Genomic DNA, 51614 nt, shown 5'->3' with positions numbered 1-51614 from the left:
GTGTAAAGCATGCCGCCAGCGTTCAATCTGAGCCAGGATCAAACTCTTCAGTTCAATCTCATAGCAAATTTTCTGGCACGCAAGTTCAAAGAAATAACTGGTATTTCCTATCTCTTGCAGTGCAAGTGTTTGGCTTTCGCCAAGCACTTACACCTATCGGTTATTCGTTCTGTTAAAGAGCAGTGCCTTCGCTGCGACCGCTGCCGGAACCTGTTTCGTTCGGCTTGTTTCGTTCGCTGCGTCAGCTGAGGAGGCGAACTATACGCCCGGGCCTCACCCTCGTCAACACCTTTTGCGAGAAAAAGTGAGCAACGGCGGACCTACCAGCCCGAAAGTACACGCAAGCAACTGACGGAAAAGACGATATGAAAACAGACTTTTTGCAGCACATCCAGGCAGCACTGCCGAAACCGCCCACACGCCATGAAAAACGGGCCGGCATTGCCGCCGGCCCGCGCATCTTTCACCATCGATTCGATGCTTATATATGATCCAGCAATTGCAAGGGATGATCGATATCGACATCCGCCCCCCACTGCTCCGGCCTATCCTCATCCGAAATGTAGCCCCAACCAGCCAACACCGTCCTCATGCCAGCGGAACGGCCAGCGACGATATCGCGCTCGGCGTCGCCTACATATATACAGTGCTCGGGCGCGATGCCGATTCGCTCCGCCGCGTGCAACATCGGCCTCGGATCCGGCTTGGCCACGCCCACCGTATCGCCACTGACCGTCACCGCCGGCACGCTGGCAAACGGCAGCGATGGGACCAATCTATCAGTGAAGCGCATCGGCTTGTTGGTAATAATGCCCCACACCATCCCTCGGTGCCCCAACTCCGCTATCAGGGCATTGATGCCATCGAACAAACAGGTCTGGTCGGCAAAGCTGGCCTCATAATGATCCAGAAAACGCAGGCGCAATGCCTCCAGTCGTTCCGCATCAATGCCCTGACCGAAACCCAGCCTCACCAATCCGCGGGCACCATGGCTAGCAATCGGCCGGATGGCTTCGTAAGGCTGCAGCGGCATGCCCTCTTCCGCCAGCAAACGGTTCAACGCCGCGCCCAGGTCACGCGCGGTATCGGCCAGCGTGCCGTCCAGATCGAATAACACTGCCTTGATCATGATCTCAACTTCAATATCGATATATTAAGGTGGTATTGCAACATCAACGAATGGTCTTGCCAAGAAACAGCCGGTACGCCGGATTATCGGTTTCTTCGATATAAGGATATCCCAGCGTATCAAGGAACTGCTGGAAGGCAGCAGCATCGCCCGATGGCACCTGAACGCCCACCAACACGCGGCCATAGTCGGCGCCGTGATTGCGGTAGTGGAACAGGCTGATATTCCAATCGATGCGCATGGACTCCAAAAAGCGCATCAAGGCGCCTGGCCTGTCCGGAAACTCGAAGCGCAGCACGCGCTCATCCTTCAACTGCGGAGCATGCCCCCCCACCAAGTGGCGGATATGCAGCTTGGCCAGTTCGTTGTCCGTCAAGTCGATGCCCTCCAGCTCCTCAGCGCGCAAGTCGCTCAGCAACCTCTCCACATCCTCTCGACCGGCGATCTGCACTCCGACAAACACATGCGCCACGCTGGGGTCGGCAAAGCGGTAGTTGAATTCGGTGATGTTGCGGCCACCAATCACCGAACAGAAGCGCTTGAAGCTGCCCGGCTTTTCCGGAATGGTGACGGCGATGATGGCCTCGCGCCGCTCGCCCAGCTCGGAGCGCTCCGACACATGGCGCAGCCGGTCGAAATTCATATTGGCGCCGCAGGCGATCGCCACCAACGATTGGTCGCGACAGCCCTCGCGCTCGACATAGGCCTTGGCGCCCGCCACCGCCAGCGCGCCGGCCGGTTCCACGATGGAACGGGTGTCCTCGAAGATATCCTTGATCGCCGCGCAGATGGCGTCGGAATCGACAAGGATGATCTCATCCAGCAGCTCGCGGCAAATGCGGAAGGTTTCCTCGCCTACCAACTTGACCGCCACGCCGTCAGCAAACAGGCCGACATCTTTCAGCTCGACGCGCTCGCCCTTCTCTATCGACTGGCGCATCGCATCGGAATCCACCGGCTGCACGCCGATGATCTTCACCTCCGGCTTCAGCCGCTTGATGAAGCTGGCCACGCCGGCCGCCAGACCGCCGCCGCCGATGGCGACGAATACCGCGTGCAGATCGTCCGGATGCTGACGCAGGATTTCCATGCCCACCGTGCCCTGGCCGGCAATCACGTCCGGATCGTCAAACGGCGGAATATAAGTGCGGCCGCTTTCCTCTGCCAGCTTTACGGCATGCAGATAAGCCTCATTGAAGGAATCGCCGGACAATACCACCTGGCCGCCACGCTGCCTGACCGCATCTATCTTGATCTGCGGCGTGGTCACCGGCATCACGATCACCGCCTCGCAGCCCAGCTTGCTGGCAGACAGCGCCACGCCCTGGGCGTGATTGCCCGCGCTGGCGGTAATCACGCCGCGCGCGCGCTGCTCGGGCGTCAATTTGGCCATCTTGTTGTAAGCGCCGCGCAGCTTGAAGGAGAACACCGGTTGCAGGTCCTCGCGCTTGAGCAGAATACGGTTGCCGTAACGGCGGGACAAATTGGGCGCGAGCTCCAACGGCGTCTCCACCGCCACGTCGTAAACCCGTGAAGTCAGAATGCGTTCCAGATAATCATGCTTGTCGCTCATGGTGATGCCTTGGTCCCTGGTAGTTTCTTGTATTTGAACTGCCAGAGTATCAGGAACTCCAAATCTGCGGGAGGCCGGCCGCGCATTCTTTGCTGCATTGCAAAACCCCGGAATGTCGGACAGCCTTTTTCGGGCTGCGGCCCTCGCTGCAGCGTGTATAATCACCGGCTACTGTTTGTGACCCCTTGCAAGCCCACTCCAACATGAAAACAATCACTTCTGCCCTGGTGGCTGCCGCTTTGGCGCTGCCGTCTTTTGGTTTTGCCAGCACCGCTTTTGTGCCGCCCGCGCCGGAAATCGCCGGCAAAGCCTATTACTTGATCGACTACAACAGCCAGCAGGTTCTGGCGGCCCGCGATCCCGATTCCCGCATCGAGCCGGCCTCGCTAACCAAGCTGATGACGGCCTACCTGACCTTCAAGGCGCTGAAAGAAAAGCGCCTGACGCTGGAACAGACGCTGACGGTTTCGCAGCGCGGCTGGAAGACCGAAGGCTCCCGCATGTTCCTGGACCCGAAAGTCCCGGCCAAGGTGGAAGACCTGATCAAGGGCATGATCGTGCAATCCGGCAACGACGCCTGCGTGACGCTAGCCGAAGCCATCGCCGGCAGCGAGGACGTATTCGCCCAAGTGATGACGCAACAGGCTCAGAAGCTGGGCATGAAGAACACCCAGTTCAAGAACGCCACCGGCCTGCCGCACGAAGGCCACTACACCACGGTGCACGACCTGGGCATCCTGGCCGCGTCATTGATCCGCGACTTCCCCGAGTACTACCCGATCTACTCGATGAAGTCCTTCACGTATAACAACATCCAGCAGCCCAATCGCAACCTGCTGCTGTACCGCGACCCGAACGTAGACGGCATGAAAACCGGCTACACCGACACTGCCGGTTACAATATGGTGACCTCCAGCCACCGCGATGGCCGCCGCGTGATTTCCGTGGTGGTCGGCACGGCCAGCCCGGAGGCGCGCGCGGTGGAAAGCTCCAAGCTGCTGAACTACGGCTTGCAATTCTTCGACACGCCCAAACTTTATGCAGCAAATGCCCGCGTATCCGATGTTTCCGTGTACAAGGGCGACGCCAAGGTGGTGCCGGTAGGCTTCGCCAGCGACGTCTACGCCACCGTCGCCAAGGGCCAGGCCGCCAAGCTGAAAGCCGATATGACCACGACGCAGCCGCTGATCGCGCCGATCAAGGCCGGCCAGGTGGTGGGCAAGCTGGTGGTTTCCCTCGATGGAAAACCACTGCTGGAACGTCCGGTGGTAGCATTGAAGGCGGTAGACGAAGGCAACTTCTTCAGCCGCCTGTGGGACAGCCTGAAGCTTCTGCTAGGCTGGAAGTAAAAGCAGCGCCGTAGTTTGCAGCGCCGCGGCCTGTCCGCGGCCTGCTGTTTTGCAATTCAAGAGTAGCCAGACATGTCCGACGAAAAACAGGAATTGATGGAATTCCCCTGCCGCTTCCCTTTGAAGATCATGGGCGAGCGGCATGAGGCATTCGTTTCCACCATCACCGAAGTGGTACGCATCCACGCCCCGGATCTCGCAGAGATCGACGTGGTGCTGCGCGAAAGCTCGGGCGGACGCTTCTATGCGCTGACCGTCACCATCACCGCCACTTCGCGCCAGCAGTTGGACAATATTTATCTGTCTCTGACCGGCCACCCGATGGTCAAAATGGTCCTCTAAAACGCCGGGAGTTCAGGTGCCACGCATCATCAAACATCTGGGCCGGGTCGATTACGAACCGACCTGGCGCGCCATGCAGGCCTTCACCAACCAGCGCGACGAGCACACCGCCGACGAGCTGTGGGTGGTGGAACACCCGCCGGTATTCACCCAAGGCCTGGCCGGCAAGCCGGAACATCTGCTGCAGCAGAACGACATCCCGGTGGTGCAGACCGACCGCGGCGGCCAGATCACCTACCACGGCCCAGGCCAGCTGGTGGTCTATCTGCTGATCGATTTCAAGCGCATGCATATCGGCGTGCGCGACTTGGTGCGCCACATCGAGCAAGCCGTCATCGACATGCTGGCCGAACAAGGCATCGCCGCCAATGGCGATGTGGATGCCCCGGGCGTCTACGTCGATGGCGCCAAAATCGCCTCGCTCGGCCTGCGCATCAAGAACGGCGCCGTCTACCACGGACTAAGCCTGAACGTGGACATGGACCTGACTCCGTTTAGCTGGATCAATCCTTGCGGCTACGCCAACCTCAAGGTAACCCAAATGAAGAATCTGGGCGTCAATCTCACGGTTGCCGAAGTAGCCGACAAGCTGCTGCCGCACCTGGAACGCCACCTGAGCATAAGCAAGGAGACCGCATGAAGCCGGACAACCAGGCTGGGGTGAAGCACAAGGGCGCGGCCAAGACCGCCCGCATCCCGATCAAGATCGTGCCGCTGGAAGAAAAGCTGAAAAAGCCAGAATGGATCCGCGCCAAGCTGCCCAACGGCCAGCGCTTCCACGAAATCAAGCAAATCCTGCGCGAGCAAAAGCTGCACACCGTCTGCGAAGAAGCCACCTGCCCCAATATCGGCGAATGCTTCAGCAAGGGCACGGCCACCTTCATGATCATGGGCGACATTTGCACTCGCCGCTGCCCGTTCTGTGACGTCGGCCACGGCCGCCCGAACCCGCTGGACCCCAACGAGCCCAAACACCTGGCCGAGAGCGTGGCGGCGATGCGCTTGAAGTACGTGGTGGTCACCTCGGTGGACCGCGACGATCTGCGCGATGGCGGCGCCCAACATTTCGCCGACTGCATCAACGCCGTGCGCGAACTGTCGCCGAACACCCAGATCGAAACCCTGGTGCCCGATTTCCGCGGCCGCCTGGACATCGCCATCGACATTCTGACCGCGCACGCTCCGGATGTGATGAACCACAACCTGGAAACCGTGCCGCGCCTGTACAAACAAGCCCGCCCGGGCGCCGATTACGCGCATTCGCTGCAGCTGTTGAAAGACTACAAGGCGAAGAACCCTAATGTCCGGACCAAGTCCGGCCTGATGGTGGGTCTGGGCGAAACCGACGAGGAAATCCTCGAAGTCATGCGCGACCTGCGCGCCCACAACGTGGACATGCTAACCATAGGCCAGTACCTGCAGCCGTCTGACGGCCACCTGCCGGTGCTGCGCTATGTCCACCCGGACACCTTCAAGATGTTCGAGGAAAAAGCCTACGAAATGGGCTTTGTCCATGCCGCAGTCGGCGCCATGGTGCGCTCTAGCTACCACGCAGATGTTCAGGCGCATGAGGCTGGCGTGTAAGCGACTTTAAAAGTCCCATACGCAGCGCAGGCAAAGGGGCGTCCCATGGACGCCCCTTTCTGTTGCCGCCCTTGCGCGCAATTCCCAAGCCCAGCCTGGAAAAGCGATCTCTAATCTCCCGGACCATCCAGAAACGCGCTTGCTTAGCCATGGCCGCGCCAAGCGGCCATGAAATCTCTCCCCCACATAACAGCATGCCAAATGATTTAAGTCGGCGAATGTTTTGCCCCGACTGCCGAATTGCCAACATTATCCCGATATAAATACAGTTTTATTTGATAAAACGGCAAAACCGGTTTATAGTGGCATTGTTATTAATTTTGCAAAGGCAAACCGTGGACAACGACGGTTCTAGTCGATCTTCGATCGCAGTAAGCCTTGCAGGATAAACAGCAGACCGAACTCTCTTCTCTCTGCCGCATCCTGCAAGACAGGATGTGGTGTCTCAAGTCGATTCCCATCGACAGCAGCATACCGACCAAGATTCGCAGTACGCAGTCCGGATGGCGAGCATGTCATGCAAGCCCATGCCGCGCCTGTTTGTTTGGTCGCGCCTGACACCCCCATCGATAGATCCAGCACCCGTATTGATTGTTTGCGCAGCTTTCGTTTCGCACAGGAGGTTCCCATGCCAGAAGAACCAGAACCGCGAGCGGATGCGACGCATCTCTGCATGGCCGGCTGATTCCCTCAACCTGGGAATAGCCTGATTGCAATTGCGCCATATACGCTCGCTTAGATATTGGACAATCATTCCCTTATTTCGGTTATTTAAATCGAAAGGGACGGCTATTACCTGTTGAATAATAATGGGGGATTCAACTTGCAAACCCTGAAATTCTTCCACCTGCTGAAATTCTTTAATCGCAACCAAGCTGTAGACTGCGCGGAATTCCGCCTGAACATTGTTTGCGAAAATAGCGTGATTACCGCGCTGCGCAAGCGCCTGTTCTGGGAAATGCACGATCTGGGACTGCGCGCCTCGCAAGTCACCATCGGCCCCGACAGCCAGGACAACCAATGCAAGCTGTCCGTCATCCTGAGCTGCCCGCTGATCCGCCGCCAGGACCTGGACGATATGGCGCTGCGCCTGAGCCAACTGCCGGAAATCCGCCGCGTGCACTGGGGTCGTCGACTGACCAGCACCCCCGCTCAGCATCGCTCGCTGTTCCCGGCCAATCGCGCCAAAGCAGCCTAAGCCCATAACCGGAAGGCGGCAGATAACCGCCTTCTATTGACTGACCCAAGCCACCCAAACCCAACCATGCCAGAAGAACCCGGACCGCAACCCCTGACGATCCGCTAAGGCACTGTTCCCCTCCTCGTAAGCGTCGGGACATGCCGCAAGCGGCCATGCACCGACACGCCCATTCCGTCGCCGCCCTTGCCGGCAGCGCGGCCTGGCTGTTGCCACGCGAACCCCGCCGGCACATTGCCGGCACGTTCCTACGCAGGAGCTTTCGATGCAAAACCTGTTCACCAGCCCACGCCAGCAACAGATCTATCAGCTGTCCATCCTGTGCCCCTCGATGTCGCTGGGCGTTGCCCGACGCGAAATCCGCAGCCAGGCGCAAAAGCATGGTTTGCGCATCCAGCAATGGCTGGAACAGCCGCAACCGGCCAGCCAGGGCGCCAGCCATACATTGGCGCCCTGGCTGATCAGCGCGGACTTTCGCTGCGGTTCGGAAACCTGCATGCATTTCCTGCAGAGCATCGCGCAAAGGCTGGCGACGCTGCCGCTGACCCGCGTCAAGCTTGATTGCCTGTCGGCGTCCACACCCGCCATGGGACGGTACGCCAACCGTTAAACCATACTAATCAACCCAGGCCCGGCGCAGGCGCCGGGCCGCATCGTCCATGCAGGAGCAAGCATGCCATAGATTCAACGCACCTTGAATGAGATGCCATCCGCTGGGGAGTTCGCATAGAGCTCCCCAGCGGGCGGCAATGTTCTCTCGCTTTCTCAGCCTGCTCACGATCCCTTCCCATGCATGCCGCCCAAGCAAATCGGCGGCGCGGAAATATCTTGAACCGGCTCAAAAGCTGACACATTGTCGGCGCCGATGCCTCGCGGCAGGGATGGTCACGCCCACGGCGCCTGGAGATTTGCCATGACCAAACAAACGCATCCTCACCACAAGAACCGCGGCTTCATCGCCACCCCGGGCAAGAACCGCGACAAAGAAACCTTCCGGCTGGCCAGCGAGGCTCAATTGCCGGCAGACGAAACCTTCAAGCGCCTGCGCAGCCACCCGGAAGGACTGACCGCCGCCGAGGCCGCGCAACGGCTGCACCAGTTCGGCCCCAACGAAGTGGCCCACGACAAGCCGCCCCATGCGCTGATCCAACTGCTGCTCGCCTTCAAGAATCCGTTTGTGGCGGTACTGATCGTACTGGCCGGCATCAGCTATGTGATGGATATCGCGATGGCGCCGCCTGATGATCAGGATTGGACCAAAGTCATCATCCTGGCCAGCATGATAGGCATCAGCGGCCTGCTGCGTTTCTGGCAGGAATTCCGCTCCGCCAAGGCCGCGGAAAATCTGAAGTCCCTGGTGCGCAATACCGCCACCGTGCAGCGCCGCCCCACCTCGCAAACCTCGCCGCTGCGCATGGAAGTGCCGATGAGCGAATTGGTGGTCGGCGACGTCGTCCATCTGCAAGCCGGCGACATGATTCCGGCCGACATCCGCTTGCTGGAGTCGCGCGATCTGTTCATCAGCCAGGCCGTGCTGACCGGCGAGGCCTTGCCGGTTGAGAAGTACGACACGCTGGGCGCCGTGGCCGCCAAGTCCGCAGCAGACCAAGCCAATGGCGACGCCAGCCTGCTTGACCTGCCCAACGGCTGCTTCATGGGCACCAATGTGGTGTCCGGCACCGCCCGCGCCGTGGTGGTGGCCACCGGCTCCGACACCTACTTCGGCTCGCTGGCGCGCAATGTGGTCAGCCACAAGCGCATCGAAACCAGCTTCGACAAGGGCGTCAACAGCGTGTCCTGGCTGCTGATCCGCTTCATGCTGGTGATGGTGCCGATTGTCTTCATGATCAACGGCATCACCAAGGGCGACTGGATGTCCGCCCTCACCTTCGCCCTGGCGGTGGCTGTGGGCCTGACGCCGGAAATGCTGCCGATGATCGTCTCGGCCAACCTGGCCAAGGGCGCGGTGGCGATGGCGCGGCGCAAGGTGGTGGTGAAGCGGCTGAACTCGGTGCAGAACTTCGGCGCCATGGACGTGCTGTGTACCGACAAGACCGGCACGCTGACCCAGGACAAGATCATCCTGGAGCATCATTACGACATCCATGGCCGCAAGGATGAAACCACGCTGCAGCTGGCTTGGCTCAACAGCTTCCATCAGAGCGGCATGAAAAACCTGATGGACATCGCCATCGTCGAGCATGCCGACGCCATCGGCGAACGCATCAAGCTGCATGATTACACCAAGATCGATGAACTGCCGTTCGACTTCGAGCGCCGCCGGCTGTCGGTCATCGTCCAGGATAGCCATGGCCAGCAGCTGATGGTGTCCAAAGGCGCGGTGGAGGAAATGCTGGCCGTTTCCAGCTATGTGCAGGATGGCGAGTCCATCCGCGCGCTGTGCGCCGAGGAGCGCGCCCGCCTGCTGAGCCGGAGCCAGGAATTCAACGCAGAAGGCTATCGCGTGCTGCTGGTGGCTACCCGTCACATCCCGACTGACGCCCGCAAGGCGGCCTACCAGACGGCAGACGAACAAGGCCTGGTGGTTCGCGGCTTCCTGACCTTCCTCGACCCGCCCAAGGACTCGGCCGCCCCGGCCATCCTGGCGCTGAAGGAATACGGCGTCACCGTCAAGGTGCTGACCGGCGACAATCCCATCGTCACCGCCAAGGTATGCCGCGATGTCGGCCTGAACCCCGGCAAACCGCTGCTGGGCCAGGAAATCGAGGTCATGGACGACGTGGCGCTGTGTGCCGCCGTCAAGCACACCACCATCTTCGCCAAGCTGACGCCGCTGCAAAAATCCCGCGTGGTGAAGGCACTGCAGGCCAACGGCCATACCGTGGGCTTCCTCGGCGACGGCATCAACGACGCCCCGGCGCTGCGCGACGCCGACGTCGGCATCTCAGTGGACAGCGGCGCGGACATCGCCAAGGAAACCGCCGACATCATCCTGCTGGAAAAGAGCTTGATGGTGCTGGAAGAAGGCGTGATTACCGGCCGCGAGACCTTCGGCAACATTCTGAAGTACCTGAACATGACCGCCAGCTCCAACTTCGGCAATGTGTTCTCGGTGCTGGTGGCCTCGGCCTTTCTGCCATGGGAGCCGATGCTGGCGATGCAGCTTCTGCTGCAGAATCTGGTGTACGACCTGTCGCAGATGTTCCTGCCTTGGGACAAGATGGACCCAGATTTCCTGAAGAAACCGCGCAAGTGGGAAGCCGGCAACATCAAGCGCTTCATGCTGTGGCTGGGGCCTACCTCTTCGGTGTTCGACATCACCACCTACATCCTGTTGTGGACAGTGTTCGGCGCGGGCGCGGCCTACCACCTGCATGGCGGCGACGGCGGCCAGCTGATCATGAACTCCGGCTGGTTCATCGAGGGCCTGGTATCGCAGACGCTGGTGGTGCACATGCTGCGCACCCGCAAGATTCCGTTCCTGCAAAGCACGGCATCCCTGCCGGTGCTGCTGTCCACCAGCGTGGCCATCGCCATCGGCTGCTATTTGCCATACTCGCCGCTGGCAAGCTCCCTGGGCTTCATCCAGCTGGACACCAGCTACTTCTGGTGGCTGCTGCTGACCATGGCGGGCTACCTGGCGCTGACGCAAACGGTGAAAACGCTGTATATCAAGCGCTACGGCCAGTGGTTCTGACGTCCCTCCGTTCCGCGCAATGGGAAAAGCCAGCTGCAAAGCTGGCTTTTTCTCATCCACCCATCTCGCGCTCAGGCCGTCCTGCCCGCCAGGCTGACCGCCTCAAACAGCCGCTCCGCGGTGAGGGGCTTGGTGACCATCGCATCGAAGCCGCTCTGCATAATTTCATCCTGCTCATCCGCCATGGCGTGTGCGGTATAGGCCACCAGCCGCATTCCCCGCATCCGCGAATCCGCGCGGACCTGCCGGCACACTTCGATGCCGCTCATATCGGGCATGCTGATATCCAGCAACACGCAGTCATAGAGCGCGCGTTGAAACATTTCCAGCGCTTGAAAACCGCTTTCTGCCTGCTCCACCAACCATCCTTGCTTCTTCAGGAACATGGCTGCCACTTTGCGATTGATTTCATGATCATCCACCACCAGGATTGTCGGCTGCATGTAAAGGCTCCACTTTTGTCAGCGGCAGGACAACCCGAAACGTCGTCCCTTCGCCTTCTACGGACTCGAAACTGATCTGCCCCCCCAGTAGACGCACCAAGTTGCGCGCCAGCGCGAGTCCCAGGCCCGATCCGCCATGTTGCCGAGTCAAAAACGACGTACCCTGGCGGAATCGTTCGAAAATGTATTGTTGATGTTCCCTGGGGATGCCAGGCCCGCTATCCGACACGTCAAATCGCAGCAGCCCGCCTGATACCATGGCATCCACTTTCACCCAGCCGAACTCGGTGAACTTCAGCGCATTCTGCAAGAGATTATTCAAAATCTGCACAACGCGCGTTTTATCTAAAAGATAGATTTCCGGCTCGCCCTCCGCCATCTCCAGACTCAAGGACAGGGACAGTTTTTTCTGCTCCGCCATCGGACGAAACGCCTCCACCGCGCTCGACATCATCTTGCGCACAGGCACTTCCATCAAGTCCAAGGTCATTCGGCCCGCCTCTATCCGCGCCAGGTCCAGCACGGAATTCACCAGACTCAGCAAGTGCTCGCTGCTGGTGAAAATCAGCTCCGCCGTTTCCCGCTCTTCCGGCTCCCGCAAGGACTGCCTCAGATAATCCGCGCCGCCCAGGATGCCATTCAGCGGCGTTCTCAGTTCATGCGACATGTTTGCCAGGAATTCGGATTTCAGCCGATTGGCAGACTCTGCCTGGATCTGGCTGCGGCGCAGGCGCAGAGCCAGGATCATCAGAACATAGGCCGCGATCACGACAACCAGCGAAGCGACAACGCCTCCGGCAAGGTAAATGGCTCGCCGGTGAGCGTAATCGGCCATGGCATCCTGCTCCGCCACGCCCATGGTCACAACCAGCGGATAACCTGGCACGCCGCGAAAACTGTAGTAGCGCGGGATGCCATCAAGCACGCTCTTGGCAAAATAATGGCCTGAAGACTGCCTGGGCCAGTAATCGAACACCCGGGCATGCTGCATCTTCTGGCCTATCCCACCGCCCCTTCGATCAGACCGCGCCCGCACCACGCCGTCCTCGCCCAGAATCGTGATCACTCCGTATTTGCCGATATCCACGTTTTCATAGAAGTCCGTGAAATAGAACGGATCGACCGACACCACGGCCACGCCGCCAAAGCTCCCATCTGGGCGATTGATGCGCCGGGTGAACTGCAGCGACCACTTGCCGGAAACCTTGCCCAGCACAGGCTTGCTGATGAACAGCTTTCCGTTGTCCCGCTCCTTGTGCACCAGAAAGTGCTCGCGCCGGCTCAAATCAATCGGTTTCGAGGGTATGTTCGACATCTGCAGCCAGCCATCCGGCCGGATGATGGCAAGTTGAACGAATATGTCATGCTGTATGATGCCCTGCTCCACCAAGCGGTTTAAATCCAGCTTGTCCGCTTGTTTTTCGTACTCATACTTCATGAAATTGACAGACTGGTCCACCGCGCGGATAGTGCGCGAAACGTGCTCCTCGAAAGCCCGCACCAGATTATCGCTTTGCCGCAGCATCTCCTGCTGCGCCCGCTGATGTTCCTCGTTGACCTGCACCAGCACGGTCGCCCAAATCGCCGCCAGCAACAGCCCAGCAAACAGCGGCAACACCCAGAACAGGCTCAGCCGCCTCATCCATGCCTCAGGCAGCAGGCTCTCCAGTTTCAGCCTACTTGCACGCCCGCCCGCTTCGGACACCATGGCCATCCCCTTGGACACCCAACTTCATATCATTTATTGATAGAAGATATTCCAAAGAATTACCCAGGCCAGTTTATTGACTGGTCGCCTCGACGAGGGTTTTCTGGATTCCGGCATCCTGCTCAATCAACGCCAGACGCGGCACCACGGTTCCCATCGGCAGCACCGTCCCGGGCGACAATACCGCGTTGGCGCCAATGCGCACATGGCTGCCCAGCAAAGCCCCCAGCTTCTCCACGCCAGGAAGAACCATCCTGCCCTCCACGAGCAGACGGATGGTTTTGTCAGCGCGCTCATTCCAGTGATTGGCCAGTATGGCGCCAGCCTCCAGGTTTACGTCGGCATCCAGCACCGAATCGCCGACAAAATTGAAATGCGCAAGCCGGCTGCCGGGCCCGATGATGGACGTCTTGACCTCGCAGCCGGGGCCGATCGTCACCCCGTCGCACAGAACGACGCCGTCGCGCAGATAAGCATGGGCCGCTACACGGCAACCTGGGCCAATCCAGATCGGCCCCTTCAGGGTCACCCCGCGCTCCAATACCGCGCGGCGGTGAATCATCGTTTCGCCATCGATGATCCACCCCTCCGGCGAAGACCGCAAACGTTGCCGGCGCAAGTTTTCCGGCAAATGCGGCAACCACTGCCAAGGCTCCATAGCGGCATCGATCCATGGCAAAGACTCAACGACGGAAGAAAACAGACGGTGAAATGGCGACATTAGACTCTCCCCCTGGTAAAGGGATGATTTAATCGCGCTCTACCAATGCAAACAAGCGCATAAAACAAAGCCGCCGCACCCTCATGGGTGCGGCGGCTTGTTATTTTCGCCTTGATGTCAGCCCATCGAGACGAGTCCTTCTACCATAAACCGTATTAGAAGGTGTGAATCATGTTCAGGCCCACGCCGCGCAGCTTGTTGCCCGCATTGCTATCGCTGGCATTAGCGAAGATGGCTTGGTCAGCCTTCACTTCGCCGTACTGCAGACCAAAGGTGGTGCGCTTGGACATTTGGTAGTCCACGCCGACCAGGAACTGCTTGTAGCCGGTGTTATCCATGCTCACGCCGTCCTTGTCGTAGTCCTTGGCTTGGGCGTAGGTGATCTTCGGGGTGAAGGCGCCCAGGGTGTAAGCGGCGGTCAGCGCGTATTCCTGCGACTTGTACTTGCTGCCGTCCAGCGCCGGAGCGTTATTGCCCTGCAGGAAGCTCAGCGGAGTGATGGAGCTGTCGCCGCGATCATTGCGGTAGCCGAAAGCCACCAGCAGATTGTTGGCGTTGTAGCCAACTTCCAGACGGTGGCTGTCGTTGGACTGGGTAGTAGTCGCAACATTGGCCGGCGAAGCCATGAACGTCACCGGAGTCTGGTGAATGAACTGGTACTTGCCGAAGAAGCCGCTGTTTTCATAGGACAGGCCCAGGTTGTACAGCTCGCGGGAGCTGCCGCTTACATCTGCGGAGCTACCGAACAGGGCGGTCTTGTCTTCCTTGGTGCCATACAGGAAGGCAGCTTGGAAACCGTTGTAGTTGGCGGTGTCGAAGCGGATGGCGTTCTTCACGCGCTCGTCGTCACGGGTGAAAGCGTTCAGCTGCAGCGCGTTGCTGTTGCTTTCCCACGGGTTCACCACGCTCATATTGGAGTCGCTGAAGGTGGAGATGTTACCCAGGCGCACCTTGCCGTAGCTGGTATCCAGGCCTACGAAGGATTCGCGATTGGCGAAAGTGCCGCTGTTGGAAGCGCCGTACTGGGACGGGTTGCCGTCGATGGCGAAGCCGGTTTCAACCTGCCAGATGGCCTTCAGGCCGCTGCCCAGATCTTCGCTGCCCTTAAAGCCGATACGCGAGCCCAAGTCATCGATATTGGTCTTGTTCATGCCGCCGGCGTCAACGTTTTCCACGCCTGCCTTGAGGGTACCGTAGATGGTAACGTCAGCGAATGCTGCTGCCGGCAGAGTGGCGACGGCCAGAGCGATCAGAGTTTTTTTCATCGTGCACATCCTATTGGATTTGTCTTAGAAAGCGATCACATACTAATTTCCAAAATCAAACAACGCAAGCATGCGCTCTCAAAAAGTAGCAAAAAGGCAACACTGAAGCAAAAATGCAACATTGCAAAATAATTCACAAATGAACAATTTATTTGCAAATACTGTTGCTTAATGAATATTAATAGCTCGTTTAATTTTCATTTACATCCAAATGCATAAAAAAAGGCCCGCAAACGCGGGCCTTATAAAGGATAGACTTGACCGAATCCTCTCGAGTTTGGGGATGACAAACTCTAGCGAACTCAATTTAGATTGTATTTACTCCCAATCAAAACATCAAGCTAATCCATGTTTGCAATTGTCAACCAATGTTAAGCAGGCCGCTGCGCCGGAAAATTCAACTCGGCGCACAAGCCGCCTTGCGGATGATTGAACAACAGGATTTCGCCATCATGCTCGCGCGCAATCGCGCGGGCGATGGCCAGCCCCAAGCCGCTGCCGCCAGTATGCTTGGCTCTCGAATCCTCCAGCCGCACATAAGGCTCGAACACGCGCTCCAGGTCAGCATCGGCAATGCCGGGGCCTCGGTCCCTGACCATGACCTCTACCCTGCCATTCCGCTCGCCCAAACGCACTTCGATCACGCCATCGCCGCCATAGCGCCGGGCATTCTCCAGCAGATTGCCGATGCAGCGGCGCAGGGATTGAGGCCGCGCCAACAATGGCTTGACGGGCGAAGAGGTGTAGTTCACCTGGGCGCCCAGGGCTTCGATATCCTCGATGACGCCTTCCAGCAGCGCATCCAGATTCAGCAGCACGCAACTTTCATTGCCCTGCCCCAAGCGCAGATACGCCAAGGTATCGCCGATCAGCTGGTCCATTTCGATCAAGTCGCGCTCTATCGCCAGCCGCGACGGAGACTCCTGCAGCTGCTCCAGCCGCAAGCGTATGCGGGTGATCGGCAAGCGCAGATCATGTGACACGCCGGCCAGCATCTGGCTGCGCGTTTGCAAATAGCGCTGCAATTCCTTCTGCATCCGATTGAAGGCCCGCGTGGCGTTGATCACCTCCTGGGTGCCGGTTTCCGGCAACGGCGGCTGATCCAGATTGGCCGCCAGGCCCGACGCCGCAGTAGAGAACAAGGCCAAGGGCCGGGTCAGCCGCCTGACCGCCCAGGCCGATACCGCCGCTACGACCAAGGCCACCAACAGCAACCAGGCCGTCACCCGCCATGGCGTTTCTTCCGGCGACACCACCTGCCCGATGCGAAAAGTAGCCACCTCGCCGTCGCGCAGCGTGACTTGCACCGTCGCCATCTGGATTTTCAGCTCTTCCTCGCCCTCCTCCAATCCACTCGGCAAGGCCCTGACCCAGAACTTCTTGTCCGGGGCGAACACATGCTGACCCGGCTCCATGAACGGCGCCAACAAGCCTTCCGGCGCATCGGGCTCGTCTTCGCGGAACGACAGCACCTGCATCTGGTATGGGAAATTCAGATCGGTACGGATCAGATGGCACAGCTTGCTGGCCTCAGGCCAATCCGTCTGCCGGCTATCCAGCCACGGGTGCCCGAGCACCACCTGCACCATAGGCGAAGACAGCGCGCCGGCCAGCTTGGCGCGATTGGAGGCTGGGGTCTCATCCAGCAAATTGATCATGTCCGCCAGATGCTGCGCCACGTATTCGGCGCGCAGCGTGCGCGTCAAGCGCTCGCGATCGGTCAGCACCAGGGCGATGCCGATCACATTGGCCAACAGCACGCTGGTCAGCAAGGTCAGCAGCAGCTGACCGTACAAGGTTCGCGGCAGCCGCCTCATCTCACCGGCACCACCTCACAGGCCAGCATATAGCCGCCGCTGCGGATGGTTTTGATCAGCAAAGGCTCGCGGGCGTCGTCGCCCAGCCGCTTGCGCAAACGGCCTATCATCACGTCGACGGTGCGATCAAACGGTCCGGCTTCCTTGCCGTTCATCGCTTCCATCAATTGGTCGCGCGACATCACGCGCTGCGGATTTTCCGCCAGCGCTTGCATCAGCTTGAACTCTCCGCCGGACAGCGGCGTCACCACGCCTTCGCCATCTACCAGATGCTGAGCGCCCAGCTCCAGACGCCAATCGGCAAACTGCAAGGCGCGCAGCGAGCTGCTGTTGCGCTTCTCATCCACGCGGCGCAGGATGCTGCGCACCCGGGCCAGCAGCTCGCGCGGGTTGAAGGGCTTGGGCAGGTAGTCATCCGCGCCCATCTCCAGGCCGATGATGCGGTCCAGCTCATCGCCGCGCGCGGTCAACATCAGGATGGGCATGCTGGAGCGAGAGCGCAGATCGCGGCACAGGGTCAAACCATCGGTGCCGGGCAGCATCAGGTCCAGTATCAGGATATCGAACGACTGCTCGGCCAGAATGCGATTCATCGCATCCCCATCGCCCACGGCGGCCACCGTCATTCCCTGACCGCTCAGGTAGTCGCTCAGCAGACCGCGCAGATCCGGATCATCATCAACGATAAGCAATCGAGGGGCTTGTGACATCAAGACTATTCCTAAGGTTTTTTGATTATTGAGACCAGCTTGCCGTCGGCAGACCTGTCTGCCGGCGCACAAACGGGCGTCTGCCGAGATAAAATGGCAGACGCCCGTTCCGTTTGAACCATGCTAACGGCAATTGGTTCCTGGCTTTAGCCAATGCTTTGGGTTTGGCGAGTGCGATACAGCGAATAAGCCACGCCGCCGCCCAGCAACCCGACAGTCAACAGCAGCGACAGCGCCGTCGGCAGCTTGAACGCCACCAGGCCGATATCATGCAGATACACCAGCCCCACCTTGACGCCGATCATCACCAGCACCAGCGCCAGCGCATACTTCAGATAGTGGAAGCGATGCACCATCGCCGCCAGCGCGAAATACAGCGCGCGCAGGCCCAGAATCGCGAAGATATTGGAGGTGTAGACCAGGAACGGGTCCTGCGTCACGGCGAAGATGGCCGGTATGCTGTCCACCGCGAACACCAGGTCCGCCGCCTCCACCAGAATCAAGGTCAGCAGCAGCGGCGTCGCCCACCAGCCGGCGGCCAGGCCATGCTTCTCGCCGCGCACCAGGAAAGCGCTGCCTACTAGACTAGGCGTGAACCGGAAACGGGCGCGCAGCCATTTATACAAACGCTGCTCCTCCAGCGGTTTGGACTCCTCGTCGGCATCGCGCAGCATCTTGACGCCGGCAAACAACAGGAAGGCGCCGAACACCAGCAACACCCACTGGAATTGCGCCACCAGCGCCGCGCCGGCGCCTATCATCAGCGCCCGCATCACGATGGCGCCCAGGATGCCCCAGAACAACACGCGATGCTGGTAAGCGCGCGGCACAGCCATGCTGCCGAAGATCAGCGAAATCACGAACACATTATCCAGCGACAGCGACTTCTCCAGCAGATAACCGGTCAGATACTGCACGCCGGCGTCCGCGCCGCGGTACCACCACACCCAGCCGCCAAAGGCCAGACCAATGCCGATGTACATCGCGGACAACTTCAGGCTCTGGCGCACGCCGATCTCACGGCCATCCTTCTGCAAAACGCCCAGATCAAAGGCCAGCAGCGCCAGCACGCCGCCCATGAACATCAGCCACACCCACAAGGGATACCCCAAAGTTGGGGACATCAAAAAATCCATCACGGCTTGCTCCATTCAATCCATCAATGGGCGGACTATCGCCCGCTCTATCACTTGCGGCCTTCCAAGGCGGCGATGCGCTCTTCCAGACTCGGGTGCGTGGCCAGCAAGCCCAGCACGCCGCGCCCGCCGGCGATGCCGGAAGCTGCCATGCTCTGCGGCAGGCCGTCTGCTTCAATGCCGCCCAGGCGACGCAGCGCGTTGGCCATCGGCCGCGGCGAGCCCAGCAGCTCGGCGGCGCCGGCGTCGGCGCGGAATTCGCGCTGGCGCGAGAAGTACATCACCACCAAGGACGCCAGGATGCCGAACACGATCTCGCAGACGATCACCGTCACGAAGTAGCCGATGCCGGTGCCTGCGGCGCTGTTCTCCTCGTCGCGCTTGAGCCAGCTGTCCACCAGATAACCGACCACTCGGGCCAGGAAATAGACGAAGGTATTGACCACGCCCTGGATCAGCGTCAGCGTCACCATGTCGCCGTTGCGGATGTGGGCGATTTCATGCGCCAGCACCGCCTCGACCCCTTCTTCATTCATATTGGCCAGCAAGCCGGTGGACACCGCCACCAGCGAGTTGGATCGGCTGGGGCCAGTGGCGAAGGCATTGGGCTCACCCTCGTACACCGCCACTTCCGGCATCGGCAGGCTGGCGCGGTCGGCCAACTTGCGCACGGTGGCCAGCAACCAGGCTTCGGTCTGGCCGGACGGCTGGGTGATCACCCGCGCCCCGGTGCTCCACTTGGCCATGGTCTTGGACAAGGCCAAAGAAATAAACGCGCCGCCAAAGCCCAATACGGCCGAGAACATCAGCAGCATGCCCAGATTCAAGCCGCCAGCGGTGACGAAGCGGTCCAGGCCCAGCAAGCGCACGCTCACGCTCAACACCAGCATCACCGCGATATTGGTGGCGATCAGCAAAATCACCCGTTTCATTATTTGGTCTCCAAAATGGTTTCATGCAATCCATGGCCATCCAGCAACGATAGCCATGCTGTAGTGTAGGCGATGCAACACATCGAAAAAATCATATAAAATCTGATTGAAACTTCCAATTTTTCGAATAAATGGAAAACCTCAACTACAAGCACCTGCAATATTTCTGGGCGGTTGCCCGCACCGGCAGCGTGACCCGCGCCGCCGAGCAGCTGGATGTCAGCATGCAGACCATCAGCGGCCAGATAGCCAAGCTGGAGCGGCAACTCGGCCGCGCCTTGTTCCGCCAGCAAGGCCGCGGCCTGGAACTGACCGAGGCCGGCCGGCTGGCGCTGAGCTATGCCGATCGGATTTTCATGCTGGGCGCGGAGTTGGAAGAGGCCATGGCCGACGAGCAGCTGGACCAAATACAAAGACTGGCGGCCGGCGTCTCCGACGTCTTGCCCAAACACATCGCCAGCCGCCTGCTTCAGCCCGCGCTGCCGGCCGAATCCGGACAACTCAGGCTCAGTTGCAGCGAAGGCGACTTTGATGAGCTGATAGGCGAACTGGGCCGCCACAAACTGGACTTGGTGCTGGCCGACCGCCCGGTGGCCAGCAGCGAACAGCAGCAATTCCAGTCCTGGCTGCTATTGCGCTGCCCGGTGCAGCTATTGGCCAATCCAGCGCTGCGAGAGCGTTATCAGCCGGGCTTCCCGGCCAGCCTACGGCAGGCGCCGCTGCTAATGCCCAGCCGCGACAATATGCTGCGCCGCCAGTTGGAACATTGGTTCGAATCCCAGGGGCTGCGCCCCAGGGTGGTGGGAGAGTGCGACGATTACGCGCTGATGGAAACCTTCGCCCGCCAGGGCCTGGGCTTATGTCCCGCACCCTTCCTTCCCGACGAAGACAACGGTCCGCCCGGACTGGAAGGCATAGGCGCCCTGGATGGCATCTGGGAGCATTACTATGTCAGCGCCAGCCGCCGCAAATTGCAGCACCCCTCGCTGCTAGCCATTCTGCAAGCCTGGGCATGACCTGCAAATCGACGAACGGCGCCAGCAGCAGGATCGATGGAGGCTGGCGCCATTCAATCCAGATGTAAATTATTGGATAATCAAGCGTAGGGGCTGTTGACGTTTGGTGAGTGGATCGCGTTTGCGCCGATTTGGACCGGAAGCGAGGCGCACAGTCCGACGCATAGTCATTCTATGCAAGGGCTGGGCAACGTGGCTTCCGGCCCAAAGCGGCCAAACCCGCAGGGCCGGGCGCCTTTCGCGCCGACTCTTCGTTGTTCCGCGCTGGCAGAGAATGACTATGCGGCGCGCGAAACGCCTCGATTCGCCGCGAAATGCGCTCCGGCGCGACCGCTCACCAAACGTCAACAGCCCCTAGGGGAAGAATCGACAAAATAAGCCGTCAACGGATCGCCATGCGCCACCAGAATGGTTTCACCTTATTAGAACTGATGATGGTCATCGCCATACTGGCCATCACGCTGGCCTTTGCCGTGCCGGCTTACCAGAGCACCATCGCGGCGGAAAGCATCCAGGCGGAAAGCAATAATCTGTACGGCGACATCCTGTACGCGCGCAATGAAGCCCTGCGCCAAGGCCTGTACGTGCTGGTCTGCCAGTCCACCGACAATCAAACTTGCGATGCGTCCGGCGGCAGCGCCAATTGGGCGGTAGGTTGGATCGTGACGACGGGCACCAGTTGCGCCAACGGCAACGGCGGCACAATTTTACGTACGCAAAAGGCTTTCAGCAGCAAGGATACGGCCAATTACACCAATCTCGCCTCGCCGCCGGTGGCCGGCACCACGCCGTTCTGCTTCAACCGGATGGGTTACGCCGCATCGGCCAATACCGGCAAGGTGGTGATTCGCAGCACCAGCAATACCAGCGCCACGCCATACTGCGTCATCGTTGAGGCCTCAGGCCATCCGCTGAGCCTGCGCGGCGGCCAGACCAGTCCATCGGGAATGACATGCCCATGAATACGTTTGCTTCGTTTCGCCAAAGCGGGATCAGCATGCTGGAAGTGCTGGTGGCGCTGGTGGTGATTTCGCTGGGTCTGCTCGGCATCGCCGGCATGCAAGCGGCGGCCATCAACAATACCAATATCGCCCGCAGCCGCAGCATCGGCGCCATCGCCGCGGAAAGCATGGCCGCGGCGATGCACGCCAATAACGCCTACTGGACCGCCTTGTCGTCAGCAAACAGCAATAGCTGGACCGTCACTGCCAGCGGCGTCACAGGCACACCGTCTCTGACCCAAACCGTAAACTGCTCCGCTTCGGGCAGCAACTGCTCTGCCGCCAACATGGCCGCCTACGACACGACCCAATGGGGCAGCGGCATGCTGGGCACGCTGCCGAGTGGCCAAGGCCAGATCGCCTGCACACCGGCAACGACTACCTCCCCGACTTCCTGCACCATCACGGTTTCCTGGCAGGAGAAGCAGTCCAAGGTCAATGCCGCGACGATGACCGCCCCGGCCACCGCCAGCGCCACCTATCAGATGGTGGTGATCCCATGAGGCGGCCAAGGCAAACCGGCAGCGGCCTGGTGGAAATCATGGTCGCCATCACCATCGGCCTGCTGCTGCTCAGCGTGCTGGTGATGATTTTCACTTCGACCAAGCTGGCGCAAAGCAACCAGAGCGGGCTGACGCAACTGCAGGACAATCAACGCACCGCGATGACGCTGATCAACACCATCGTAGAATCCGCCGGCTACTACCCTAGCCCGCAAACCCAGGCCGCCACCGATGCGCTGCCGGCGTCCGGCGTGTTCGCCGCCGGTCAATCGATCACCGGCACATCAGGCACCGGCGGCGCATCGGACACTCTGACCATACGCTTCGCCACCGCCCCGGGCGACGGCATACTCAACTGCAACGGCACCTCAAACACCGGCAGCAACAACACCATCTACATCAACCAGTTCGCCATCAATAGCAACAACCAGTTGACCTGCGCGCTGAACGGCGGAACAGCCCAGCCCTTGGTGGACGGCGTCAGCAACATGACCGTGCAGTACGGCGTGGACACTAACGGCAACGGGTCGGTCAACCAGTATTTCAGCGCCAGCGCGCTGCCGGCCGGGGCCGCCGTGCGCTCGGTCAAGGTCACGCTGACCATGGTCAACCCTATCGCCAACCAGGTGCAAGTAGCGACTCAGGGTACAAACTCTCTGACCGTATCCTGGGTCATCGGGGTGATGAATCAGCTATGAAACAGCCCTCTAATGCACGCGCAAGACAACATGGCTTCACGCTGATCGCCGCGCTGATGATCCTGATCGTCATCACCATCATAGGTCTGGCCATGATGCGCAGCGTGGGGCTACAGGGACGCATGGCCGGCAACTTCCGCGAAAAAGGCCGCGCCTTCGAAGCCGCCCAGGCTACCGTGGACTATGCAGAATGGTGGCTGAGCCAACCCGGAAACGGCAGCCAGACTCCTATCAATTGCACCAGCGCGCAAACCACGCTGCAACTGTGCAGCAACGCGCTGACGAATCCAACCAATATGCAGTCCTGGACCGGTAGCGGCAACAGCAGCTACGCCTATGCATTACCGATAGGCAATAACACCTTCAATCACTCGCCTCAGCTATACATCCAGTATCTGGGTCTAAACAGCACCAATAACGGCGCGCTATATCAAATCACCGCGCTGGGCTATGGCGGCAACGCCAACGCCATCGTGGTCTTGCAAAGCACCTACACGCTGTACTCCGGCGTCAAAAACCTGGGGAAATGACGATGAAGCACCTCTCGCGCTTTCCTTCACTCCACGCCACGCTCAAGCTGCTGCTCGCCACCCTGTGGCCCATCTGCGCCCACGCCATCGTGGTGGGCGACAACTTCACCGGCACCAGCGCCCAGTTGAGCTGGCAAGTATATGGCGGCGCCTGCATGACAGCCGGCAACGGCAGCGGCTCGATACCGGCCTGCGGCACCAAGGACCCAAGCGGCAACGCCCAGGTGGGCGGCTATAGCGGCAGCATGCCGGATGGCAATGGCTACGGCGCGTTACGGCTGACCAATAGCTCCAACTACCAATCCGGCGCCATCATTTACAACAATCTGTTCCCGTCCACCAGCGGCCTGCAGGCGACATTCACCACCTACAGCTACGGCGGCGATTCCGGCGGCTCGGCCCGAGACGGCGCCGACGGCATGAGCTTCTTCCTGCTCACGGGCATTCCCAACGCCGTCGGTTCATTCGGCGGCAGCCTGGGCTATAGCTGCTCCAATTCAAACCCTCCTTACAACGGCATTCAGGGCGGCTTTCTCGGCTTGGGCATGGACGAATACGGCAACTTCCCCAATTCCGGCGACAATACCTCCAGCGGCCCAGGCGCGACGCCCCAGAACATCTCCTTGCGTGGATCGGGATCAGTCAATGCAACCGCATTGGCTGCGCAATACGGCGGCACGTTCTCTTCCTCAAGTGTCCAATCAATTTGCCAGAATGGCGGGTTTTATCAGAATAGATGGAGCTCAAGTTGGACGAATGTGCAGAACTACCCGTTCATCCCAATTTCTGGCGTCAGCAACGGGGTCTACCAACTCCCCAGCAACAAGCCCATGGCCATCGAATCCACCACCTCGCGCAGCAAGGCGGTGCCCATCACTTACAAGCTGATTATCACGCCGAACAATCTGCTGAGCTTGTCCTACAGCTACAACAACGGCTCGTACACTAATGTTATTTCCAACTTCGACATCAATACCAGCGGCACCAGCGGCGCGTTGCCGACCAACCTGACCTTCGGTTTCGCCGGTTCCACCGGCGCCAGTCGCAACGTGCATGAGATCGCCTGCTTCCAGGTGCAGCCGTTTACCCAGTCGGCCAGCTCCAGCGGCCTGAACATCCAGCCGACCACCAAAATCAGCGCTGGCACCCAGCAATATGCAGCCTTCTACCACCCGGACAACTCCTGGGGCGAACTCGCTGCCTACCCCCTGCTGGTGAACACCAACAATGGCCAAGTCACCGTCTCCACCACGCCTAATTGGGACTCTTCCTGCGTCTTGACCGGCGGCACATGCAGCGCCACCGGCGTCAGCAATATGACGGCGCAAGGCAGCGGCAGCCGCGCCATTCTTAGCTGGAGCGGGAGCCAGGGCATCCCTTTCGAATGGGCAAACCTCTCCAACAGCCAGCAGAATACGCTGAACAGCGATGGCAATGGCCAGACTCGCCTGGCCTATCTGCGCGGCGACCGCAGCAATGAAATCAACACGCTGGCGGTAGGCCTGTTCCGCGATCGCACCAGCGTGCTGGGCGATATCGTCAACAGCAGCCCGGTGTGGGTGGGCGCGCCGCAAAACAAATATCAGAATGTCTGGACCGACAATCTCTACCCCAGCGCAAAAATGCAAGAGAACGGCAGCGGCGCCCAGACCTACGGCAGCTATCAGAGCAGCAACGCTACCCGCGCCAACATCGTCTACAGCGGCAGCAACGATGGCATGCTGCATGGCTTCCGCAGCGGAGCCTATGATGTAAACGGCAACTTCAACACGACCCCCACCCCCAACGACGGCCAGGAAGTGATCGCGTACGTGCCATCCGTAACGCTGGCCAACACGCTGCAATTCAGCAACCCCACCTACGCTCACCAGTATTTCGTCGATGCCACACCGGTGGCGGATGACCTGTATTTCAACAACAGCTGGCACACTTGGCTGATGGGCGGCCTGGGTGCCGGGGGCCAGGCGCTCTACCTGCTGGACATCACCAACCCGTCCAATTTTTCCGAAAGCAACGCGTCCAGCCTGGTCATCAGCGAGATCAGCAACGCCACTATCAGTTGCGTGAACAACAGCAATTGCGGCAGCGATCTCGGTTACACCTATGGCACGCCGGTCATCACTCGCTTTCACAACGGCCAATGGGGCGCGATTTTCGGCAATGGCTACGCCAGCAGCAACGGCCACGCAGTGCTGTTCATCATGCTGGTCAACAGCAGCGGCAGCCGCAGCTTCTACGAACTGGATACCGGCAGCGGCCCCAGCAACGACCCATCCGGCGGCGGCAATAAGAATGGGATCTACTACGCCACCGCAGTGGATCTGGACGGCGACAACATCACCGACTACATCTATGCCGGCGATCTGTTCGGCAACGTCTGGCGCTTCGATGTCACCAGCAACAGCCCATCTAACTGGATCGTCTCCCAATACGGCACCGGCAAGGCCGCGCCGCTGTTCACGACGCAACACACCAATTGCACCGGCGTCAAAGGCGCCTGCACGCCCAGCTTGCAGCCCATCACCAGCAAGTTGCTGGTCACCGCCATCCCCACCGGCAACAGCAGCCCGCGCGTTCTGGTCAGCTTTGGCACCGGGCAGAAAATCCCGTTCACCTCCTCCTCGCCCGACATCTACGCCAGCGGCACGCAAAGTCTTTACGGGGTGTGGGACTGGGACATGACTGGCTGGAATTCGCTGGTTGGCAGCTCCGCCTACTACGCTACGACCGTTTCTGGCGGTCAGACGCTAGGCTATGGCAACCTGACCGCCCAAACCGTCACCGGCTCCTTCAATTCGACCTTATCCAGCGTGCAGGGCTACCGCTCACTGTCGAACAATACTGTGTGCTGGCAGGGCAACAGCGCCTGCACGCCCAGTACCAGCAATACCAGCTATGGCTGGTATCTGAACCTGCCGGGCAGCGGCGAGCAAGTGGTCTATAACCCGGTCTTCACCGCCGGCACCCTCAGTGTCAACACCACCATCCCGCCCAATAACAACCCAGCCACCTGCACCGTCAACTCCGCCAGTACCTTCTTGATGACACCGAACATCACCACCGGCGGCGCCACCCAGACATCGTTTTACGCCAACGACCAAGGCACCTTCGGCGGCATCAACGGCAGCGTGATCAACGGCATAGCCGTGAATATGGCCGGCAGCCCCAGTCTCATCAACTACCAGAACCGGCTCTATGCTACCGGCAGCAGCATCACCGGTGGACCGGTAACCAATCCACCCCAGGTCAACCCAGCGGCCTTCAATCTGCACACCCGGCTGAACTGGATAGAATTGCGCTGAAACGGCACAAGGAAACACATCGTATGCGGCACCCGCAAAAACACAGCGGCTTTTCCCTGATCGAACTTGTCATCGCCATGGCAGTGCTGGCCATCCTGGTCGGCGTCGCCGTGCCCGCTTACACCAGCTTCATCCAGCAGTCCAACCGCAGCACGGCCAAAACCGCGCTGCAGGATCTGGCCACGCGCCAGGAAAGCTATTACACGCTGAACAATACCTACGCCAGCCAGCTCACTTCGCTGAACTACGCCAGCGGCACGGTCTACGTGCCGGGCGGCGGCAACAATCTGTACGCGTTATCCATCGCTAGCGCCACGGCATCGCTCTTCATTTTGCAAGCCGTGCCCCAAGGCGCGCAGGCCAAGGACACCAGCTGCTATACCTATCAGCTGGATAATCAGGGCAATCAAAGCAATCTGACGGCCAGCAATGCGGTGATCGCGACACCCAACAGCTGCTGGTAACACCACAACAAAAACGGCGCCCACTGGGCGCCGTTTCACATGGCAGGCAAGCAGGCTCAGTCGGCCAGCAGCTTGTTCACCACGTCAACATACTCTTGCATCGCGGCATCGGCAGTCTTGCCCTTCAGCTTTTCCCAGGCGTCGAACTTGGCGCGGTTGATGAAGTCCATCATGCCCGGGCGCTCGCCGCTGGCGTCGCCGTCGGTGGCTTGCTTGTACAGCGCGTACAGCTGCAGCAGGGTCTGGTTGTCCGGACGCTCGGACAGGGTTTTCACATCGGCCTGGGCCTGGGTAAACAGGGTCTGCAGATCAGACATGGCGTTTCCTTTGTCGATGAATCCGGGGCGGTTGTCCGCCCCTGTGGTGTTAGCCCCCCGGCATGCGCCGGGACGGTGGACAATTTAGCATGAAGCGTTTCAGCGCGACAGTGCCGGCGCAGGCGCGGGGTCCGCTTGCGGCTCTATGCGTATCCGTTTGTAGCTTTTGACCGGACGGCCATCCTTGATGCCGGGCTGATACCAGGCGGCATGGAAAGCCGGGGCGATGGCGTCGGCCAAGGGCTTGGGCGCCTCACCCTCGAAACGCACCGCGTCCACCTGTCCGGTCTCGCTGATGAAGACCAGCAGCGTCAACGGCTGCTGCGGGCCACTCCAGGCCACATCGGGCAAGGTGATGGCGCTGCGCTCTTCCGCCAGCCGCTCCAGCTCGCGCGCCGGATAATAGATGTCCGCGCCCAAACGCAATCGGTCCCCTTCCGCGGACAGTTTCTGCTGTGTCGCGCCTGCCGGCGCGGAAGCGGGGGACTGCGGCGGCGCCAATACAGGGGCGGGAATGGAGGCGCGCTCGCGCAATGCCGCGGCGCTCTCCAACGCAGGCGCGGCCACGGCGCGAACCCGCACGGTCAGCGCATCCGTCGCGCCGCCATTCGGCTGCCCCGGCCGCAGCGGTAGCCACAGCAATGCGGCATGCGCCAGCATGGACAACCACAACGCCAGCAGCAGCTTTTCCGCCATGTTCCAGGGCCGCAGCCTGATTCTCACAACCGTCGCTCCGCCCCTGAAAACACAGCCGTTCAGAACAGATTTACTTGGCGCTCAGCAGCTGCTCGATATCGCTGCCGTCGATCGCGCCCGGCACCAGGCGGCCGTTCGGGAAGATCAGCGCCGGCGTGCCGGTGACGCCCAGCTTCTCGCCCAAGGCCTGGATCTTGTCCAGCGCCGAGGTATCGCAGTTGTCCGGGCCGGTCAGCGGCTTGCCGTCGCGCATGAAGGCGGTCCAGGTGCCTACCTTATCGGTCGAGCACCAGATCTGCTTGGACTTGCGCATCGCGTCCGGGTGCAATTGGGTCAGCGGGTACAGGAAGGTGTAGATGGTGACGTTGTCGATATCCTTCAGGCTCTCGCGCTCCAGCTTCTTGCAGAACGGGCAATCCGGATCGGTGAAAACCGCCATCTTGCGCTCGCCCTTGCCGCGCACGTCCTTGAAGGCGTATTCGAGCGGCAGGGAGTTGAAGTCCACCTTGGACAGCTCGGCCATCTTCTTCTCGGTCAGGCTTTCCTTGTTCTTGGTGTCGATCAGGTCGCCGACGAACAGATAGCTGGCATCGCTATTGGTGTACACCACCTGCTTGCCTTCCACCACCAGCTCATAAATGCCCTTGACCGGGGTGGCGCTGACGCTCTTGACCTGCTTATTGGGAAAATGGCTGAGGAAAGCCTTCTTCACATCGTCCAGATTGCCGCCGGCAGCCTGCGAGCAGGCGGCCAGGGACATCAGCATGGAGCTGGCCAGCGCCAGCGACTTCAATTTGGTTTTCATCAGCTAAGGTGTCCTTGTGGGAATTCAGTATCCGATCGCCTGCCGCGCCAGCTGGCGCTTCAGCGGCGCCAGACGATTGGTCAGCGACAGGCCGGTATTGCGCAACCAGGGCAGGCCCGGCAGCCTGGCCTGGAACAGACGGTACAGGCTATCGCAGCCAAGTTGCATCGCCGCTACGGCCTCGCGCCGCTGTCGTTGGTGCCGACGCAGCAGCATCCAATCGCCGCAGTCCGGCGCGCGCTGCAAGAGCGCGGCCAGTTGGGCGGCATCCTGGAAACCCAGGTTGACGCCCTGCCCCGCCAGCGGATGCACGGTATGGGCGGCATCGCCCACCAGCGCCACCCGCTCGGCCACCACGCTCTCCGGCCGGATCAGCCGCAACGGGAAGGCCGCCGCCGGCGTCAATGTCTCGAAGGCGCCCAGCACCCCGCCGCCGGCGTCCGCCACGCGCAGCGCCAGTTCGGCAGGCGACAACTGCAGCAGCGATGGCGAATCAGAAGTGGACCACACCATGGAGATTCGGTTCCCCGCCATCGGCAACCAGGCCAGGATGTCATCGCCGAGGAACCATTGCCGCGCCACGCCGCCATGCGGCTTTTCGCAGGCGAAGTTGGCGACGACGCCGCTCTGGCCATAAGGCTTGACGTCGGCCGAGAGTCCCAGCTGGCCGCGCACCCAGGAGTTGGCGCCATCGGCGCCGACCAGCAGCTCGGCGCGCAGTTCGCGGCCATCGTCCAACGTCAGGCGCGCCTCGGCCGGCGTGGTGGCGAGCCCCTGCGCCGAGCCAGTCAACAGTTCCACGTCGCTGTCCTGCAGACTACGCCACAGCGCCGCCAGCAGCCAGCGGTTTTCCACGATCCAGGCCAGCGCGTCGGCATCGGCGTCGGCAGCGGAGAACTCGATGCGCCCGCCGGCGTCGCCGCGCACATCCATCGCCGCGATCGTGCCGACCCGCTCCATGCCGGGCCAGGCGCCCAGGCCTTCCAAAAAACGCCGGTTGGCCGGACTCACCGCGTAGACGCGGGCGTCCCAGCCCTGCTCCAACGCCTCAAAATCCGGATGCCGCCGCTCCAGCAGCGCCACTCGCTTGCCTTCGCGCGCCAGCGCCAATGCCAGACTGGCGCCGACCAGGCCGCCGCCGACGACGATGACTTGATATTTGTCGTAACGCATGGCTTATCCTTGCACGCCGAACACCAGATGGCCGGCGAATTTGCGCCTGAGCGCAGGCAGCGCGTCCAGCGTGGTCATGCCGATGCCGCGCAGCGCGTTCTGCAATGGATGGTGGCCGTCGAACAGCTTGATCAGGCCGTGGGTGAAACCAACCACCGCATGGCTGTCCAGCCTGCGCGCGGCGGCATATCGCTTCAGCGCGCGCGCGTCGCCGGGATCGCCCGCCCCCTCCAACGCCTGGCACAAGCCAACGGCGTCGCGCAGGCCCAGGTTCAGGCCCTGCGCCGCCACCGGGTGCATGGTTTGCGCCGCATTGCCGATCAAGGCCACGCGGCCGCTTACCACCTGGTTGGCCTGGCGCAACGCCAGCGGGAAGCTGGCGCGCGGGCCGATGGACAGGATGCGGCCCTGGCGCTCGCCGAAAGCCTGCTGCAGCGACTCGCGCAGCGCGCTCTCGTCGGCGGCCACCAAGCGCTCGGCGTCATCTTGGCTGCGCGTCCACACCAGCATGTAGCGCTCGCCATGCGGCAGCAAGGCGAATGGGCCGTCGTGGGCGAAGCGTTCGTAGGCCACGCCCATGGGCGGCCGCTCGGTTTCCACCTCGGCCAGCACCGCGCACTGATGATAATCATGGGTCCGACGATGGATGCCCGGCAGCGCTTCCGCCAGCGCGCCGCCTTCGGCCAGCGCCACCAGCCGGGCCGTCAGCAGGCGTTTGCCCTGCGGCGTCTCCACCTCGACGCAGGCATACTGGCTCAGGCTCTTCACCGACGTCACCCGCGCCTGCCACAGCACCTGCACGCCTGCGCGCGCCAGGGCGCGGGACAGGCCAGCCACCAGCGCCGGGTAATCCACCACCGCGCCCAGGTGCGGCAAACCGAGGTCGGACTTGTCCAGCCGGGTACGGCCGCAACTGCCCTGCTGCGACACATGAACGGTGTCGATGACGGTGGACGGCATGTCATCCGGCCAGGCGCCGGCGTCGGCCAGCAGCTCGCGGCTGTGCCAGGACAGGGCCAGCGCGCGGGCGTCGCGCACCTCGGCCTCCCGGGCACGCGCTTCGATCAGCAGCACGCGCCGTCCCTGCCGGGCCAGCCGCAGCGCCGCCAGCGCCCCCACCGGGCCTCCGCCGACAACCAGAACGTCGGCGTGTTCGCTGTTCATCGCATTCATATCATTCTCCGCGCATCAGCGCCTCGATCTCGGCTATCGTCTTGGGCGCCGCCGCGGTATACACCTCATTGCCGTCCGCGGTGACCAGCACATCGTCCTCGATGCGCACGCCGATATTGTGGAAAGCCGCCGGCACATCGTCGGCCGGCCGGATATACAGGCCCGGTTCGATGGTGGTGCACATGCCCGGCTGATAGCTGCGCCATTGGCCATGCAGCTTGCGCTGGCCGACATCGTGCACGTCCAGGCCTATCATGTGGCCGACGCCATGCATGTAGAAACGGCGGTACGCGCCGGATTCGATCACGCCATCCAGCGTGCCGCTCAACAAACCCAGGTCCAACATGCCTTGCGCCAGCACGCGCAGCGCGGCGTCGCCCGGCGCATGCCAGGCCGCGCCCGGCTTCACCGCGTCGATGCCAGCCAGTTCGGCCGCCAGCACCACCTCGTACACATCGCGCTGCGGCCCGCTGAAGCGGCCATTGGCCGGAAAGGTGCGGGTGATGTCGCCGGCGTAGCCCCGCAGTTCGCAACCGGCGTCGATCAGCACCAGATCGCCGTCGCGTATCCAGGCATCGTTGGCCACGTAGTGCAGGGTGCAGGCATTGGCGCCCGCCGCGACGATGGACTCATAAGCCTGATAGCGCGCGCCGCGGCCCACAAAGGCATGCAGCAGCTCGGCTTCCAGTTGGTATTCATGCATGCCTGGACGGGCGGCGCGCATCGCCTGGATGTGGCCGGCGGCGGAAATCTCGCCGGCGCGGCGCAGCAAAGCGATCTCGTCCTCGTCTTTGACCATGCGCATCTCGTCCAGCAGCACGCGCAGGTCGCCATAATGCGACGGCGGGCGCGCGCCGGAACGCGCCTGCGCGCGCACCGCTTCCAGCCAGGTATTGACGCGGCGGTCGAATGCCTCGTCATGGCCCAGCGGCCACCACAGTTGGCTGCGGTCGGTCAGCAGTTCCGGAATCCGCGCCGCCATCTCCGACAGGGCATAGGCCTCGTCGAAGCCGAAAACCTCGCGCGCGCCATCAGGCCCGTGGCGAAAACCCTCCCAAATCTCCAGCTCGGGATTCCGTTCGCGGCAAAACAGGATGGACTTGCCGCTGCGTCCGTCCAGCAGCAACACCGCTTCCGGCTCGGCAAAGCCGGTCAAATACAGAAAATGGCTGTCGGCGCGGTAGGGATAGTGGCAGTCGGCGTTGCGCACGGCTTCCGGCGCAGTGGGCAACAGAACGACGCCATCGCCGATCTGCGTCAGTAAACGGCGGCGGCGGGCGGCATGCGGCTGGGACATAGGGTGGCGGATTCCTGCGGCGGTGGTCGAAACGAATCAAGCCGCCAGTTTACACCTGCGGCGGCCTCGCCCCAAGCCTGCCGGGGCGTCGCGCAGCACATCGGCATGAAAAAACCCGGCATGGCCGGGTTGTTTGCCTCTATGGCGCGGGCTTATTCGCCGATGACGGCGGAGGTATACACCTCCTGCACATCGTCCAGGTCTTCCAGCGCGTCCAGCAGCTTCTGCATGCGGACGGCGTCGTCGCCAGTCAGTTCGGTCTCGTTCTCGGCCCGCATCGTCACTTCGCCCATCTCGGACTTGAAGCCCTTGGCTTCCAGCGCGTCCTTGATGTCGGTGAATTCGTAAGGGCCGGTGATCACTTCGATCGAACCGTCGTCATTGGTGACCACGTCCTCGGCGCCGGCTTCCAGCGCCGCTTCCATCAGCGCATCCTCATCCACGCCCGGGGCGAACACCAGATAGCCGCAGTGCTTGAACTGGAAGGCCACACAGCCGTCGGTGCCCATATTGCCGCCGTACTTGGAGAAAGCATGGCGCACATCGGCCACGGTGCGGGTCTTGTTGTCGGTCAGACAGTCCACCATCACCGCGGCGCCGGCAATGCCATAGCCTTCATAACGGCATTCCACATAGTCCACGCCTTCCAGCTGACCCGTGCCGCGCTTGATCGCGTTCTCGATATTGTCCTTGGGCATGGACTCGGCCTTGGCCTTGTCCACGGCCAGGCGCAGGCGCGGGTTCATGTTGACGTCGCCCCCGCCCATCTTGGCGGCGACGGTGATTTCCTTGATCAGGCGGGTGAAGATCTTGCCACGTTTGGCATCCTGGCGACCCTTGCGGTGCTGGATGTTAGCCCATTTACTGTGACCTGCCATATTTGCCTCTGTCTGTTGGTTTGGTTCTCGCCGAACCCAATCGTCAATCAAAAATCGCGATATTTTAACAGAAAGCGGCCGCGGACTACGAGATTCCGCGCTATTTGGCCTGCAGCATCCTGAGCATCATTTCAAAGCCGGCCCGATACATCTGCTCGATCACCGGCACCATCATCGGCAGCGTCAGATAGAGCGTGCCGAAACCAATCATGATGGTCAGCGGGAAACCGAAGGTGAAGATGTTGAACTGCGGCGCGGCGCGGGTCATCACGCCGATGGCCAGGTTGGTGATCAGCAGCGCGCCGATCACCGGCATGGTCAGGCGGATGCCCCACTCCACCATATGCGCGCCCCACAGCGCCAAAGCCTTGATGCCCTGAGCCGGCATCCCCATCCCGATAGGCAGCACGCGGAAGCTTTCCACCAGGGTGTGCAACACCACATGGTGGCCATCGAACGATAAAAACAGGAAAAACGTGAACAAAGACAGCATCTGCGACACCACCGGCACCTGGGCCGCGTGAACCGGGTCGAAGAACATGGCGAAACCCAGGCCGGTTTGCGCGCCGATGATGAAACCGGCTATTTCCACCGAGGTGATCACGAGGCGCATCACAAAGCCCATTGCCAGACCGATCAGCAGTTGCTGCAGCAGGATGGCGATGCCCTCAGCCGACACCAAGGGCACCGCTGGCAAGGGCGGCAACAAGGGCGCCAGCAAAACCGTCAGCATCAATGCGAACCCCGCCTTGAACGAGCGCGGCACGCCGCGATAGGCGAAGATGGGCTCCGTCAGGAACAAACCGACGATGCGCGCGAAGGGCCAGACAAAGACACTGACCCAGGCGTTGATCTCTACATCGCTCAGCGCCAGCATCAGCCAATCACATTCGGTATGCTCTGGAACAGTCGGGTGATGTACTCCATCAAGGTGTTCAGCATCCACGGCCCGGCCAGCACCAGCACCAGAAACATCGCCAGCAGCTTGGGAATGAAAGTCAGCGTCATTTCATTGATCTGGGTGGCGGCCTGCAGAATGCTGATCAGCAGGCCCACCAACAGAGAAGTCAACAAGACCGGCGCCGATACGATGATCAGAATGTACAGCGCATTCTGCATGATGCTGATGACCAATTCAGGACTCATGACTCTTCCTCCCGCCAGCCGCCCTTGGCCAGCAGCCAATTGTCTATCGCCACGCCTTGCCGGATGATCCGGTTAGGACGAAGCAGGCGGTAAGCCGCCCGCTCGAACACCGGACGGGACGCATGGCTGGCCCAGACGTAATACGCATTGACGCCCGCCGCCGTAGCCTGGCGCTCCAGTTCGACGATCATTCGGCCGCCCAAGCCGCGCCGGGCGGCCCACGGCGCGACATACAGCATGTCGAACTCGCCGTCCCGCTTCAGCCAGGCGAAACCTGCCATGCGTCCATCCGCCGCCATCTCCTTGCACGACCACGCATCGGCCAGCCGAGCTTGCCAGGCGCTAGCGATTTCCTCATCCCAGCCGCGCGCCGGTGCCCAGACCGCGCACTGCTCTTCAGTGTAAACCGTTCCGGCCAAGGCGCGGACGCTGGCTTGAAACAAGGCATGACACGCCGGCAGATCAGCCGCCGACAGCGCTTCCAACGGCATCGTCATCCCGTGTAAAAGCTCTGCACCAGCGAGCCCATCAGCAGCGTCCAGCCATCCACCAACACAAACAGCATCATCTTGAACGGCAGCGAGATGGTCACCGGCGACACCATCATCATCCCCATCGCCATCAGGATGCTGGCGACAACCAGGTCGATGATCATGAAGGGGATGAAAACCATGAAGCCGATCTGGAACGCGGTTTTCAGTTCGCTGATGGCGAAGGCCGGCACCAGCGTCTTCATCGACACGTCTTCCTTGGTCTGCGGTTTTTCCGATTGAGAGATCTCGATGAAGAAAGCCAGGTCCTTCTCCCGGGTCTGGCGCAGCATGAAAGCCTTCATCGGTTTGCTGGCTTCATCCAACGCCTGGTTGAAGCTGATCTTGTCGTCGGAAAACGGCACCCAGGCTTTGCTGTAGACCTGATCGAAAGTCGGCCCCATGACAAACAGCGTCAGAAACAGCGCCAAACCGACAATCACCTGGTTAGGCGGCGCCTGGGTGGTGCCCAGCGCCTGCCGAAGCAGCGACAGCACGATCACGATCCGGGTGAAGGCCGTCATCATCAGCAACATGGCCGGGATGAAGGTCAACGCCGTCATGAACAACAGCATCTGCAGGCTGAGCGAGTAATTCTGCCCGCCGCCCGCCGCCGGCGAACTCGTCATCAGCGGCAGCCCCGCCGCCGCATCGGCCAGCAACGGCAACAACAAAGCCCCGCTGGACAGCAGGGCGATCACCAACTTTTTCTTCATGATTTGTCCCGCTGCCCCTGCCCGCCGCGGCTCTTGTCCAGCGCAGCCTTCAACCAGCGGGCGAATGGCTCCGCCGGTTCAGTCTGGGGCTGGTCGGCGCCTTCCGGCCTGGGCATCTTGCTGAGCAGATTGACCTGCTGCGGCGTCACGCCCAGCACCAGCCACTCGCCTTCCAGTTCGACGATCACCACCCGTTCCTTCTGGCCTATCATGGCGCCGCCGACCACGCGCACCCGGCCCATGCCACCCAGCATGCCGCCGGACAAGCGCTTGAACAGCCAGGCCACGCCGACAATGGCTCCCAGCACCACCGCCAGCCCCAGAATCACCTGCAACAGGCTGGCAAAAGGCGACGGCGCAGGCGGGGCCGGCGCTTGCGCCGCCAGAGCCATCGCCGACCAGGCCAAACCGGATGCGCCCAGCAAGGCGCGCGAGGGATTCGGCATGATCCTCATTTCTGCAAGCGGCGAATGCGCTCGGCCGGCGTAATGATGTCGGTCAGGCGAATACCGAACTTGTCGTTGACCACCACCACCTCGCCCTGGGCAATCAGGCAGCCATTGACCAGAACGTCCATCGGCTCGCCCGCCATCCCGTCCAGCTCCACCACCGAGCCCTGCGCCAGCTGCAACAGGTTGCGGATGGCGATCTTGGTGCGGCCCAGCTCCACGGTCAACTGCACCGGAATGTCCAGAATCATGTCCAGATTCTGCTGCGTGCCGCTGGCCGCGGCCGCCGTGCCCAACTCCTGGAACAAACCTTGCGCCGGCACCGCCTCCGGCGCTTCCGCCGGCTGGCTGTCCGCCACCTCCTGTTCCGCCATCGCGGCGGCCCAGTCGTCCATCGAGACTTCTTCCTCAGCGCCTGCCGCGCCGCCCTGCAGCTCTTCTTCGCTCATTGCTCTTTATCTCCCGGCAGCTCCAAGAACTCGTTCGCTCCCGCCAAAATCTTTTCCACTTTCAAGGCATAACGGCCCTGTACCGTGCCGTAACTGGCTTCGAACACCGGAATGCCCGACACATCGGCTTCCACCCGCTCCGGAATCTCCACCATCACCACATCCCCCGCCTTCAGGTTCAGAATCTGCCCCAGGGTCACCTTGGATTGGGCCAGCGTGGCCACCAGCTCCACCTCGGCCGCCTGCACCTGATGCGTCATCAGGTTGACCCAGCGGTTATCCACTTCTGTGCGGTCGGCCTGCATCGTGCTGGACAGCAGATCGCGGATCGGCTCCACCATGGAGTACGGCAGACAGATGTGGAAATCGCCGCCGCCCGCGCCCAGCTCGATATGGAAGGTCATCGCCACGACCACCTCGGTCGGCGTGGCGATATTGGCGAACTGGGTGTTCATTTCCGAGCGCAGATAGACAAACTCAATCGGATGCACCGGCTCCCAGGCCTTCTGGCACTCCGCAAACACCACCTCCAGCAGACGGTGAATGATGCGCTGCTCCGTCGGCGTGAAATCCCGCCCCTCCACCCGTACGTGGTAGCGGCCGTCGCTGCCGAACAGGTTGTCCACGATCAGGAACACCAGATCCGGATCGAAGATCAACAGGCCCGTGCCGCGCAGCGGCTTGACATGCACCAGGTTCAGGTTGGTCGGCACCACCAGGTTGCGGATGAATTCGCTGTATTTCTGCACCCGCACCGGCCCCACGGAGATTTCCGCGTTGCGACGGATGAAGTTGAACAGGCCGATGCGCAGATTACGGGCAAAACGCTCGTTGATGATCTCAAGCGTCGGCATGCGGCCGCGGACAATGCGCTCCTGCCGGCCAATGTCGTAGCCGCGGACGCCTGAGGCATCCTGGCCTGCCTCGTCATCTTCGTCCTCGCCGGAGACGCCTCGTAATAGCGCGTCTACCTCTTCCTGGGACAGGATATCGTCGCCCATGGCGCTTACTGCTTCTGAATGATGAAGGAAGTGAAGAGGACGCTATCGACAACGGGATCCTCGCCCGCGTCCATCGCCTCGTTGATGATCTGCTTGACCTGCGCCTTGAGCTTGACCTTGCCGTCGGCGGTACTGACCTCAGCGGCGGTTTTGGACGACAAGAGCAAAATGACCGCGCTGCGGATCTTGGGCGCATAATCGGTGAATTTCTTCTTGGCCTCTTCGTCCCCCAGCTCCGCCTGCATGTCAACCTGCAACAGGCTACCGTCATTGCCGGCCAGATTGACCACGAAAGTGTCAAGTTTTTCGAAAATCGGCGGACCTTCGTGTTTTTTCTTCGGTTTTTCCTTGACCTGCTCAGTCTGCGCCCCAGCTTGCGGCTTGCCCATGCTGGTGAACATATACGCGGCCAGCCCGCCCACCGCGACCAATAGCAGAATCAGCAGCACAATGACGATCAGCATCAGCTTGTTGCCGCCGCCTCCTGCCTTTTTTTCCGCCTTATCCGCCTTTTTTTCGTCCGACATATGTTATGACCTGTTCTTTTATGGAGTGCCTAGTGAAATCTTAAACGATTTCCCCCCCATATTTTCCAGTTTTCTCGGGCGGATGAACAGTGTCGTAATCAAATACGATCAGGCAAATATACTGAGTATGCCGCGCGCGGCCTTGATCGAGGCCAGAGCGTCCACGCCATCCACCTCGGGGAGGCCCGCATCCTGGCGGCCGCGCTTCTGCTGGAATGCCTGTTGCTGCTGGCCGGAATTGCCGCTGGAAACCTGAGAGTCGGTCAGTTGGATGCCGCTTGAAGACAGCATGGAACTGAGGCGGTGCATATTGTTTTCCAAAGCTTCGCGGGTAGCGGGCACCGCCGCGGTGAACAAAACTTGCGCCTGATCCGTGCCGTTCATCTTCAAGGTGATCTCAATCGGCCCCATCTGCGGCGGGTTCAACTGAATCTGCGCCTTGTCCATTTTCAGGCTGACCATGCTCAGCACTTGCTCCCCCAGCGCTTTGCCCCAATTGGGATCGTTCAGCGTCTGCGGCAAGGTCAGCTGCGGCATATTGGCGCTGGCCGCCGCCTGCGCTTGATTGCTCTGCTGCGGCTGCTGCAATTGCTGCAGCGGCAAGAATTGCGCGGCGGTCTGATCCGGGTCCGGCAATTTTTGCTGGCTGCTCTGCCAGTTGAACCCCTGCTTGCCGACGGGCAGCAGCAACGTGGGATCTACCTTGGGAGTCGCTTGCTGAGCCTGCAGATCCTGTATCGGCAAATGAGTGGCGGACGGTTGCGCCAACAAGTCCTGCACCGGCGCCTTGTCTTGTGTCTGTTGAGTCGGCTGCTGCGCGGGCGTCACTGGCGCCTGTTGCAACTGCAGCGCCGCCAGCAAAGGCATGGCCAGCGCGGCTTGCGCAGAGGCGTCTCCGGGCGAGGCATTGGGCTTGTCATCATCAGGCTTGCCCGCTCCGGTGCCGCCATCACCCAGCCCCGGCAACAGGCTGCCGATCGCGCTCATCTGCACGCCAAGCAGGCTGGCGAACAGATTTCCGGCCGCTCCTTCGGCGGCCCCTCCTGCGGCGGCGGAAGAGCCGCTGGGGCCGGACGCGCCGCTGGCATTGGCAACTGGCGTAGTGACGATGATGGTCATGATCAAGCCTCGACTGGGTATTAGCCACCCGTTCAAAGCAAGGAGCGTGCCAGATCAGGCATCCTCGCCGTGCGTCTTATCCCAGAATTGCCGAGTAGCAAACTCGTCGGTGCGCCTTTGTTCGCGCTTGGCCTCCAGTTGCGCCTCGCGCTCGCGCTCACGCTGCAGCAGCTTTTCATAGGCCTTGAATTTTTTGTATTCGTGCTGCCAAGCTTGCCGCTCCAGCATGAAGCGCTGGGTGCAGCGATCCACATCCTGCCGCTGCTGGATCATGGCTTCATCCAGCCGGGACAGGAATCGATGGAAGTCCTGATACTGGATCACCGACATGCCCTTGCTGCCGCCCGTCACCAGCCGCTGGCGATATTCATTGCGAAAATCGTCCAACTGCGTCAGCCGCATGTGAGCTTGATTGAGGCTGTTCTGCGCCAGGCTCATCCGTTCCGCCGCCGACTGCTGCCTTTCGTCGGCCAGCCTAACCAGCAGCAGATACTTGCTTTCCGCCATGGATCAACCTCAGACCAGCACGCTCGCCAATTGCTCGCAGCAGGAGGCGTAGTCGTGCGATTCATGCATAGGCTGGGTCAGGAAACCCACCATGGGCAAATGGCGCCGCATCGCATCGTCCAGAACCGGATCGGAGCCGGCGACATAGGCGCCCACGCTGATCAGATCGCGATTGCGCCGATAGCGCGAATACAATTGCTTGAAGTGGCGCGCCATGTCCATTTGCTGTTGCGGCACGATGTCGACCATCACCCGGCTGATCGATTGCTCGATGTCGATGGCGGGGTAATGCCCCGCCTCGGCCAGATCGCGCGACAACACGAAGTGGCCATCGAGGATGGCGCGCGCCGAGTCGGCGATCGGATCCTGCTGATCGTCGCCCTCGGACAACACGGTATAGAAGCCGGTGATCGAACCGCCGCCTTCCTCGCCATTGCCGGCGCGCTCGATCAATTGCGGCAAGCGGGCGAAAACGGACGGCGGATAGCCCTTGGTCACCGGCGGCTCGCCAATGGCCAGGGCGATCTCGCGCTGCGCCATCGCATAACGGGTGACCGAATCCATCAGCAGCAACACGTCCAGGCCCTGGGCGCGGAAATATTCCGCCAGCGCCGTGGCGTAGGCCGCGCCATGCAGCCGCATCAAGGGCGGCATGTCGGCCGGCGCCGCAACCACCACCGAGCGCGCGCGCCCTTCGTCGCCCAGGATGTTGTCGATGAAGTCCTTCACCTCGCGGCCCCGTTCGCCGATCAGGCCCACCACCACCACGTCGGCCTTGGTAAAGCGGGCCATCATGCCCAGGAGAACCGATTTGCCGACCCCCGAGCCGGCGAACAAGCCCAAACGCTGGCCCCGCCCGACGGTCAACAGGCCGTTGATGGCGCGCACGCCGACATCCAGCACATCATGCACCGGGGTGCGGTCCAGCGGGTTGATCGGTTGGCTGTAAAGGGGGTACCAGGCATCGGGATGGATGGGGCCCAAGCCATCCAGCGGCCGCCCCAGAGAATCCAGCACGCGGCCCAGCAGGCTGAGGCCGACCGGCACCTGGCGGCCGACGGAGAGATCGGCGCGCGCGGCACCGCGAGCATGCCCGTACATCGGCGGCGCATGCGAAGCCAATGGCAACACCGGCGTGCCGGGCAGCAAGCCGTGAACATTGGTCAAAGGCATCAGAAACACTTTGTCGCCGGCAAAGCCAACCACCTCGGCCTCGACCGCCTGATCGTCGGCCAGCATCACCCGGCAGGCACTGCCCACCGGCAGCTTGATGCCCACCGCCTCCATCACCATGCCGGTGACGCGCACCAGCCTGCCGCAAGGCTGCCACAACGAGGCCGAGGCCGCAGCCTCGCCGCAGGCGTCCAGCCAGGCGCGTTGCCGCTCAAGCAGACCGCTGCTCATCCCCCGCCTCCAGCCCTAAGGCCCGGCTCAAGGCGGCCAGGCGGGTTTCGACGCTCATGTCCAAGCGCGCCGACGCGGTATCGATGACGCATCCGCCGCGCGTGATCGCCGGATCTTCTATCCACTGCCAAGCCGTCTCCGGCGTTTCCTGCTGCAAGAATTCGCGCGCCACTTGCACATCGGCCGGATTGACGCGCAAGCGGGCCGTGGCAAGCGTGGACGGCAAGTCCGCCAGGGCCGATTGCAATAAGGGCAGCAAAGCCTGCTTGTCCTGCAGCAACTGCTGCTGCATCAACTTCTGCGCCAGTTGCCAGGCCAATCGCAACACGTCCTGGGCCAGTTCTTGCTCGACGCGCGCCAGCTCCGCGGAAAAACTGCCCGCCATCGACTGCAGAGACTGCCAGGCCTCATCCAGCCTGGGCTGCAGCTCGGCCCGCGCCTCGGCCGCGCCCTGCTCGCGCCCGGCTTCCATACCCTGCTCGAAACCCTCGGCGCGGCCCGCCTCCAGCCCCGCATCATGCCCGGTCTGCCAGGCTTCCTGATGAATGGCTTCCAGCTCGGCCGCGGTCGGGTAGCTCAAGGCCGGCTCGTCTTCCGGCGCCGCGTCCTCGGCCATTTCAGCCTGCTCGGCCATGGCCTCGGCCTCGGCCAGCGGCACTGGCGCCGCAGACTCGGCCTCGCTGGCCGCGATCCGCTCCGCCAGGCTGGGCCCGGGCTTGCGCATCTGCGCCATCGCCACCAGCTGGGCGGGAGACAGCGCCTGGGTAAACCCATCCAGCGAGGCCGGACTCCAACTGCTCCAGCTTTCCAGCTCTTCGCCGGGAATGATGGGATTATTCGACGAGGCCTTCATCACCGCCCTTGCTGCCTAGCACGATCTGGCCGTCGTCGGCGAGCTTGCGCACCACCTTGAGGATTTCCTTCTGCTCGGCCTCGACTTCGGACAGCTTGACCGGCCCCTTGGACTCCAGGTCGTCGCGCAACATTTCCGCCGCGCGCTGCGACATATTACGGAAGATCTTTTCCTTCAGCTCGTTGCTGGTGCCCTTCAAGGCGATCACCAGCGAATCAGACTGCACCTCGCGCAGAATGGTCTGGATCGAGCGATCGTCGACATCGAGCAGGTTTTCGAACACGAACATCTTGTCCTGAATCCGTTGCGCCAGCTCCGGATCGTATTCGCGGATATAGCCAAGGGCGGAGGCCTCGACATTGCCGCCCATGAAATTGAGGATTTCGGCTGTGAGCCCCACGCCGCCGGACGCGCTCTTCTTGATGCGGTCCGAACCGGACAACAGCTGGGTAAGCACGTCGTTCAGCTCGCGCAGCGCCTGCGGCTGCACCCCTTCCAGGGTGGCGGTGCGGATCAGCACCTCGTTGCGCATGCGCTCCGGGAAGAATGACAGGATGGAGCTGGACAAGTCCGGCTCCAGATGCACCAGAATCGTGGCGATGATCTGCGGGTGTTCATGGCGGATCAAATCGGCGGCGGAGGACGGGTCCATCCATTTCAGGCTTTCGATGCCGCTGTGATCGTTGCCCTGCATGATCTTGTCCAGCAGGTTGGCCGCCTTGTCCGGCCCCAGCGCCTCCACCAGCACATTGCGCAGGTATTCGTCGGAAGCGCCGATGCTGGCGCGGGCCTGGCACTCCTGCCGGAACTGCTCCACCACGTCGTCGATCTGCTCATAGCTGAGGTTGTTGATCGCCGCCATGGCCAATGAAATCTTCTGCACCTCTTTCGGCCCCAGGTACTTGAATACCTCGATCGCCTCGGCCTGTCCCAGGCTGAACAGCAGGATGGCGCTTTTGCGAATGCCGTTATCACTCATCGGAGCTGATCCATTCCTTGATGATCTGAGCCGCCATGCGCGGATCGGACTTCACGATCTCGCGCACCGCTTCCAGATTGGTGCTGTACTGGCGCCGCTGCGCTTCGCGCGGATCTTCCGGCGCGCCGCTGCCAGCCATGCCGGCAGCCATCTCGCCTTCTTCGCCCTCTTCTCCCGCCACGCCCAGCAAGCGGCCGCCTTTGGCACCTGCAGCGCCCTCGGCTTCGCCCGGCGCCGGCGGCGGCTTGACCAGATCGCGCATGATGGGACGCACCACGCCAAACAGCAGATACAACAGCGCTATCGCCAGCAAGCCATACTTGATCAGGCTGGTGCCGTTGCCGGTGACATAATCGACCACCCGCTCCTGCACGGTAACCGGCTGGGCATTGTCGGCGAAGGCGGCGTTGGCGACATTCAGCGTATCGCCGCGGCTGGCGTTGTAGCCCATCGCCTCTTTGACCAGATTGTTGATCTGCTGCACTTCCTGCGCCGTCAACGGCGTCGGCTTCATTTCGCCGTTCTTGTCCGGCATGCGCCGGTAGTTCACCACCACCGCGGCGGACAGCCGCTTGACCACGCCAGTCGGCACCTTGGTGTGCTGGATGGTTTTGTCCACTTCGTAATTGGTGGTGATGTCGCGCTGCAAAGTGCCGCTGGCGCTGACGCTCTGGCCGGATAGATTGGCCGTGCCCGGCGCGGCGCCCGGCGGCAGCGTGATGGGCGCCGACGCCGCAGATGGGGGCTGATTGGACAAGGCGCCCGGCACGCCGCTGGGCAGGGCGGAGCCATTGACCAGCTTTTCGCTGATCTGCTGGCTGCGCGTGGCCGACGGGTTGGGGCTGGAGTTGGGACGGTAGGTCTCGGACGTCTGCTCGATCTCGGAAAAATCGACATTGGCCGTCACCTGGGCGCGCGCGTTGCCCTTGCCGAATATCGGCTCCAGGATGTCTTCGATGCGCTTGACGTAGCCTTCCTCGATCTGGCGCACGAATCCCAGCTGGCGCTGATCCAGCCCGGAGTTTTCATCCGCGCCCTGCTGCTTGGACAACAGATTGCCGTCTTGATCGACGATGGTGACGTTCTTCAAGGTCAGATTGGGCACCGAGCTGGACACCAAGTGCAGAATGCCGGCCACCTGGCCTGCATCCAACATGCGCCCCGGATACAACTCCAGCATCACGGAGGCGGTGGGCGGCTGCTGCTCCCGCACGAATACGCTCTGTTTGGGCGTAGCGATGTGCACGCGGGCGCTCTGCACCGAGGAAATCGCCTCGATGGTGCGCGCCAGCTCGCCTTCGATCGAACGCTGATAGTTGACCTGCTCGGCGAACTGGCTGATGCCGAACTTCTGGTTGTCCATCAACTCGAAGCCGACGCCGCTGGCCTTGGGCAAGCCCTGCGCCGCCAGTCTCAGCCTGACGTCGTAGACCTTGTCCGCAGGAACAGAGATCGCGCCGCCCTCGCCCAACTGATACGGAATGTTCATTTGCTGCAGCGCAGCCGTAATCTGGCCGCCATCGCGATCAGCCAGATTGGAAAACAAAACCTTGTAAGAGGGGGTGCGATTGAGAACGACAGCGCCGACGACGACGGCGAAAATGGCCGCCAGCGCCGTCAGAAACAGGATTTTTTTATTGCTTGGCAAGGCCTTGAAGCGGTCTCCCGCTTCATTCAAACGAGCGCGCCAAACAGGAGTTGCGTTTTCTTCTGCCAGATCAGCCATACGGTGGTATTAGGTTGAGGTCCACCGCCGCCCAATCTGTGGATCCGACAGCGTTAGACTTGGGTATTCATGATTTCCTGATAGGCGCTGACTAGTTTATTGCGCGCCTGAACCATGGTCTGGAACGACAGGCTGGCTTTCTGCAACGACATCATCACGTCCTGCAGATTGACTTCCTTGTTGTCGCCCAGCTGAAACTGCTTCTGCATTTCCTCCGAAGTCTGCTGCGCCGAATTCACTTGGTCTATCGTCGACTTAAGCACGTCGGAAAAGTCGACTTGCGGCGTCTGCTGCGCGGCCTGCGGCTGCTTGCCCCCAGCTAACGCCGCGGCGCTTTTCAGTTCGCCCAGCAACTGGTCGATATTGTTTGACATGGCTACTCCGTGCCATTTCCCTCCGGAACATCCTGGCCAGCCGCAGCGGAATCCTCATCACGGTAACGCTGCAATTTATAGCGCAAAGTGCGCTCGCTGATGCCCAGTTTTTCCGCCGCCAGCTTCTTCACGCCGCCGACAGCTCCCAATGTTTCCAGAATATGGCGTTTTTCAAGGGTTTTCATGTCGGTTTCATCCGACACCGAACCGTCCAAATCGGACGCCGTCCGGGTAATCTGCCCCACGCCCGTAATATCGCCCAGCAACAAATCGGCGGCAATAATTTCCGCCCCGGCGGCAAGTATTACCGCCCGCTGCACGACATTATCCAGTTCGCGGATGTTACCCTCCCAACTATAGGCCGTCAAATGACGTTCCGCATCCCTGGAAAACACCAGAGATGTCCGTCCTGCGGCCTCTGCATGTCTTTTAAGCAGGAATCGTGCCAAAGGCAGGATATCGTCCGGACGCTCGGCCAGCGCCGGTATGCGCAAGGGAAAAACATTCAAGCGAAAATACAGGTCCTCACGGAAGCGCCCAGCCTCCACCTCAGCCTGCAAGTCGCGGTTGGACGTCGCCAACACCCGGATGTCCAGCTTGATGGTGCGGGTGCTGCCAATGCGCTCCACCTCCCGCTCCTGCAGCACCCGCAGCAGCTTGGCTTGCAGCGATAGCGGCATCTCGGTGACTTCGTCCAGCAGAATGGTGCCGCCCTGCGCCTGCTCGAACTTGCCGGGCAAGGCCTGCGCCGCGCCGGTAAAGGCCCCGCGCTCGTGGCCGAACAATGTGGACTCCAGCAGGTTGTCCGGGATCGCCGCGCAGTTGACGGCGACAAATGGGCCGGATGCGCGCCGAGAGTAGCGATGAATATAACGCGCCAATACTTCCTTGCCGGTGCCGCTGGGACCGCTGATCATCACGCTGGCGTCGCTTTGCGCCACCCGTCCCGCCAAGGCGAACAGCTGGCGCATGGCTGCGGACTCCGCCACCACGTCGCCGCCTTCGTTGCCAGGCATGGCCAGCAGATGCTTCTCCACCTCCGCCAGCAGGCTCTGCGGCTCGAATGGCTTCAGTAGATAGTGGCTGGCGCCGGCTCGCAATAGTTCGATGGCCCGCTCAATCACGCCATAGGCCGTCATCAGAATAAAGGGCACGCCGGGGTAATGCTTCTTCACCTCTTCAAACAGGGCATAGCCGTCCATCGGCGCCATCTGGGCATCCGAAATGATCAAGCCTACCGGTTCCTGCTTCAGCCGCTGCAAGGCCTGGCCGCCATCCGCGGCTTCCAGGGTCGGGTATCCGGACAGCATCAAGGTGTCGATGATGGCTTCGCGCAGGTCGGCATCGTCTTCGACCACTAAAATCGGTAAATACTTCATGGAATCCAATGTGTTTATCTATATCGTCGGCTGGCGCTGATGCACCAGCACCGTGAGTCGCTGGGCGATGCCGGACAGCGCCATCACCTCATGCGCGGCGCCCAGCGCGATGGCCTCCTTCGGCATGCCAAACACCACGCAACTGGCCTCGTCTTGCGCGATATTCCAGGCTCCGGCCTGTTTCATCTCCAACATGCCGTTGGCGCCATCGCGCCCCATGCCGGTCAGGATGATGCCTATGGCGTGTTTGCCCACCAGATTGGCGGCAGAGCGAAACAACACGTCCACCGAGGGCCGGTGCCGATTGACGGCCGGGCCATTGTTCAGCGAGGTGCTGTAACCTATTGTCGGCGCGTTCTTGATCAGCAGATGGGAATGCCCCGGGGCGATGTAAACCGTCCCCGCCTGCAGGCGCTCATTGTCTTCCGCCTCCTTCACCCGCAAGCGGCACAATGAATCCAGACGCTGCGCAAACGACTGGGTGAACATTTCCGGCATATGCTGAGCCACCAGAATCGGCGGCATATTGGCAGGCAAGGCGGTCAACAGGGTGCGCAAGGCTTCGGTGCCCCCGGTGGACGAACCAATGACGACGATGGTCTGGCTCGCCAGCGGCGTCTTGGTGGGCTGACGCGGCAGGATCACGTCCGCGCTATGGCTGGGAACGATCTCCAACGGCGTCTTGTTCGCTCGCTCGCGCGAAGTCAGGGCCATGATTTTACCTTGCGACATGGTCCGCCTGCGGCGAAGCGCCGCCACGGGCTTATTAAAGAGAAAAGGTATTTCCGTCAGCTTAGCAGCAGTTGACGGCCACAGTCAGCCCTTCGTCCTATTCAATCGGCGCGCCGAGCCAGTTGACGCAGCCAGCCATCGCAAGCCGCCTCCAGCAGGTCCAACACGGCTTCGAATCCCTGGCTGCCGCCATAATACGGATCCGGCACCTCGCGCTCTTCGCCCAGCGGTTCCAATATCAAATGCAACCGATCCTGGAGGTGGGCCGGACATTGGCGACGCAAGTCCGCCAGATTGCGCTTGTCGGCCGCCAGGATCAGGTCAAAGTCGGCAAAGTCGGCGTCGCCTACCTGCCGCGCACGCAGAGCAGACAAGTCGTACCCCCGGCGCGCCGCCGCCCGCGCGCTGCGTTCATCCGGCGGCTCACCCACGTGATAGCCATGTGTGCCGGCGGAGTCTATCCGCACCCTGTCCAACAGGCCAGCCTGCGCCAGTTTGGCCCGCATGACACCCTCCGCCGTAGGCGAGCGGCAGATATTGCCATGGCAGACGAACAAAATTGATAATTTTTCCATTTAAAACAAAATCATATCCATGAAATCCAAAGGCCAATCCCACTTAGAGCCGCTGACAAAACCTCGTTAGAGAACCTGAGCCAAGGCGCGCCGACGCAGACAGTACAAATAGTACGGCAAGGAGGCGCAACGCAGGATCAGGGGTTTTGTTAGCGGGTCTTAAGCAGCAATACATCCGGCCATAACGCCGATTCGCCTTGGGCTTAAGCCATTTTCCGGCACCTTAAAAACTCATTAATTACTTGCATGACAACAGGACGCTGAGTCCTGAAGAATATCAAACCACATCGCAAAAAATTTCAACTCCGAATATCAATGGTGTCCATCATCACCCCTTCATCACGCCATTCCAATTTTAACAAATAAAATCATTTTGAATTATGCATCTATAATTCAGCAGCAAATACCTGAATATCATATTTACAGCCGCTTACTTGGCCCGCGGCAACGCATAACCGGTCGGAGGTGTTTAAAATGAAACTACCGCAAACCAGAATGCAAGCCGCCGTTCTTGCCCTAGCGGCGATACTGCCCATCACAGCCATCCATGCGCAGGAGCTGTGGGACCCACACCTGCGCGGCGTCAACGAAGGGCTAGCGGCTGGCGTCCTGCCGCCCAAAGGCGTTTACGGCGTACTCAATAATTACTGGACCTGGGTGGACAAGTACGACAACAACGGCAACAAGACCGGCCTACGAGTGCGGGCGCTCATCGAATTGCCGGAGGTGTTATGGTCCACCGGACTCAAGGTGTTCGGCGCCGACTACGCCGTCGCCATCGCCCAGCCTGTCGACTACACCACGCTAAGCGGAAACGGCATCCCCGCCAATGGCGGCTGGGGCAGCTTCAATACCATACTGGTACCCGGACAATTGTCTTGGACGCTGCCCAACAATCTGCATCTCAAAACCAGCCTGGCGGTCTATCTGCCCAATGGCAGTTCCTCGCCAGGCCGGCTGCCGAGCGGCACCTATCTTGGGGCCGCCAATGGTTTCTGGACGCTGCAACCCGGAGTAGCCTTGAGTTGGCTGCACGCAGGATGGAACCTGAGCATGGATGCCACCTATGCCTACAACTTCCGCAATCCGGATACCCATTATCAGTCGGGCCAGCAATTGGCCATCGACTACACCGCGGCCAGGACCATAGGCAACTGGACACTGGGCCTGGGCGGCTATCAGGAAAACCAGCTGGGAGATGACTCCGGCAGCGGCGCCGCAGCTTGCGGACACGCAGGCGGCTGCCGCGCCAGCAATTACGGCATCGGCCCGCTGCTCGGCTATCAGTTCGGCAAGCTGAAACTGATGGCGATCTATAATTTCGGCCTGCAAACCCGCAACGATGTTGGCGGCAACTTCTTCAATCTGCGTTTAAGTTTTCCGTTCCAGTAAGCGGCCTCTTCAGCCGGCGCTATCGCCGCTCGCCTGGCGCGCCAGCCGCTGCAATTCGGCGCGCATCTCCAGCACCAGCCGCCACAGGCTTTCCGCCGCCGGCGACAGCGTGCGGTTTCGGCGGCGAATCAGCACGATGCGGCGACTCTCTCGCGGCAGCAGCGGCCGCGCCAGCAGATCGCAACCGGCTGGAAACGGCATGGCCAGACCTGGCGACACGCTGACGCCGATACCGGCCGCCACCATGCGGAAAACTGAGTTTGAGTGCCCCAGCTGCTGCGCCACCGGGCAATTGATCCCATGCCGCTGCAACAGTTGATCGATTAAAGGCCGGCTGCCGGAGCTGCCATCCAGCAACACCAGCGTTTCGCCATCGAGTTGGCGCCACGTCGCGGCGGCTTGCGCGGCCAAAGGATGATCGGGGCGGCACACCAGCCAGAAGTCGTCCTGCAGAATCACTTCCTGTTCCAGCTCGTCCGATGGCTCCGGCTCCACCACCAAGCCAAAATCCACCGCGCCGCTCTTTACCGCTTCCACATTGAGGCGCTGCACCTGGTCTTGCAGATGCAGGCTCAACTGCGGATAGCGCTGGCGGCTGGCGGCGATGATGGCAGGCATCAGGCTGGCGGACAGCGTGGGACTGCTGGCCACATGGACCGTGCCCATGGCCTGCCCGCCCTCCTTGCGCGCTGAATCCAGCACCTCGTCCAGCGCGTCCAGCGCGCGCGCCAGCTTGGGCAGCAAGCGGCGTCCGGCATCGGTCAGCACCACTTCGCGCGTGGTGCGGTCCAGCAGGCGCAGGGCCAGCGTCTCTTCCAACTCCCTGACCGCGCGGCTGACCGCAGGCTGGGTCAAACCCAGTTCATCGCCGGCGCGGCTGAAACCGCCTTGCTCGGCGACTGTCCGGAACACGCGCAATTGTCGCAAGGTGAAATTCATAAATTAAAATCATTAATTGATCATATAAATGCATTTGTATTCTGAATTGAGCTGCGTTTCAATAGTGACATTGCTGTTACACCCTGCGGGACCGACATGCCCAAACTGCTGGATTCTTTCACGCTGGCGCTGATCTCCACCGTCGCGCTGGCCAGTCTGCTGCCCTGCTCCGGCGAGGCTGCGCAGATTTTCAACCTCGTCACCAACCTGGCCATCGGCCTGCTGTTCTTTCTGCACGGCGCCAAGCTGTCGCGGGACGCGGTGCTGGCCGGCGCCGGACACTGGCGTCTGCACTTGACGGTGCTGGCCTGCACCTTCGCCCTGTTTCCCTTGCTGGGCATGCTGCTCAAGCCGGTGCTGACCCCGCTGGTGACGCCGGAGCTGTATCTGGGCGTGCTGTATCTGTGCATGCTGCCGTCCACCGTGCAATCGTCCATCGCCTTCACCTCGATGGCGCAGGGCAATGTGCCGGCGGCCATCTGCAGCGCCACCGCGTCCAATCTGCTGGGCATCTTCCTCACCCCGCTGCTGGTGGGCTGGCTGATCGTCGATCACGGCGGCGCCGGTCAAAACATGGGGTCGGCGCTGGACATCGTCTACCAGCTGCTGCTGCCGTTTGTGGCCGGCCAGATTGCCCGCCGCTGGATCGGGGGCTGGGTGGACCAGCACAAGGCGGTGCTGAAGTATGTGGACCAGGGATCGATTCTGATGGTGGTGTACACCGCTTTCAGCGCCGCGGTGATCAGCGGCCTGTGGCGGCAAACGCCGCCGGCCGCGCTGGCGGGGCTGCTGGTGGTCAATGGCGTGTTGCTGGGGCTGCTGCTGGCGATCACCACGCTGGCCGGCCGCAAGCTGGGCTTCAACCGCGAAGACCGGATCACCATCCTGTTCTGCGGTTCCAAGAAAAGCCTGGCCAGCGGCGTGCCGATGGCCAAGGTGCTGTTCGCCGGCCATGCCATCGGGGCCATCGTGCTGCCGCTGATGCTGTTCCACCAGATTCAGCTGATGGTGTGCGCGATGCTGGCCCAGCGTTACCGCAGCCGACAGATGCATTCAGCGCGGACCGGAACCCGCGCCTAGCCATCGCGCCCTCCCCGCCTGCGCGGGGATTTTTCATTGCGCCGCGTGCAGCAGCGCCAGATAGCGGTCGATCAGCTCCGGACCGTGCTCGGCATCCTGGTGGCCGGCGATGACGGTGTCGACATCCAGATGGAGTGCCTTGAGCTTTTCCAGCGTTTTGGGGTATTCCGCCAAGTCGGCATAGCGCATATTGCCCAGCTCCGGCTTGAGGATGCAGTTGCCATAAAGCACTTTCTCCCGCGGAAAATAGACGAAGATGCCGTCCTTGGTATGGGCCGGCCCCAGATAGAAGGCGCGCACCCGGTCGTTTTGCAAGGAG

54 protein-coding genes (1 of these 54 cut by a window edge) are annotated in these 51614 nt (G+C 61.3%); 17 read left to right on the top strand and 37 right to left on the bottom strand.

All coding sequences use genetic code 11. The features are described 5' to 3' along the window. Positions 1–365: 365 nt before the first annotated feature. Complete coding sequence (locus tag JHD59_RS23085; RefSeq protein ID WP_255521354.1) at positions 366–491, top strand: hypothetical protein; 126 nt, start codon at positions 366–368, stop codon at positions 489–491. On the opposite strand, the gene JHD59_RS02855 is transcribed toward JHD59_RS23085, so the two are convergent. After that, on the bottom strand, positions 482–1129 hold the full coding sequence (locus JHD59_RS02855) for an HAD family hydrolase (RefSeq protein WP_199153068.1): 648 nt from the start codon (positions 1127–1129) through the stop codon (positions 482–484). The genes JHD59_RS23085 and JHD59_RS02855 overlap by 10 nt on opposite strands. 43 nt (positions 1130–1172) lie before the next feature. Beyond that, positions 1173–2702, bottom strand: a complete 1530-nt coding sequence (gene ilvA, locus JHD59_RS02850) for a threonine ammonia-lyase, biosynthetic (protein ID WP_199153067.1) — start codon at positions 2700–2702, stop codon at positions 1173–1175. A 203-nt stretch (positions 2703–2905) separates the two neighbouring features. Here ilvA and JHD59_RS02845 point away from each other — a divergent pair, with 203 nt between their 5' ends. The 7 genes from JHD59_RS02845 (at position 2906) to mgtA (ending at position 10833) form a co-directional block, all read left to right on the top strand. Continuing rightward, positions 2906–4051 carry a D-alanyl-D-alanine carboxypeptidase family protein gene (locus JHD59_RS02845; protein WP_199153066.1) on the top strand — a complete coding sequence of 382 codons (1146 nt, stop codon included), beginning with the start codon at positions 2906–2908 and terminating at the stop codon, positions 4049–4051. Positions 4052–4123: 72 nt separating this feature from the next. Further along, positions 4124–4393, top strand: coding sequence for a YbeD family protein (locus JHD59_RS02840; RefSeq protein ID WP_103321918.1), 270 nt, complete (start codon positions 4124–4126; stop codon positions 4391–4393). A gap of 16 nt (positions 4394–4409) precedes the next feature. Then, a complete protein-coding gene (lipB, locus tag JHD59_RS02835) occupies positions 4410–5033 on the top strand; it encodes a lipoyl(octanoyl) transferase LipB (RefSeq protein WP_199153065.1) in 624 nt (207 codons plus the stop codon). Further along, complete coding sequence (lipA, locus tag JHD59_RS02830) at positions 5030–5977, top strand: lipoyl synthase (protein WP_103321920.1); 948 nt, start codon at positions 5030–5032, stop codon at positions 5975–5977. The genes lipB and lipA overlap by 4 nt, the downstream gene beginning before the upstream one ends. A gap of 823 nt (positions 5978–6800) precedes the next feature. Further along, a complete protein-coding gene (locus JHD59_RS02825; RefSeq protein ID WP_199153064.1) occupies positions 6801–7175 on the top strand; it encodes a hypothetical protein in 375 nt (124 codons plus the stop codon). Between the two features lie 265 nt (positions 7176–7440). Further along, positions 7441–7785: a hypothetical protein gene (locus tag JHD59_RS02820; protein WP_071108834.1), complete on the top strand. Its 345-nt coding sequence runs from the start codon at positions 7441–7443 to the stop codon at positions 7783–7785. A gap of 303 nt (positions 7786–8088) precedes the next feature. After that, positions 8089–10833 carry a magnesium-translocating P-type ATPase gene (gene mgtA / locus JHD59_RS02815; RefSeq protein ID WP_199153063.1) on the top strand — a complete coding sequence of 915 codons (2745 nt, stop codon included), beginning with the start codon at positions 8089–8091 and terminating at the stop codon, positions 10831–10833. A gap of 71 nt (positions 10834–10904) precedes the next feature. Here mgtA and JHD59_RS02810 read toward each other — a convergent pair whose 3' ends face one another. From JHD59_RS02810 to htpX, 8 genes are all read right to left on the bottom strand, one after another. Further along, positions 10905–11219, bottom strand: coding sequence for a response regulator (locus JHD59_RS02810; RefSeq protein WP_233163864.1), 315 nt, complete (start codon positions 11217–11219; stop codon positions 10905–10907). Between the two features lie 28 nt (positions 11220–11247). Beyond that, the gene (locus tag JHD59_RS02805) at positions 11248–12984 is read right to left on the bottom strand and encodes a hybrid sensor histidine kinase/response regulator (RefSeq protein ID WP_199153061.1); all 1737 of its coding nucleotides are present in this window, start codon (positions 12982–12984) and stop codon (positions 11248–11250) included. A gap of 73 nt (positions 12985–13057) precedes the next feature. Beyond that, the gene (locus JHD59_RS02800; RefSeq protein WP_199153060.1) at positions 13058–13705 is read right to left on the bottom strand and encodes an LpxA family transferase; all 648 of its coding nucleotides are present in this window, start codon (positions 13703–13705) and stop codon (positions 13058–13060) included. A gap of 155 nt (positions 13706–13860) precedes the next feature. Next, a complete protein-coding gene (locus JHD59_RS02795; protein WP_199153059.1) occupies positions 13861–14970 on the bottom strand; it encodes a porin in 1110 nt (369 codons plus the stop codon). A gap of 371 nt (positions 14971–15341) precedes the next feature. Next, positions 15342–16787 carry an ATP-binding protein gene (locus JHD59_RS02790; protein WP_199153058.1) on the bottom strand — a complete coding sequence of 482 codons (1446 nt, stop codon included), beginning with the start codon at positions 16785–16787 and terminating at the stop codon, positions 15342–15344. Further along, complete coding sequence (locus JHD59_RS02785; protein WP_043626446.1) at positions 16784–17497, bottom strand: response regulator; 714 nt, start codon at positions 17495–17497, stop codon at positions 16784–16786. Before JHD59_RS02785 ends, JHD59_RS02790 begins: the two co-directional genes overlap by 4 nt. 146 nt (positions 17498–17643) lie before the next feature. Then, the gene (locus tag JHD59_RS02780) at positions 17644–18621 is read right to left on the bottom strand and encodes a TerC family protein (protein ID WP_233163863.1); all 978 of its coding nucleotides are present in this window, start codon (positions 18619–18621) and stop codon (positions 17644–17646) included. 62 nt (positions 18622–18683) lie between these two features. Then, entirely contained in the window at positions 18684–19565 is an 882-nt protein-coding gene (gene htpX / locus JHD59_RS02775; protein ID WP_199153056.1) for a protease HtpX, read from the bottom strand. Positions 19566–19696: 131 nt separating this feature from the next. Between htpX and nhaR the strand changes: the two genes are divergently transcribed. From nhaR to JHD59_RS02740, 7 genes are all read left to right on the top strand, one after another. Next, positions 19697–20581 carry a transcriptional activator NhaR gene (nhaR, locus tag JHD59_RS02770; RefSeq protein WP_199153055.1) on the top strand — a complete coding sequence of 295 codons (885 nt, stop codon included), beginning with the start codon at positions 19697–19699 and terminating at the stop codon, positions 20579–20581. Positions 20582–20976: 395 nt separating this feature from the next. Next, on the top strand, positions 20977–21543 hold the full coding sequence (locus JHD59_RS22720; RefSeq protein ID WP_304490772.1) for a GspH/FimT family pseudopilin: 567 nt from the start codon (positions 20977–20979) through the stop codon (positions 21541–21543). After that, positions 21540–22085, top strand: a complete 546-nt coding sequence (pilV, locus tag JHD59_RS02760; protein ID WP_199153054.1) for a type IV pilus modification protein PilV — start codon at positions 21540–21542, stop codon at positions 22083–22085. The genes JHD59_RS22720 and pilV overlap by 4 nt, the downstream gene beginning before the upstream one ends. Beyond that, positions 22082–22783: a PilW family protein gene (locus JHD59_RS02755; protein ID WP_199153053.1), complete on the top strand. Its 702-nt coding sequence runs from the start codon at positions 22082–22084 to the stop codon at positions 22781–22783. Before pilV ends, JHD59_RS02755 begins: the two co-directional genes overlap by 4 nt. Beyond that, on the top strand, positions 22780–23313 hold the full coding sequence (locus JHD59_RS02750; protein ID WP_199153052.1) for a PilX N-terminal domain-containing pilus assembly protein: 534 nt from the start codon (positions 22780–22782) through the stop codon (positions 23311–23313). The genes JHD59_RS02755 and JHD59_RS02750 overlap by 4 nt, the downstream gene beginning before the upstream one ends. A 2-nt stretch (positions 23314–23315) precedes the next feature. After that, positions 23316–26615 (top strand): pilus assembly protein, encoded by a 3300-nt coding sequence (locus tag JHD59_RS02745; RefSeq protein ID WP_199153051.1) that lies wholly within the window; start codon positions 23316–23318, stop codon positions 26613–26615. A 23-nt stretch (positions 26616–26638) separates the two neighbouring features. Continuing rightward, positions 26639–27079, top strand: a complete 441-nt coding sequence (locus JHD59_RS02740; protein WP_103321993.1) for a type IV pilin protein — start codon at positions 26639–26641, stop codon at positions 27077–27079. 56 nt (positions 27080–27135) lie between these two features. On the opposite strand, the gene JHD59_RS02735 is transcribed toward JHD59_RS02740, so the two are convergent. The 25 genes from JHD59_RS02735 to JHD59_RS02615 all read right to left on the bottom strand — a co-directional run bounded on the left by JHD59_RS02735 (position 27136) and on the right by JHD59_RS02615 (position 47884). Further along, the gene (locus JHD59_RS02735) at positions 27136–27396 is read right to left on the bottom strand and encodes an acyl-CoA-binding protein (RefSeq protein WP_043628524.1); all 261 of its coding nucleotides are present in this window, start codon (positions 27394–27396) and stop codon (positions 27136–27138) included. Between the two features lie 99 nt (positions 27397–27495). After that, positions 27496–28119, bottom strand: coding sequence for a hypothetical protein (locus JHD59_RS02730; protein WP_199153050.1), 624 nt, complete (start codon positions 28117–28119; stop codon positions 27496–27498). Positions 28120–28162: 43 nt separating this feature from the next. Then, positions 28163–28897 (bottom strand): DsbC family protein, encoded by a 735-nt coding sequence (locus JHD59_RS02725; protein WP_103321938.1) that lies wholly within the window; start codon positions 28895–28897, stop codon positions 28163–28165. A gap of 24 nt (positions 28898–28921) precedes the next feature. Further along, the gene (locus JHD59_RS02720) at positions 28922–30070 is read right to left on the bottom strand and encodes a UbiH/UbiF family hydroxylase (RefSeq protein WP_199153049.1); all 1149 of its coding nucleotides are present in this window, start codon (positions 30068–30070) and stop codon (positions 28922–28924) included. A gap of 3 nt (positions 30071–30073) precedes the next feature. Beyond that, complete coding sequence (locus tag JHD59_RS02715) at positions 30074–31243, bottom strand: FAD-dependent oxidoreductase (protein WP_199153048.1); 1170 nt, start codon at positions 31241–31243, stop codon at positions 30074–30076. 1 nt (position 31244) lies between these two features. Continuing rightward, complete coding sequence (locus JHD59_RS02710) at positions 31245–32540, bottom strand: aminopeptidase P N-terminal domain-containing protein (RefSeq protein WP_199153047.1); 1296 nt, start codon at positions 32538–32540, stop codon at positions 31245–31247. A 152-nt stretch (positions 32541–32692) separates the two neighbouring features. Continuing rightward, on the bottom strand, positions 32693–33418 hold the full coding sequence (locus JHD59_RS02705; RefSeq protein ID WP_103321942.1) for a YebC/PmpR family DNA-binding transcriptional regulator: 726 nt from the start codon (positions 33416–33418) through the stop codon (positions 32693–32695). 100 nt (positions 33419–33518) lie between these two features. Further along, a complete protein-coding gene (fliR, locus tag JHD59_RS02700) occupies positions 33519–34295 on the bottom strand; it encodes a flagellar biosynthetic protein FliR (protein ID WP_199153046.1) in 777 nt (258 codons plus the stop codon). After that, on the bottom strand, positions 34295–34564 hold the full coding sequence (fliQ, locus tag JHD59_RS02695) for a flagellar biosynthesis protein FliQ (protein ID WP_043628515.1): 270 nt from the start codon (positions 34562–34564) through the stop codon (positions 34295–34297). Before fliQ ends, fliR begins: the two co-directional genes overlap by 1 nt. Then, on the bottom strand, positions 34561–35055 hold the full coding sequence (locus tag JHD59_RS02690; protein WP_233163862.1) for a GNAT family N-acetyltransferase: 495 nt from the start codon (positions 35053–35055) through the stop codon (positions 34561–34563). Before JHD59_RS02690 ends, fliQ begins: the two co-directional genes overlap by 4 nt. A gap of 2 nt (positions 35056–35057) precedes the next feature. Further along, positions 35058–35810, bottom strand: a complete 753-nt coding sequence (fliP, locus tag JHD59_RS02685) for a flagellar type III secretion system pore protein FliP (RefSeq protein WP_304490768.1) — start codon at positions 35808–35810, stop codon at positions 35058–35060. After that, entirely contained in the window at positions 35807–36256 is a 450-nt protein-coding gene (gene fliO, locus JHD59_RS02680) for a flagellar biosynthetic protein FliO (protein WP_103321994.1), read from the bottom strand. The genes fliP and fliO overlap by 4 nt, the downstream gene beginning before the upstream one ends. Positions 36257–36261: 5 nt before the next feature. Further along, positions 36262–36708, bottom strand: a complete 447-nt coding sequence (gene fliN, locus JHD59_RS02675) for a flagellar motor switch protein FliN (RefSeq protein ID WP_233163861.1) — start codon at positions 36706–36708, stop codon at positions 36262–36264. Beyond that, positions 36705–37709 carry a flagellar motor switch protein FliM gene (fliM, locus tag JHD59_RS02670; RefSeq protein ID WP_103321947.1) on the bottom strand — a complete coding sequence of 335 codons (1005 nt, stop codon included), beginning with the start codon at positions 37707–37709 and terminating at the stop codon, positions 36705–36707. The genes fliN and fliM overlap by 4 nt, the downstream gene beginning before the upstream one ends. 5 nt (positions 37710–37714) lie before the next feature. Beyond that, on the bottom strand, positions 37715–38236 hold the full coding sequence (locus JHD59_RS02665) for a flagellar basal body-associated FliL family protein (RefSeq protein WP_043628505.1): 522 nt from the start codon (positions 38234–38236) through the stop codon (positions 37715–37717). 108 nt (positions 38237–38344) lie between these two features. After that, a complete protein-coding gene (locus JHD59_RS02660) occupies positions 38345–39355 on the bottom strand; it encodes a flagellar hook-length control protein FliK (RefSeq protein ID WP_199153044.1) in 1011 nt (336 codons plus the stop codon). A 54-nt stretch (positions 39356–39409) separates the two neighbouring features. Beyond that, positions 39410–39862, bottom strand: coding sequence for a flagellar export protein FliJ (fliJ, locus tag JHD59_RS02655; RefSeq protein WP_103321949.1), 453 nt, complete (start codon positions 39860–39862; stop codon positions 39410–39412). Between the two features lie 9 nt (positions 39863–39871). Beyond that, positions 39872–41266: a flagellar protein export ATPase FliI gene (gene fliI / locus JHD59_RS02650; protein ID WP_103321950.1), complete on the bottom strand. Its 1395-nt coding sequence runs from the start codon at positions 41264–41266 to the stop codon at positions 39872–39874. Then, entirely contained in the window at positions 41247–42119 is an 873-nt protein-coding gene (locus JHD59_RS02645; RefSeq protein WP_199153043.1) for a FliH/SctL family protein, read from the bottom strand. The genes fliI and JHD59_RS02645 overlap by 20 nt, the downstream gene beginning before the upstream one ends. After that, positions 42100–43098, bottom strand: coding sequence for a flagellar motor switch protein FliG (fliG, locus tag JHD59_RS02640; protein ID WP_199153042.1), 999 nt, complete (start codon positions 43096–43098; stop codon positions 42100–42102). The genes JHD59_RS02645 and fliG overlap by 20 nt, the downstream gene beginning before the upstream one ends. After that, the gene (fliF, locus tag JHD59_RS02635; protein ID WP_233163866.1) at positions 43091–44710 is read right to left on the bottom strand and encodes a flagellar basal-body MS-ring/collar protein FliF; all 1620 of its coding nucleotides are present in this window, start codon (positions 44708–44710) and stop codon (positions 43091–43093) included. The genes fliG and fliF overlap by 8 nt, the downstream gene beginning before the upstream one ends. A 167-nt stretch (positions 44711–44877) precedes the next feature. Then, entirely contained in the window at positions 44878–45198 is a 321-nt protein-coding gene (gene fliE / locus JHD59_RS02630) for a flagellar hook-basal body complex protein FliE (protein WP_103321954.1), read from the bottom strand. A gap of 2 nt (positions 45199–45200) precedes the next feature. Beyond that, positions 45201–46577 carry a sigma-54 dependent transcriptional regulator gene (locus tag JHD59_RS02625; protein ID WP_199153040.1) on the bottom strand — a complete coding sequence of 459 codons (1377 nt, stop codon included), beginning with the start codon at positions 46575–46577 and terminating at the stop codon, positions 45201–45203. A gap of 18 nt (positions 46578–46595) precedes the next feature. After that, complete coding sequence (locus JHD59_RS02620; RefSeq protein WP_103321995.1) at positions 46596–47291, bottom strand: chemotaxis protein CheB; 696 nt, start codon at positions 47289–47291, stop codon at positions 46596–46598. A 119-nt stretch (positions 47292–47410) separates the two neighbouring features. Next, positions 47411–47884 carry a low molecular weight protein-tyrosine-phosphatase gene (locus JHD59_RS02615; RefSeq protein ID WP_199153039.1) on the bottom strand — a complete coding sequence of 158 codons (474 nt, stop codon included), beginning with the start codon at positions 47882–47884 and terminating at the stop codon, positions 47411–47413. Positions 47885–48358: 474 nt separating this feature from the next. On the opposite strand from JHD59_RS02615, the gene JHD59_RS02610 reads away from it, so the two are divergent. Further along, positions 48359–49276 (top strand): transporter, encoded by a 918-nt coding sequence (locus JHD59_RS02610; protein WP_199153038.1) that lies wholly within the window; start codon positions 48359–48361, stop codon positions 49274–49276. Positions 49277–49285: 9 nt separating this feature from the next. On the opposite strand, the gene JHD59_RS02605 is transcribed toward JHD59_RS02610, so the two are convergent. Beyond that, a complete protein-coding gene (locus JHD59_RS02605; protein WP_199153037.1) occupies positions 49286–50215 on the bottom strand; it encodes a LysR family transcriptional regulator in 930 nt (309 codons plus the stop codon). Between the two features lie 96 nt (positions 50216–50311). Between JHD59_RS02605 and JHD59_RS02600 the strand changes: the two genes are divergently transcribed. Then, positions 50312–51295, top strand: coding sequence for a bile acid:sodium symporter family protein (locus JHD59_RS02600; RefSeq protein WP_199153036.1), 984 nt, complete (start codon positions 50312–50314; stop codon positions 51293–51295). 33 nt (positions 51296–51328) lie between these two features. On the opposite strand, the gene bla is transcribed toward JHD59_RS02600, so the two are convergent. Further along, on the bottom strand, positions 51329–51614 hold the final stretch of the coding sequence (gene bla, locus JHD59_RS02595) for a subclass B2 metallo-beta-lactamase (protein ID WP_233163859.1). 476 nt of this gene lie beyond the right edge of the window; 286 of the gene's 762 nt are visible here — the last part of the coding sequence; its start codon lies beyond the right edge, outside the window; its stop codon occupies positions 51329–51331.

Source organism: Chromobacterium sp. ASV23 (assembly GCF_016428945.1).
GTDB lineage: Bacteria > Pseudomonadota > Gammaproteobacteria > Burkholderiales > Chromobacteriaceae > Chromobacterium > Chromobacterium sinusclupearum.
The sequence above is the reverse complement of the archived record's forward strand: the minus strand, read 5'-3'. Positions and strand labels throughout refer to the sequence as shown.

What these genes read in the sequence shown, in the direction of transcription:
- JHD59_RS23085 (WP_255521354.1), top strand. Translation starts at nt 366, where the DNA reads ATGAAAACAGACTTTTTGCAGCACATCCAGGCAGCACTGCCGAAACCG.
- JHD59_RS02855 (WP_199153068.1), bottom strand. Translation starts at nt 1,129, where the DNA reads ATGATCAAGGCAGTGTTATTCGATCTGGACGGCACGCTGGCCGATACC.
- ilvA (WP_199153067.1), bottom strand. Translation starts at nt 2,702, where the DNA reads ATGAGCGACAAGCATGATTATCTGGAACGCATTCTGACTTCACGGGTT.
- JHD59_RS02845 (WP_199153066.1), top strand. Translation starts at nt 2,906, where the DNA reads ATGAAAACAATCACTTCTGCCCTGGTGGCTGCCGCTTTGGCGCTGCCG.
- JHD59_RS02840 (WP_103321918.1), top strand. Translation starts at nt 4,124, where the DNA reads ATGTCCGACGAAAAACAGGAATTGATGGAATTCCCCTGCCGCTTCCCT.
- lipA (WP_103321920.1), top strand. Translation starts at nt 5,030, where the DNA reads ATGAAGCCGGACAACCAGGCTGGGGTGAAGCACAAGGGCGCGGCCAAG.
- JHD59_RS02820 (WP_071108834.1), top strand. Translation starts at nt 7,441, where the DNA reads ATGCAAAACCTGTTCACCAGCCCACGCCAGCAACAGATCTATCAGCTG.
- mgtA (WP_199153063.1), top strand. Translation starts at nt 8,089, where the DNA reads ATGACCAAACAAACGCATCCTCACCACAAGAACCGCGGCTTCATCGCC.
- JHD59_RS02810 (WP_233163864.1), bottom strand. Translation starts at nt 11,219, where the DNA reads ATGTTCCTGAAGAAGCAAGGATGGTTGGTGGAGCAGGCAGAAAGCGGT.
- JHD59_RS02805 (WP_199153061.1), bottom strand. Translation starts at nt 12,984, where the DNA reads ATGGTGTCCGAAGCGGGCGGGCGTGCAAGTAGGCTGAAACTGGAGAGC.
- JHD59_RS02800 (WP_199153060.1), bottom strand. Translation starts at nt 13,705, where the DNA reads ATGTCGCCATTTCACCGTCTGTTTTCTTCCGTCGTTGAGTCTTTGCCA.
- JHD59_RS02795 (WP_199153059.1), bottom strand. Translation starts at nt 14,970, where the DNA reads ATGAAAAAAACTCTGATCGCTCTGGCCGTCGCCACTCTGCCGGCAGCA.
- JHD59_RS02790 (WP_199153058.1), bottom strand. Translation starts at nt 16,787, where the DNA reads ATGAGGCGGCTGCCGCGAACCTTGTACGGTCAGCTGCTGCTGACCTTG.
- JHD59_RS02785 (WP_043626446.1), bottom strand. Translation starts at nt 17,497, where the DNA reads ATGTCACAAGCCCCTCGATTGCTTATCGTTGATGATGATCCGGATCTG.
- JHD59_RS02780 (WP_233163863.1), bottom strand. Translation starts at nt 18,621, where the DNA reads ATGTCCCCAACTTTGGGGTATCCCTTGTGGGTGTGGCTGATGTTCATG.
- htpX (WP_199153056.1), bottom strand. Translation starts at nt 19,565, where the DNA reads ATGAAACGGGTGATTTTGCTGATCGCCACCAATATCGCGGTGATGCTG.
- nhaR (WP_199153055.1), top strand. Translation starts at nt 19,697, where the DNA reads ATGGAAAACCTCAACTACAAGCACCTGCAATATTTCTGGGCGGTTGCC.
- JHD59_RS22720 (WP_304490772.1), top strand. Translation starts at nt 20,977, where the DNA reads ATGCGCCACCAGAATGGTTTCACCTTATTAGAACTGATGATGGTCATC.
- pilV (WP_199153054.1), top strand. Translation starts at nt 21,540, where the DNA reads ATGAATACGTTTGCTTCGTTTCGCCAAAGCGGGATCAGCATGCTGGAA.
- JHD59_RS02755 (WP_199153053.1), top strand. Translation starts at nt 22,082, where the DNA reads ATGAGGCGGCCAAGGCAAACCGGCAGCGGCCTGGTGGAAATCATGGTC.
- JHD59_RS02750 (WP_199153052.1), top strand. Translation starts at nt 22,780, where the DNA reads ATGAAACAGCCCTCTAATGCACGCGCAAGACAACATGGCTTCACGCTG.
- JHD59_RS02745 (WP_199153051.1), top strand. Translation starts at nt 23,316, where the DNA reads ATGAAGCACCTCTCGCGCTTTCCTTCACTCCACGCCACGCTCAAGCTG.
- JHD59_RS02740 (WP_103321993.1), top strand. Translation starts at nt 26,639, where the DNA reads ATGCGGCACCCGCAAAAACACAGCGGCTTTTCCCTGATCGAACTTGTC.
- JHD59_RS02735 (WP_043628524.1), bottom strand. Translation starts at nt 27,396, where the DNA reads ATGTCTGATCTGCAGACCCTGTTTACCCAGGCCCAGGCCGATGTGAAA.
- JHD59_RS02725 (WP_103321938.1), bottom strand. Translation starts at nt 28,897, where the DNA reads ATGAAAACCAAATTGAAGTCGCTGGCGCTGGCCAGCTCCATGCTGATG.
- JHD59_RS02720 (WP_199153049.1), bottom strand. Translation starts at nt 30,070, where the DNA reads ATGCGTTACGACAAATATCAAGTCATCGTCGTCGGCGGCGGCCTGGTC.
- JHD59_RS02715 (WP_199153048.1), bottom strand. Translation starts at nt 31,243, where the DNA reads ATGAATGCGATGAACAGCGAACACGCCGACGTTCTGGTTGTCGGCGGA.
- JHD59_RS02710 (WP_199153047.1), bottom strand. Translation starts at nt 32,540, where the DNA reads ATGTCCCAGCCGCATGCCGCCCGCCGCCGCCGTTTACTGACGCAGATC.
- JHD59_RS02705 (WP_103321942.1), bottom strand. Translation starts at nt 33,418, where the DNA reads ATGGCAGGTCACAGTAAATGGGCTAACATCCAGCACCGCAAGGGTCGC.
- fliR (WP_199153046.1), bottom strand. Translation starts at nt 34,295, where the DNA reads ATGCTGGCGCTGAGCGATGTAGAGATCAACGCCTGGGTCAGTGTCTTT.
- fliQ (WP_043628515.1), bottom strand. Translation starts at nt 34,564, where the DNA reads ATGAGTCCTGAATTGGTCATCAGCATCATGCAGAATGCGCTGTACATT.
- JHD59_RS02690 (WP_233163862.1), bottom strand. Translation starts at nt 35,055, where the DNA reads ATGCCGTTGGAAGCGCTGTCGGCGGCTGATCTGCCGGCGTGTCATGCC.
- fliP (WP_304490768.1), bottom strand. Translation starts at nt 35,810, where the DNA reads ATGAAGAAAAAGTTGGTGATCGCCCTGCTGTCCAGCGGGGCTTTGTTG.
- fliO (WP_103321994.1), bottom strand. Translation starts at nt 36,256, where the DNA reads ATGCCGAATCCCTCGCGCGCCTTGCTGGGCGCATCCGGTTTGGCCTGG.
- fliN (WP_233163861.1), bottom strand. Translation starts at nt 36,708, where the DNA reads ATGAGCGAAGAAGAGCTGCAGGGCGGCGCGGCAGGCGCTGAGGAAGAA.
- fliM (WP_103321947.1), bottom strand. Translation starts at nt 37,709, where the DNA reads ATGGGCGACGATATCCTGTCCCAGGAAGAGGTAGACGCGCTATTACGA.
- JHD59_RS02665 (WP_043628505.1), bottom strand. Translation starts at nt 38,236, where the DNA reads ATGTCGGACGAAAAAAAGGCGGATAAGGCGGAAAAAAAGGCAGGAGGC.
- JHD59_RS02660 (WP_199153044.1), bottom strand. Translation starts at nt 39,355, where the DNA reads ATGACCATCATCGTCACTACGCCAGTTGCCAATGCCAGCGGCGCGTCC.
- fliJ (WP_103321949.1), bottom strand. Translation starts at nt 39,862, where the DNA reads ATGGCGGAAAGCAAGTATCTGCTGCTGGTTAGGCTGGCCGACGAAAGG.
- fliI (WP_103321950.1), bottom strand. Translation starts at nt 41,266, where the DNA reads ATGAGCAGCGGTCTGCTTGAGCGGCAACGCGCCTGGCTGGACGCCTGC.
- JHD59_RS02645 (WP_199153043.1), bottom strand. Translation starts at nt 42,119, where the DNA reads ATGAAGGCCTCGTCGAATAATCCCATCATTCCCGGCGAAGAGCTGGAA.
- fliG (WP_199153042.1), bottom strand. Translation starts at nt 43,098, where the DNA reads ATGAGTGATAACGGCATTCGCAAAAGCGCCATCCTGCTGTTCAGCCTG.
- fliE (WP_103321954.1), bottom strand. Translation starts at nt 45,198, where the DNA reads ATGTCAAACAATATCGACCAGTTGCTGGGCGAACTGAAAAGCGCCGCG.
- JHD59_RS02625 (WP_199153040.1), bottom strand. Translation starts at nt 46,577, where the DNA reads ATGAAGTATTTACCGATTTTAGTGGTCGAAGACGATGCCGACCTGCGC.
- JHD59_RS02620 (WP_103321995.1), bottom strand. Translation starts at nt 47,291, where the DNA reads ATGGCCCTGACTTCGCGCGAGCGAGCGAACAAGACGCCGTTGGAGATC.
- JHD59_RS02615 (WP_199153039.1), bottom strand. Translation starts at nt 47,884, where the DNA reads ATGGAAAAATTATCAATTTTGTTCGTCTGCCATGGCAATATCTGCCGC.
- JHD59_RS02610 (WP_199153038.1), top strand. Translation starts at nt 48,359, where the DNA reads ATGAAACTACCGCAAACCAGAATGCAAGCCGCCGTTCTTGCCCTAGCG.
- JHD59_RS02605 (WP_199153037.1), bottom strand. Translation starts at nt 50,215, where the DNA reads ATGAATTTCACCTTGCGACAATTGCGCGTGTTCCGGACAGTCGCCGAG.
- JHD59_RS02600 (WP_199153036.1), top strand. Translation starts at nt 50,312, where the DNA reads ATGCCCAAACTGCTGGATTCTTTCACGCTGGCGCTGATCTCCACCGTC.